We start from the raw sequence: 42,471 nt of genomic DNA on the forward strand, positions 1-42,471 counted from the left end.
ACGTTGTGGGAGAGGGGAGCAAGACAAGCACTCAGTTGTTCAGCATCCACTTAATTTCCCTTCCCTCCCGCCGTTAAAACGCGTGGGAAGCTTCAGTAGCGTCTCTTCCCCAACGTGGTAGAGCAATGCGGCCGGGCCGACGGGCTCGCCGGCCTTGCCGCATTTTTTTCTGACTGAACCGGCGCAGGCTGCCGGTGCGGAGTACCCAGATGTCCCTTCCCGTTGCCACGCTGGTGACCGGCGCCAGTTCCGGAATCGGCCGTGCCATTGCAGAAATGCTGCTCGCCGATGGCGTGACCCGTGTGATCAATGTCGACTACGCAGAGCCGGCCTGGTCGCACCCGAACATGGCCTTCTTCCAGGCTGACCTGACCAATGCCGATGCCACGCGCGTGGTGGCGGCAAAGGTGGCTTCGCAGTTCGCCGTGACGCGGCTTGTCAATAATGCCGGCGCCACGCGTCCCGGCACGGCGGATACGGCCACGGTGGAGGACCTCGATTACGTCGTGGGCCTGACGTTGCAGGCCACGATGCTGCTGACGCAAGCCTGCCTGCCCGCGATGCGCGCGGCCGGTTTTGGCCGCATCGTCAACATGGCCTCGCGCGCGGCGCTGGGCAAGCCCGAGCGCGTGGTGTATTCCGCGGTCAAGGCCGGGCTGGTTGGCATGACCCGAACGCTGGCGATGGAGCTGGGCGGCGACGGCATTACCGTCAACGCCGTGGCACCGGGTCCCATCGCCACCGAGCTGTTCCGCCGGAGCAATCCGGAGGGCAGCGAACAGACACGGCGCATTCTGGCAAGCATCGCCGTGAAACGAATGGGAACGCCGGAAGACGTGGCGCGTGCCTCGCTGTTCTTCCTTGCGCCCGAGAATGGTTTCGTGACGGGACAGGTCCTGTACGTCTGCGGCGGAACCACGCTGGGTGTGGCACCCGTATAAAAAATGCCCGTCCCACAGGCACGGGACGGAACTGCGATTCAAAGCATTGCGTCCGCGGTGTTCATACCGACTGAACGCGGACGTGCATCTATTCCTGGAGTACAAGATGAGCATCACCAAGCAACCGTCGAAGGTGCGCAGACACTTGCTGGCCGCCGGCGTGGCACTGGCCGCAGGCTTCGCGGCCATGACCGGCGCGCAGGCGCAGGGCAACTACCCGACCAAGCCGATCACGATGATCGTTCCGTTCTCGGCCGGTGGCACCACCGACATCCTGGCCCGCATCGTCAGCCTGCAACTGGGCAAGGCCCTTGGCCAGTCGGTAGTGGTCGACAACCGTCCGGGCGCGGGCGGCAACATTGGCGCTTCGCTGGCCGCAAAGGCTCCGGGCGACGGCTACACGCTGTTCATGGGCACCATCGGCACGCATGCGATCAACCAGTCGCTGTACACGAAGCTGCCGTACGACCCGGTCAAGGACTTCGCGCCGATCACGCGCGTGGCCATGGTCCCGAACATCGTCGTGGTGAACCCGAAGGTGCCGGTCAACAACATCAAGGAACTGATCGCCTACGTGAAGGCGAACCCGGACAAGCTGTCGTACGGTTCGTCGGGCAGCGGTTCGTCGATGCACCTGTCTGGTGAACTGTTCAACTCGATGACGGGCCTGCATATCCAGCACATCCCGTACAAGGGCAGCGCCCCGGCCGTGAACGACCTGCTGGGCAACCAGATCGGCCTGATGTTCGACAACATGCCCTCGTCCTATCCGCACGTGAAGGCCGGCAAGCTGCGCGCGATCGCGGTGACCTCGGGCAAGCGCTCGCCGGCGCTGCCGAACGTGCCGACCGTGGCCGAATCGGGCGTGCCGGGCTATGAGGCAACGTCGTGGTTCGCGCTGTACGCCACGGCAGGAACGCCGCAGCCGGTCGTCGATCGCCTGAACGCCGAGGTGGTGAAGATACTGGCCATGCCGGAAGTGAAGAAGCAGATGGCCGAACAGGGTGCCGAACCGCATCCGGAAAAGCCGGCCGAACTGTCTGCCTTCATGAAGACCGAGGCCGCCAAGTGGGCCAAGGTGGTGAAGGCTTCGGGCGCCACGGTGGACTGATCGTCCGGACTGGCAGCCGTAAAAAACCGGCCAGCGGGCTTGTGTCCGCTGGCCGGTTTTCTTTTGTCCGGTTTTGTCTTGGCCACTCGAAGCTGCCGGCGAGACAAAGAAAAGCCCGCGATTGTGTCGCGGGCCAAATCCCAGATCCTTGGGGGACTGGAGGAGACAGCTTGCTGCCAGGCGGAAACGTCAGGCGAGGCTGTACTTCACCACCTGCTCTTCAACGCCGACAAACCGTACCAGCTGCCGCAGGCCGCTGGCGTATTCCTTGATGTGGTGGCCTTCCGGGGTATCGGGCAGCCGATAGTAGATCGGGGCCGCTCCAGCGCGCGCGCGGGCGATGGCGGCAGGCGTTGCCACCTCGCCCGCAGTGGCGTCTGCGGCCGGATCCGGTCTTGCGTTCATAGACAACTCCAGGGAAACGCACGGCGCGGAACGTTGGGCCGGTAGCGGAAAGGCGTGCACGTGCGGATGGCAATGTCTGGAATGTATTGCAGGTTGTCGGAAAATGCCATTTCGATTTTTTTACATCAGTATCGGGACAATTGACTAATTTGTCACAAATCGGAATCTTTCTGCGTTCGCTGCCACATGGACGGCTTCGGCGCGCTGTTCCTTTTGTTGCCCATTAGTGGTTAACGGCATGACTCGGCGTGACTTGCGCGCTACCATAGCGCCACCTGCCCGCAACGGTGTGCGTGACCAGCAACCTCCATGCCAGCGAGTCCATCGCATCCATCGGCCGAATGTCCACCCAACACGCTCTCCTGATTTCCCTGATCGAAAAACCGTCCTCCGGCTACGACCTCGCGCGCCGGTTCGACAAGTCGATCGGCTATTTCTGGCACGCCACCCACCAGCAGATCTACCGGGAACTGGGCCGCATGGCCGAACTGGGCTGGATTGCCGCTGACGAGGCGCTGTCGGACGTGGAGGGAGCGGAAAAGAAAGGCCGCAAGAAGGTGTACCGCGTGCTGGCCGCCGGGCATGACGAACTCGTGCGGTGGGTGGTGGCGCCTGGCCACGGGCTGGATCAGCGTGAGGAAATCCTGGTCAAGCTGCGTGCCGACGCCGCAATCGGGCCGCTTGGGCTGGACAAGGAAATGGCGCGCCTGATCGCGTTGCACGAGGCGCGGCTGGAAACCTATCGCGGTATCGAGCGCAAGGATTTCTCGGGCCGGCTGGACCGCCGGCAGCAGATCCAGTACGCGCTGCTTCAGCGCGGCATCCGTTTTCAGGAAGACTGGCTGGTATGGGGACGGTCGCTGCTGCCTTTGCTCGCGGCGGAGCCTGCCGGCAGCAGCGACTGATCGACTGATCGCGGTATTTACGCCAGATTGGCGGCGCGCGCCGCGGCGGCCGGTTCGGCCAGGCCCAGACGGCGGCGTGCGAGCGCGTACTCTTCCACAAAGCGGCGTACCAGTTCGGCGGCCGGCACCACGCGCTTGATCGCGCCGACACCCTGCCCGGCACCCCAGATGTCCTTCCACGCCTTCGCGCTGCCCGAGCCGAAGTTCATTTTCGACGCATCGGAGGTCGGCAGTGCATCCGGATCGAGCCCGGCGCGCACGATGCTGTCGCGCAGGTAGTTGCCGTGCACGCCCGTGAACAGGTTGGAATAGACGATGTCGTTGGCGGAACTGTCGACGATCATCTGCTTGTAGGCTTCCTGGGCATTGGCCTCGTGCGTGGCGATGAACGCCGAGCCGATATAGGCCAGGTCCGCGCCGGCGGCCTGCGCGGCCAGCACGGCGTTGCCGCTGGCAATTGCCCCCGACAGCAGCAGCGGGCCATCGAACCATTCGCGAATTTCATGCAGCAGCGGGAACGGCGACAGCGTGCCGGCATGGCCGCCAGCGCCAGCCGCCACGGCGATCAGGCCGTCCGCGCCCTTGTCGATCGCCTTGCGCGCAAAGGTGTTGTTGATGATGTCGTGCAGCACGATCCCGCCATAGGAATGTACGGCGTCATTGACCTCAACCCGCGCGCCCAGCGAGGTGATGACGATGGGCACCTTGTAGCGCACGCACAGTTCCAGGTCATGTTCGAGCCGGTCGTTGGACTTGTGAACGATCTGGTTGACCGCGAAAGGCGCGGCGGGGCGGTCAGGGTGCTTTGCGTCGTGTTCGCCCAGTTCGGTCGTGATCCGGTCCAGCCATTCCTCAAGCTTCTCCGCCGGACGCGCGTTCAGCGCCGGAAACGAACCAACCACGCCGGCCTTGCACTGCGCGATCACGAGGTCAGGATTGGAAATGATGAACAGCGGCGAGCAGACAGCCGGCAGCGACAGGTTTTGTAGCAGGGCAGGAAGGGCCATGACAGGATCTCCGGTCAGCGGTTTCGGGTGAATTTGCGAAACTGGTTTCGAAACGTATTTATGCAACTGGTTGCATAGTGGTTGGCAAGGTATCACGCGATTGGCCGTCTGTGCAACTGCTTGGCCGTGGGTGTTGGCGTCCGCCAGTGGCCCATTGTCTACAATGAGCGCATTGCCTTACATGCCAAGCGGGAGAGCGTTAGTGACCACCCACATAAGTGCCGATGCCGGCACAGGAAAAGCTGGCCCGGCCGGCGCCGCTGATCTTGGTGACCTGTTCGATGCCGACCTGGCTGCGTGGTACGAGCATCCGGAGCGCGCATTCGATGGCTGGCTTGCCCGACATGGGTTCCGGCCCGGTACGGCCGTGGTGTACCGGGCCATGTGGGGCAAGGTACTGCGCTGGTCAGGTGAGCGAGGACTGACACCGCTGGGGTGGTCGGCGGCCCAGATCGCGGAATTCCTCGATGCCCAGAATCTGCACAAGCGTCACCGTTATCGCTACGCGCGATTGATCGAGCGCGTGTTCCATCATCTGTCGCTGCTTCAGCAGAATCTGCACAACCCCGCCAGCCAGGCAGTCAAGGCGCGCCTGGCCGAAGGCGAGAATGATCCAACGGCTTTCCTGCTACCCGGCGAGCGTGACCTGCTGGTCGCCCGCATCCTGGCACCGGAACCCGAGCCGATTCCCGTAGACCCGCGTGCCTCGGACCTGCCCGATATTTCGCCAACCCGGTGGAAGCGCGCCCGGGATATCGCGCTGCTGGCCGTGCTGCTCGGCGGCGGGCTGAAAGTGGCGGAGGCCCGGGCGCTGCAGGTGGAAGCGATCGACGGCAAGGACGCCGGTGCGATGTCGATTCGCATGGTCCGGACGGACAACGGGCGCACGCACACGGTGCCGCTGTTCGGCTTTGCCCATGCGCCGTTGCGCTACTGGCTGAGCATGCGTGAGGCGTCAGAGACACTTGGTGGCCTCGTGTTTCCGGCCATGGCAAACGGCAGGGCCATGCATGCGGCGTCCGTGTACCGCCGCGTCGAGATTCTCCTTGAGGAAGCCGGGGTTCTGGCGAGCCGTAGTGAGAGGGCATCCCCACAGACTTTGCGCAACACCTGTGGCGCAATGCATTTCGATGCAGGGACGCCGCCGGCGGCGGTGGCGCAACTGCTGGGCATGCGTGATCTGGAGTCGGGATGGCGGTTGCGGGCCGCGTATGAGGCGTGGCAGGCACGCGCGGGGTTGCCGGCCACGGCCAAACCTGTGCCGCGCACGGGAGTCTGAAGAATATCGCGGCCTTAGCGATGCACGGTTATGATGGCCGCCCGTTCGACGGCCGATCGTCGCAAAGCAAATCCTGAACTCGGAAATTTCTCATGGCTGAGACCCTACTGCTGACTGGCGCAACCGGGTATATCGCGTCCCATACCTGGGTGGCGTTGCATGAAGCGGGCTACAACGTGATCGGGCTCGATAATCTGGTCAATAGCAATGCCGAGGTTGTGAACCGGCTCGCAAGGATTACCGGCAAGACCCCGCATTTCGTGGAGGGTGACGTGCGTGACCGGGCGCTGCTGGACCGGCTGTTTGCCGAGCACGCAATCGCGGGAGTGATCCATTTCGCGGCCCTGAAAGCCGTGGGGGAGTCGGTCAGCCAGCCGCTCGAATATTACGGAAACAATCTCGACGGGCTGATCACGCTGTGCACGGCGATGCAGTCGGCCGGCGTCCGGCAATTGGTGTTCAGTTCCTCCGCCACGGTGTATGGCAATCCGCATACGGTGCCGATCCTCGAGAATTTCCCGTTGTCGGCCACCAATCCCTATGGGCAGACCAAGCTAATGGGCGAGCAGATCCTTCGTGATCTGGAAATCTCCGATCCGGAATGGCGAATTGCTTTCCTGAGATATTTCAATCCGGTGGGCGCGCACGAAAGTGGGTGGATTGGCGAAGACCCGGGTGGAATTCCGAACAATCTGATGCCGTATGTGGCGCAGGTGGCCGCCGGCAGGCGCAAGACGCTCAGCATTTATGGCGGGGATTACCCCACCGTGGACGGCACCGGGGTGCGTGACTATATCCACGTCTGCGACCTGGCCGACGGCCATGTGGCGGCGCTGGCCTACCTTGGCAAGCACCGGAGCGGACTGACGGTGAATCTCGGAACGGGCCGCGGATACAGTGTTCTGGAGGTAGTGAAGGCATACGAACGTGCGAGCGGGCGCCCGGTGCCTTACCAGATCGTTGCGCGCCGTCCGGGCGATATCGCCGCGTGTTACGCCGATCCGTCGCTGGCCAATGAGTTGCTTGGCTGGCGTGCGCAACGTGACCTCGACCGCATGTGCGCTGACTCCTGGCGCTGGCAGTCCATGAATCCGATGGGTTTCGCGGCCTGAGAAACTGCTTTGCCCCATTTCAGGGCGGCCTTCTATTTCGAAAGGCAACTGGCAACAAAAAACCGGGCGATGTGCCCGGTTTCTTTTTTCCGATGGATCGATTGGTCGAATCGGTCAGCGAATCAGGAAATCTTCCATCGACTTGCCGCTGGCCAGCGCCTGCGTCAGCCAGCCCGGACGCTTGCCACGGCCGGTCCAGGTATTGCCGGCGCTATCACGGTAACGGACCGGCACCTTGCGGCTGACGGCCTTCTTGCCCGCCACCACTTTTCCGCCAAAACCGAGGTCGTCGGCTGTCAGGCCATATTGTTCGATTTTCTCGCGAATATCGGCGATCACCGAGGCTTGCTCGCGCGCCTTGATCTCTTCCGCCTGCTTTTGCAGTTCGCTGATTTTCTGAACGATTTCCTGATATGTCGCCATTTGTGTCCTCGGTTTTACTGTTGGTCCATGTATCGACGAAATGAATTATAACGACTGAAGTCGCCGCTGCAAATCCCTTGGCCCGAAATGGACAAAATTTGCGAAAAGTCTCACATCGAAATAATCCATGAACTTTCCAAGTCGGCACCGGTCATCCGCGCAATTCCGGCAGCCGCAAACCGCGTCATGCCGCTGCAGCCAACCCGCATAAACGTGACAAACAGGAAAAATATGGTTTCCGCGGTTGCGATATTGCCGCGAACGTGTACGACGACACGTGGTATTCAGCAGACGCTGAAACAAACGGCGCATGTAAGAAGTTTCTCATTTCAAATGAAAGCTAAATGAAAGTATGTGCCGAGCATGTCACGAATAATCCGGGCAGATCGTTGTGCGTCAATCGTCATTCCGGAAGCGCATTCGCTGATTGCCTCAAGGATGTTTGCGCGGTGGCCGTTATGGATTCCTGAGCAGACCGTACGGGGTGTCGGCCTGCCGGACCGGGGCGTTGGGTGGCTTCGGGTTATCTCCAAATGATGAGCACATCATGTCCTTTCACCAGAATATCCAGATCAAGACCCTTCTACGGGGCGCAATGGCGATGCTCGCTGCAATCCTGCTGCTGGTGGGCGGGGCCGGTCTGTTTGGTATCTCCCAATCCAACGATGCGCTGAAGGAGACCTACTCCAATCAGATGGCGTCGTCCCAGGCGCTTTCCGAATCGATGCTCGGCTCCACGCGCCTGCGACTGGCGCTGGACCGCGGCGTGATGCGGGGCACCGAGAATGAGGACCTGAAGAAGTACGTCGATCGCTCCAATGTGTTTGTCGAGTCTTCCAACAAGGGCTGGAAGGACTACATGGCGCTGCCGCAGAACGACGAGGAGAAAGCGTTGGCCACGGCGCTGGGCGCCCGGCGACAGGACTTCTTCGAGAAGGGCGCCATGCCGCTGCAACAGGCGATGCTGGCTGGCAACCACGAGGAGGCGCTGCGTCTGGCGCGCGATGTCATGCCAGACCTGCAACGCGCCATGGCCACGGCCAGCGACAAGCTCGAGAAATTCCAGCTCGATACCGGCAAGGCCAACTTCGAAGGCGCGCAGTCGCGCTTCGAGACGATCCGCATGATGTCGATCGCGCTGATCGCGCTGGGCATCGTGATTGCCATTGCGGCTACAGTCATGCTCCACCGCGCCATCGTGCGGCCTGTGGAGGAAGCGCTGGATGTGTTCGAGCGCATGACGCGTGGCGATCTGACGTCGCGCATCTCTAGCATGTCGAAGAACGAGATCGGCCGCATGATGCAGGCGCTGGCCAAAATGCAGGATAGCCTCTCGGGCATCGTCGCCGAAGTGCGCGGCGGCACCGATTCGATAGCGTCCGCCACGCAGCAGATCGCGGCGGGCAACACGGACCTCTCGCAGCGCACAGAGGAGCAGGCGGCATCGCTTGAGCAGACCGCCGCGAGCATGGAAGAGTTGACCACCGTCGTGCGCCAGAACGCCGACAACGCGCGCCAGGCCGGTGCGCTGGCCGGCGAAGCCTCGCAGATCGCCATGAAGGGCGGTGACGTGGTGGGCCGCGTCGTGGATACGATGAACGAGATCAATGGCGCGTCGCGCAAGGTTGTCGAGATCATCGGCGTGATCGAAGGCATCGCGTTCCAGACCAACATCCTCGCGCTGAATGCCGCCGTGGAAGCCGCGCGTGCCGGCGAGCAGGGCCGTGGGTTTGCCGTGGTGGCCGGCGAGGTGCGCAGCCTGGCGCAGCGCAGTGCCAACGCCGCCAAGGAGATCGAGGCGCTGATCAGCGAGTCCGGCCAGCGTGTGGAGAGCGGCACCCGGCTCGTGGCCGAAGCGGGCCAGACCATGGGCGAGATCGTCCAGTCCGTACGGCGCGTGACGGACATCATGAACGAGATCAGTGCCGCATCGCAGGAGCAGACCGGCGGCATCGAACAGGTGAACCAGGCCGTGGCCCAGATGGATCAGGTTACGCAGCAGAACGCCGCCCTGGTGGAAGAAGCTGCCGCAGCCGCCGGCGCGCTGGAGGAGCAGGCGCAGCGGCTCAAGGGCGTGGTTTCGGTATTCACGCTCGCGTCCGATGGTGCCGCCTCACGTGGCGGCATGGTTGCGCCGCGTCCGGAACCTTCGCTTGCCACGGTACCGAAGGCCGAACACAAGCCCACGGCCTTGCCCGCCCCCGCCGTAGCCCGCCGCGCGGTGGAACGCACCGAGCGCGCACCGGCAGTCCCCGCTACGCGGCGGCCGCCGGTCGTGCGCAAACCGCGCGACAGCCAGCTCTTGCGTCCGTCACTGAGCCAGCCCGCCACCGCAGCGGCCGGCGATGACAACTGGGCAGCCTTCTGAAAATTCCGGCCAATTGATAAGGAGCTAGCGCTTCACGGTTCACGCGGCATCCACAAGATGCCATGATGCGGGCTTTTGTTCGACCCGCATCATGGCGTTTTCGGCGCCCCCGCATTTCCATACCGCGAAAACCCAATGACTGCCACGAGTTCCAGCCTCTTGCTGCTCGCAGCCCTGCTCGGCGTCGCCGCTGCGGTGGGCCTGCGCGCGGAAAAAACGGAAGGGGAGCCGGGGCGCAAGGCCGTCTGGTCACTGACATGGCCAACCACGCTGATGTCGCATGCCACACTCGGCATGCCGTTGTGGGTGGTGCTTGCTTCCGGCACGCTGACCGCTGCCAACGACAGCGCGCAACTGGCGCTCACGTTCGCCGCGACGATGGCGGCCAGCATGGCTGCGTTGCAACTGTTCGGGTCGACCGCGCATTGGCTGGGCCGGAACTTGCGCAGTTCGCGCATGGCCGTTGCCGTGGCGATGCTGGCAGGCGCCGGTCTGGTTGCCGTCGCCGGCGCCCGACTCGGGCGAGCGTGCGGCGCTGCCACCATGACGGCCCGCACCTGTATCGACGCCGCCGACATGTCGGGCGCCGTCTGGCTGGCCGGCGGGCTGGCGCTCCTGTGCACCGCGTTGTTCGCCATGCATCGCGCCCAGTCGCGCGGATGGCTGCCCGGGCAGCCGGAAACGGCTCCCGCTGACGATGCTGCCGACGACAGCACGTTCTCACATGCGATCCGCACGGGCGATGGGCGCATCGTGCGCCGCGGGCCGGGCCGCGTCCCGGGCCTGACCGTACGCCCTGCCGGCAGCGGGCAGCAGCCCGTTGGGGAATACAGCGTCAGCACGGACCTGCCCGACCGTTCGGCGTTTGCCCGCTGGCTGGACCAAAGTATTGCGAATGCGCGTCTGACCGAGACGGGCTGTGCAGTGCTGCTGATTCATATCGCGGACTATCGTGAGGTAGATGAAGTGTTCGAAGTCCGCGCCGATGACATCCTGGCGCAGGACGCGGGCGCGCTGGCCCAGGCCGCACTGGAGCCGCACGATTTCCTGGCGCGGCTGGCGCGCGACGAATTCGCCGTTGGCGTGCCCAATCTCGTGCAGCACAGCCGCGCGCACGAACTGGGGTCCCGTGTGCTGGGGTCGCTGGCCGAGTTTGTCGAAGCGCGCGGCCTGCAGATGCAGATCGGCGTGAACATCGGCATCGCGATCTATCCGCGCGACGCCGCGACTTCCGAGGCGCTGATCCAGGCCGCGCGTGTCAGCCTGTCCGAAGCGCGCGAAAGCGGTTCCAATCAGGTGCGCGTGTTCAACTCCGCCGCTGGCGAGCGTGCGCGCCGCACCCGCGTGATCCGGCGCGATCTCTGGCCGGCCATCCAGGACGACGGCCTTTCGCTGATGTACCAGCCCAAGTTCGACGTGAAGTCGCGCCGCGTGGTGGGGGCCGAAGCGCTCTGCCGCTGGCGCCATCCCACGCTGGGGGCGGTCAATACCGCGGAGTTCATCATGGTGGCCGAGCAGTCGGGGCAGATCGACAAGCTCGACGACTGGGTGATCTCGCGCGTCTGCGGGCAGGTGCGGCGCTGGCAGGATGCCGGGCTGCCGGTGGTGCCGGTGGCCATCAATGTGTCGGGCACGCGCTTCGCGAGCCGCAACTTTCCGCAGTACCTGCTCGAACATATCCATCAGTACGACATCCCGCCCTCGGCCATCACGCTCGAGATCACCGAGACCGCGGCGATGAAGGACATCGGCAAATCGCTGGAGACGCTTGCGGAACTGCAATCGCTCGGCATCCACGTGGCACTTGACGACTTCGGCAGCGGCTACTCGAGCCTTGGCTATCTGAAGCGGCTGCGCGTGGGTACGCTCAAGATCGACCGCACGCTGATCGGCGGGCTCGATGCCGACGCGCAAGGCCGGGCGATCGTCGGCTCGATGGTGGCGCTGGCGCACGAGTTGCGCATGAAGGTGGTGGCCGAGGGGGTCGAGTCCGCATCGCAACTGGAGATCCTCGACGCAATGGGCTGCGATGAAGTGCAGGGCTACTTCATGTCGGTGCCGATCGACGCGTCCGGGTTTGCCGACATGCTGCACGCCGGGCAACCGCTGACTGTTTGATAGCCGAAAGCCGAATGCCCGGCTTCGTTATTCATTTCTTTTCAATCAGAACCATGAAATTCTGATATCAGTTTCAGGTTTCTGCTATTTCCTCCGCACCACTTGGTAGTTGACGATCTCGCACGTCGGGCACATGACGATTCGCCCGACGACAGACAACGTGACTACCAAGGTATTCCAGATGGCGGAAGCATTCGATGGCGGCAGGAAAGCGGTAACGGGACGGCAAACGTATTACCTTGACGTGCCCAGTACACCGAGTGCCATCGGGCTCTCGGTTGTGTCGTTCGAGGCGGCGGAGCGCATGGGTGAGCCCTACAAGGTCACCATTCGGCTGACGCATCCGCTGGAACTTGCGCGATCCGATTACCTGAAGAAGGACGCCTCGTTCGCCATCGACGCCAGCGATGGCACCCAACCCCGCCGCTTCTCGGGCTGCATCACCCGTTTCTCGAAGCTCAAAACCACCAGCGACTTCTGCTCCTATGAAATGGAGTTGCGGCCGAAGGTGGCATTGCTGTCCCTGACCAAAACGAGCCGCGTCTACCAGAACAAGACAGCGCCGCAGATCATCGAAGCCATCCTGCGTCGCCACGGCCTGGAGGGCCACCAGTTCGCTTTCAAGACCCGCCGCCAGTACCGCGAGCACAAGTTCCGGCTGCAGTATCAAATGTCGGATTGGGACTACATCCGCCTGTTGATGGAGCAGGAGGGCCTGTATTGCTACTTCGTGCCAGGCAAGTTCGGGCACCACCTTGGCGATCTGCTCGTCTTCGGCGACGACATCGATCACTACGTCTACCAGCCGCAGCGGGTCGTGCTGTACCGCGAGACAGCCGGCCTGGAGTCGGGCGTCGAGACGGTTTTCGACCTCCAGGTCCATGCGCGAACCGTGCAGGAGTCATTCCGGACGGCCGAGTACAACCCTGCAGATTCGTATGAACGCAAGGCCGCGGAGGCTAATGTCGCGCGCCAGGAAAAGGGCAACTACGGCCAGTCCTACGTCTACGGCACCGATCATCCGGACTTTCAGAGCGCGAAGTGGGAAGCGCAGCTGCGCCATGAGGCGGCGCTGGCAGGGCAACTCATCTACGAGGGCGAAAGCAACGTCCTGGAACTGCACCCAGCACGCATCCTGCGCATGGACCTCGCATTGCCCGATGCGCCAAACGGCCTGGTCATCACCGAGGTCATTCATATCGGCGCGCGTGACCAGGCCTATCGCAACACCTTCAAGGCCATCCCGATGGATCGGCGCTTCCGTCTGCCAATCGACGAAAGCAAATGGCCACGCATTGCGGGAACCTTGAGCGGGCGAGTGACTTCGCCGGGCAATTACAAGTACGCCTACCTGACGCAGCAGGGCCTTTATGTCGTGCGTTTCGATCTCGACTTCGATGAGTGGCCCAAGGGCGGCGAAAGTGTTCCGCTGCGCTTTGCGAAGCCGTTCGCCGGGGCGAGACAGACCGGCTTCCACTTCCCCCTGATCGACGGAACCGAGGTGGCCATCGCCTTCCGGGACGGGGACCCGAACAAGCCGTATATCGCTCATGCCCTGCATCACAGCCAGCACGAGGATCTGGTTACCAGCCAGGATCGCTGGCTCTCGCGCAATGTTATTCGCACGCAAGCGAACAACAAGCTGCGTTTCGAGGACTGGGAGGGTCAGGAAGGCGTCAAGCTGTCCACGGAATACGGCGGCAAGACGCAACTGAACCTCGGCCATCTCGTTGACCGCAAGCGCAAGAAGCGCGGCGATGGCTTCGAATTGCGCACGTCCGGGTGGGGCGCATTCCGTGGCGGCAAGGGGATGTTCATCTCGGCGGACGACCAGCCGAACGCCGACGGTCAGCAACTCGACATGCAAGAGGCCGAAGCCACACTGCGGCAAGCAATGGACATGCAGCGCTCGCTGAATGACTCGGCAAATGCGGCGAAGGCCTGGCTCGCAGAAATTGATCGGCAACGCGCGCTGGTCGAGCAGTGCCTGGTGGGCCTGAAGAAGCCCGCGATTCTCGCCAATGCCCCGGAGGGTGTGGGTATCGCCAGCGGCAAGGACATGCAACTGGCCGCGCGCAAGCAGATGTTCGTGACGGCTGGCGAGGGCCTCGACATTGGCGTTTTCAAGCGTATTACCGCAGCGGCTGGCGAGGCCATCTCGCTCTTTGCCGCAAGGCTTGGCATCCGCATCTTCGCCGCGAAAGGCAAGGTCCAAGTTCAGGCCCAGGGCGATGACCTGGAATTGATGGCGCTTAAGAACGTCGTGATCAGCTCGTCGTCGGGCGAAGTCACGATTACCGCGTCCAAAGGCATCACGCTCGGCGACGGATCGGGAGCCTACGTGAAGATCGCCAACGGAACGATCGAACTGGCCAGCCCGAGCGGCAAGATCGACGCGAAGGGCAATCTCAAAATCGATGACCCGGCCGGTGGCAGCTTTGCCTTCCCCAAATGGTCCAGTTTGCCTGTCAAGGACATCAGGCGCGACATGAACTTCGGTTTCTCAGAATAAGCACAGCATGGCAAATTCCACACCGAACAAGGCCCCCGACACGCGTGTCAGGCAGCTTCCCTTTGCCTTTCCGTTCCGGAGAAAAGGCGAAGGGAACGCGGCAGGCAAGGATATTTCTGACGAGCATGAATTCCATGCGCTGCTGAAAAAGGAAGCGTCAGGGAACTACTCCGTCAGTGCCAAGGGTCTGTGGCATGGCGGCATCCATATTTCGGAAGGTGGCGCGGGGACGGTTCTGGATCTGAAGCACGGCGTACGCTGCATCGCGGATGGCGAGGTGGTGGCCTTCCGCGTCAATCGCACCTATCTGGCAAGCCAGATGCCAGCACAGGACGACCAGCCCGCCCGCGAGGCGCGCTACAGCACCGGCTTCGCCCTGGTGCGCCATACCATGGAATTCCCCACGGACAACAAGCTGACGTTCTTCAGCCTGTACATGCACCTGCAGGATCTCGCAGACTACGACAGCGACAAGACGCTCCCCAGGCCCGCGTACTGGACACCAGATTTCAAGGTCACGCAGTTCGCCCGCGACAAGCCAACTGGCGGCCGGACCGGCGCCACCCCGTCAAGCCAGGTGGGGCTCAGGGTGCGCGCTACACACCCGCGTGGAACCCCGCTGTGCATCCTGCCGCACGGGGCGCAGGTCAGCATCAGCAAGCGCAAGGGGAACTGGGGCCAGATCACGGACACCCATGGTGCGCAACTGATTCCCCCAGCGGTGGGTGGCTACGCACCGACCGCCGCAATCGGCGGGTGGATGTTCCTGGGCAAGGAAGACGGCCATCCCGTGGCAGAAGCCGTCGTGCCGGATGCCATGCTGGACCGCGTGGTCACGCTTGCCAAACCGGTGCCGATCAAGGCGGGCGACCTGATCGGCCATCTCGGGCGCTATGACTCGCTGAATCAGCGAGCCGAAACCCGCATGGTGCACATCGAGGCGTTCTGCGGCGATGGGATCAAGACCTTCATCGAGCAGGGCCGGGACTGGGTGGAGAATCGTGGCTTCCGTCCAGAAGCATGGAAGCCATTGGGGCTGCCGAGCGAGCCCACCATTCTGCGCGTTGCCAGGAACACCAGGCTGTACAGGGTGCCCTTCAACGAGGGAGAAGATCTACCGCTGACAGATGTCATCCAGATTGCCGCGCTTGCCACGCTGGGAAAGAACCCTGAGAACAAACGTGACGAAACCGTAGCGGGTAGTGATGGGAAGAAGCGCACGTGGTGGCATGTCCAGAGCGCGGATGTGCACGGCCATGACATTGAAGGCTGGGTGCGGCAGGAAAACTTTGCAGGCGGCCGGGTGACGCTGGAGCATCCGCAATCCTGGATCGACTTCGAGTGTCTGGACGACTCGCACGATCCAACGCACACGATGTTTGGGACGACGAAGGCCTACGTCGATTACTCGCTGGGCGAGGATGTGCCGGCACCCGCCGACATGAAAAAGCTCAATCCGTTGATGGCGAAGATCTATCGCGCCATCTACCAGAGGGGAGATGGCAGCCAGGCCGCCGACGAGTTGCGCATGATCACGGATGACCCGTGGCGCGCCATGCGCGTATCTCGCCTGATCATCAAGCACGAGAGTGAATGGGCCAATCCGGGCAAGTGGCGGCAGCTTATCCAGCTTATCCAGGAGGGAGAGAAGCGGACGGAACCGCAGCCGCAGTATGTCGAAGAACAGAAGCGTATCGAGGAGCTGGTCTGGTGGGACGACGTGAAGTCAGGGGTGAGCGATTTGCCGGGGTCGGATGTGTTTCATATGCACCCGGTGGCGTTAGTGGGGAACTTCCTCATGAGCAGGGATGAATGTGCTTGTGGTTGCTGTTTTGTAAGCAAATTCTCAGTAACCCGCGCGGGATCTCAATATGGTCCGGTGTACTGGGGGGATCGCCCGTTGGAACGATCAAAGCTCCTAGAAGAGCTCACATTGAGAAAGGAAATCTCCGATAGCGAACGCCGCATATTGGTCGCCATGTCGCCAAATGAAGGAAATTTAGACTCGGTTCAATCATATGACAGTGAAATTGTGACTGCCGGAGCGATGCAAAAAACCATCAATCCAACCGGCGGCGGAGAACTGCCGACCCAGGTTGCGGCCTTTCGGAGTAACGATGAGGAAGCATATATACAACTCTTCGAAAAATGCGGATGGAGTGTCGAAGGGAGAGGGAGCCAAGCCAAGATGTTTTATACCCACCCGGTCATCACAAATGGTAACAAAATTACGGGAAGCGAGCTAAAGTCGATTATTAGGCAGGGATGCTCTCCGGAAACGTATCGTCAAAAAATCGGAAGCGTTCCGCTCGCTGTTATTGTGAGCGCCATTACGGACAAGCGTTATGAGCGGCTCCAGTTAATGGATTTTTTAACAAGGTTGCGGAACGATATTCTACCGCAGACCCCACGAGGGTATGACTATACCATCGGCAGCTATTTCCAATCTGATCTTGGACGCGCCACAGCGCTTGATCACCACATAAATCGCCCTGGTTACGTCCGAAATGATATTGGAGCAGCCTTAAAGCGTTTCTTCAATAGTTACCCGACCGCCCCCGCCAACCCGGCTGAGTGGGGCGAAAGGCGTCAAAGCTACGAAGCGACAATTATCGAGGACTACGGGAATAATCGCCGGATGGCAGTTGTTAATGGTCAACCTGTTGCGCCGGGTCGCTATCGTGCCATGAAATCAAGACTCAATTAGTAGGGAATATCGGATGAATAATATTCTACTATTCATGCTTGGCGTGACGATTTCGCTGACACCAATCACTCATGCGATCGGAGAAACTGTCACCTTCAAAGCGGGCTCTAAGTTGGTGTTTTCTGATCACACCAAAGCCAGTGGCGCAGGCGAGCTTGGAGTTGGGTGGAAACAAGCGGATTTTGCCAAGCCAAATGGCGAAACCATTCCCATGTTCCCAACAGAGAAGCTCAGAAAAAATGGGGGGGTAGTGTTTTCCGGGCCGGATGACGTTCAAATTTCACCATCAGGGAGATTTGCCGTCTTTTTTGTCGATAGGATTGGAGTCTTGTCTCCTGCTAATAATGCGCCACAAATATCCGTTGAAAGTAGGCAGTACTGCCCTGTGCTGGATACTCAATCAGGCTGCATTAAGAGTAATTTGACCGGTCAAATGTGTGGTGGGGAATGGGACTCAAAAGAAGACCTATGGAAGGTCGACAGTCAGGCCGACACGCCGGGAGACACACAGGCCATGCTGCATGGCGCCTCTATCAATGCGGCTGACATCTGGAGCAAATACGTGCATGCAAAGAGTTCAAATTCTAAATTGAAATTAGCGAGTCTAATCGCTGATAGTCAAGGGATTCAAAATGTCATGGCGTGCGATCCTCCAAGTGCCGATAATGAAGATTATTACATAAAAATTAAATCTCAGTTAATAATCGAAAAAGATCACGCTTCATTGGATTACATAAATACATGTGCCAACGTTAATGGTGAGCAAGATTTTCCTCCATTGAGCATAAATGGCGGAACAGTCTGCTTCGTTCGGGAGCCGGTATTGGACCCTAAGTCGGGAGCGCCAGTCGGCGCTGATTCGATCGCTTTGTATTATGTGGCCAGCGGGTGGAGTAATCCTGTGAAGGCAGAAGGGCGGGGATTGCTTTACGATGATACGCCAGGAAAAATCGTTGACGCCTTTTCATTGAATGTTGGTCACGGGGAAAAGATCGTCGTAATCCATTACATGGATGTGCGAAACTCGCTCGCAGAACAAAATTCGTCGGGTAAGTTCTACTCTGTGGATGTTTTCGAATCGATAGGGGGCGCCCTTCGTCGTGATGAGCGAATTTCTGATTGGTTTGGGTCTGGCTACAGCTTTATTTCAGATGGGTCGAGGTTGCTCTATAAATTTCCTTACCTATCGAGAAAAGATGTTCTACTGGCCGTGGATTCTCCTTTCGCCATTCTGATGACTGAGGATGCCGATATTTATGTTAGGTTGAAATTTAGAAGTTATCTATTTGATCTGCCAAATATTATCGATAAGACTAGGAAATATCTAATCAAAGGGGATCAGGCTACTGTAAACAAAGCTTCGGCCGGATGGTGCAGAGTTATTTACTCCGGGGGGGTGAGGCCCCTTGAGATGTGGTTGATGTGCAGTGCGCTTGACGTTGATTCGCGACCGAAGAAGGCAAATTAGTGTTCTATTAATGTCGAGCAATTCAAAGCTAGCTTACGAAGGCGACAAAACCAGTCGCGACGTATTCCAGATGGCGGAAGCATTCGATGGCGGCAGGAAAGCGGTAACGGGACGGAAAACTTATTGGCGTGTTCTGCGGAGTAAGTAATGAAAAATAGATGCGCATGCCTCATTCCCGCATTTCTTATCATTGGGGGTCACATAAATTTGTGCTTTGCTGCGGATGGTCTTTGCTCCGATAGTGAGTCGGCACTTTTTAATTGCGCGCTCGCCTCAAAATTTTCATCGCTGTGCGGGTCGAAGAGCAACGGTACCCTAACGTATCGACACGGGACAAAAGAAAGTATTGACATGGAGGTGTCCGACCCGGGGCAGCAGCGCGGGCGCGTTTTCTATTTTAGCAACACGCCATATGCGGGTGGAGGGGAGGCTCATATTAGATTTTCAGAGGGTAAATATACTTACTTTCTTTACGATAAAACGATAAGAACCGAAAATGGGCATGATTTTTCTGCTGGGGTAGTTGTTTATCGAGATAAGGTGAAAGTATCCAATAAAGTTTGCGATAACGATGCCTCGATACGAGAAAATGCATATTCAAATTTAACAAAAGAAGAATATGAGGATATAAAGTCAAAGTAACATATGAAGGCGACAAAACCATCTCGAACAAGTCTTGAGGTTGCCATCTTGAAGAATGCAACTTTGACGTTTCAGAAGCCAAGTGCTGCGCCGTTTCGAGGCGACTCGGCTAGCGTTCATGCTGTTTGTATCGGCGCTATGTTTGCCACGGCCATGCTGCTGACGAGCCCTACTTTCGCCGCGCCGCAGTCCACGCTCCGCTTTGCTTTGCCGGGTGGTGCAGCCATTCTCTATAGCAAGGCCGCGAACCCTCAAGACCCATTACCAGAACGTGCTTGGCACAAGGCAGTTTTCTATTTTCCGAACGGAGCGGCGTTCGGTCTGTTGCCGAGAAGTGGAGAATCGAATGCGGGCGGCGGCACACAAATGGAACCGCCGAGCGACGGCAATATTTCGCCGTCCGGTCAGTACGTTGTCATCGCGCGAGACGAACAGGGGACAGTATCGACGGGGCCTGGGCAGGCGGAGTCCATACTGGGTCGGGAGTACTGTTCCATGATTGAGATACGCACGGGATGTATTACCGCCGATCAAACTGGTGAGATATGTGGAGCGGGCTGGCAGACTGGTCAGCGTGAGCAGTGGGGAACGGACGAGCAGACGTACATGATACTGAAGCGGGACCGTCCATCGGTAAGTCGCCTTCTGCGCGCTATTGGTACCGGGCAACCTGCGCAACTCGTCATCGCCGACGATTCCGGTGCCGACAATGTCTTGCGTTGTGATCCACTTTCATCGGCCAATCGTGCGTCTTATCGAAAGGTTGCGGCCGTCTTGTATGCGGCCGGTGCACACAATGATGCACGCTTGATCGACGTTGCACTTTCAAAAGCCGATATCAGTTCCGCTGTTACACCAACGTCGGTAGCCGGGGAAATCGAGTATCGAACCGCAACCGTGTCGGTGCAGAAAGCGATGCTCTATACCTTGCCAGATGATGGTCACGCGAGTCGGGCCTATCTGGTCCAGAATGATACGGTAAAGGTGTTGAAACAATCCCCGCCCGGCTGGGCCTATGTGGACTACGTCAACGCCGCCGGCAACCATTTGCTTAGATGGATCAAAGCCGACCAACTTGCGATTGTGCCGTGACGTCGCGCAAGTATCTTACAACCGGGTTGCCCCTCTCTTGGGCCTTTCGACGGAGGCGGCTTAATGGTGTTTTCGCCAAAATAGTATGTGGCCTGTTAATGTCGCTCACTACATCAGCCTATGCTGTTGCCGGAGACACCGTTGCATGCCCTGTTTTATCACCTAAGAACGGGGTTTTCTCCGCTGATCAAATTTACAGAGATTCACTGATCGCGATCGAAAATGGCGGCGAGGATTACCCTGTCATCGTTTCGCTATTTCTTCCGAGTGATGGATATTGCAAAAAATACGTCGTTGCGAAATATTCCCACGAAGGAGTGGATCCGGTTGTTGATTCCTTGTTTTTTGAGAAAATAGATGATCAAGTGAACCTGATCACAATCGTCCATTGGGCTGTAAATCATCGCGGTATTGGTACCTTCGGTAATATTTATCAAGTGTATGCCTATAAGAGAGGCGGTCAGACCGGGGCGCTTGTGGAAAACACTGAAATTACGAACAACAGCGTGATGACTGGGATGGATGGATATGACAATGGTAGGCCAATTACATTCAAATATAAAACGGCCGGTGCCACAAGAAAACTTCTCAAGAAAATAAAATAGGCGATTTAATCATGTCAAATTTGGCTTACGAAGGCGACAAAACCACCCACGGCGGCGTGATCCTGACGGGTTCCGACCGCATCACGGTCAAGGGTCGACGTGCGGCACGCCAGGGCGACCTCGTGTCATGTCCCATCCATGGCGAAAACCGTATTCTTGGCGGTACGACGCGGATGACCGACGGCGGCGTTCCCCTTGCCCGCGATGGCGACGTGACCGAGTGCGGGAGCGTCCTGATTGCCACCACGACTGGCGCGACGGTCCGGTAGATGCCGATTGATTTTGAGAGGGTGCCGCCCCGGGTACCTGTGCCGTCACCGCCGCGCCTGTCGCCCATCCTGTGGGCGATCGTGCTGGTTGCGATTGTTGGGGTGGGTGCCGGGCTGACCGTCGTGCTTTGGCCGAAGGGCGCGTCCTCGAACACGCTTTGGTTCTGGTGCTGTGCTGTCTTCTTTCCAGTCCTCGTCTGGATACTCTCGCTGAGTGTATCGCTCGGAATCGGCTATGCGCGGCGCGCTGAAGCCATGGCGATCAATCTTGTCAGCGATCGCTTCGAGCAGGAATGTCACACGCAGGCAAGCCAGCCGCTGGTTGTGCTCGGGCACGCATGGTGCTTTGCCGCTCAGGATGAGGACAACAATGCCGAGGGGGTGGTCAACGGCCGCCTGCAACTGGGCTCCCGACCTAGCGGGGCGCAGCCCGGCACCGCTGTCATTGCGCGCTGGCTGGAAGTGCCAGGCATGTCGTTCCAACCCGGCAACGGACGTGTCGAGCACGATCGGCACCAGGCCGTCAGTCACTGGCTCCTGGATCGGCTGGTGGATCGCATCGGTGGTGGTCTGGCGGCACTGCCCGCCCGTACGGTGCTGCGCGTGGAATTGTGCTCCCATTGCCTGGCGGAAGCCGCCGAGGTACAGGCCCATCTGCAGGAACGCATTCTGGCCAAGGCGCCCACTCTTCAGGTCAAGGTCAAGCTCAACGAGAGCGCGGATCACTTCTCGCTGTTTCGTGCGGATGACTGGCACGATCAGATCAAGCCTCGCGAAGCCCGCTTGTTTTTGGCAATTCAGTTACGCAAGGCCGTCAGCGAGCTGCTGCGGGATGGCCTTGCCGAATCCGGGGTGGCCCTGTTGGTCGCGCAGCCAGGCACCGTGCGCAATCCGCCGCCCTTGTGCCTCCACCGCCCGGCCAAGGGTAAGGCCGACGGCAAGCGCGAGCCTTATGAACTGGCAGTGCGCTGGTGCGGAGCCGATGCAGCGCAGGTGCGCACGATCTGGAGCCACTCGCTGTCCGAAGACCTGACGCATCCGGTCAAATCCTGGCCCCAGTTCAGCCATGACGTACGGTGGGTGGATGTTTGCTCGTCCGTGGGCAATTGCGATGGTGCTGGCGCCTGGCTCGCCACTGCACTTGCCCTGGAACATGCGCGGCTGACCGGCAGTCCCCAACTCGTCCTTTCCCAGCAAGGCGATGACCTGATCGGTCTTGCATGCACGACATCAACATGAACGAATACAAGTCCCAGCCCGTCGCACTCTGGTTCGGCATTGCCGTCGTCGCCATTTTTGTGGGCCTGATGGTGGCCGCTTTCGCCAACGGGCCGGAGATCGGATGGACAGGCCATAAGTTGGTGGCGATCGAATTGGGCCTGCTTTCCGCCTGTTTCCTGCTGCTGCTCTTTGTACGGTTCTTCGAGGCTGTGCTGCTCAAGATCGCCTCGATGAAAGCCGTCCGATGGGCGCTGTCCTACGACAAGAACAAACAGGCACAAGGTGGCGCGGCGTCAACCGCCGAATCGCAAGCGCAGGCCCGTGCCTTGCGCGAAGCCCTTCGCTCGATGCATGGATCGCGTTGGCGCTATCGCCAGCCATGGCTGCTGCTGACCGGCAACGATAACCTGATCGGCCGGCTGGTGCCCGAGCTTGCCGAGTCCGGCTGGAGGATCACTCCGGATGCCGTCCTGCTCGGGGGCAAGGCCAACGCCGACGACCAGACCGATGCGTCCTGGCTCCGACAGGTCTACAAGCTGCGACGCCGCCGACCGGTGGATGCAGTGCTTCTTGTGAACGATGGCACCAAGGACGTGACGGCAGAACGTCGTGGATTCCATGACGGCATCCAACTGACCCGCATCACCGACACATTACGGTGGTCTGCTCCCGTCTATGCGCTCGATGTCGTGCAATCCGATCAGGTTGCCGGCAGCGATACGCCCTTGATCGCGTGCGAAACGCCGCGACAGGCCAATGCCGCAGCGATTAGCGCACAGTTGCAGACCTTGCGCGACCAGATCGCACAACGTAGCCTGGCGAGCCTGCCTCAGCAAGGCCGGGAGCGGTACCTGGGACAGCTGTCTCAGAAGTTGGATACCCGGTCGGAGGCACTGGCCAACTGGCTTGGCAGACTGATATCCGGTCAACACCGACGCCCCATGATTCGGGGCATTCTATTTGCCCCATGTCACGGCCCAGCGACTGCTAGTTCTGTCACCGAGCTGCCGCTCTGGCATTACGTAACGGAAGCAGTCAGGCGTGTGCCCGGACGCCGGACGGTGTCGCATCCGGTCACCATCTTTACGGCTCTTGCGCTGATTGGGGTCGCGCTTTGGACCGCCGGCATGCTCATCTCCGGCCTGCGCAATGAACACGATCTCCGCACCGCGCAGCAGGCAATGCACGACCTCCAGTCCGCCCCCGACGCCGCCGCACGCCTGAAAGCCCTGGACTCGCTGCAACAGCAGATCCAGCGCTACGAGTACCGCATCCAGCACCATGCACCGATTTTTACGCGCTTCGGCCTGAATCGTGACGAGGAGGTGCTGGCTGCACTGTGGAAGCCCTACGCCAAGGCCAGCCGCGACATCCTGGTGACGCCGGTGGTGCAGGATCTCGAGGCCACGCTGGGCGATCTGTCGCAGTTGCAGACCAGCGGCCTGAGCGACGAGACCAGCAAATGGGCGCTGGAGGGCCGCAACACGCTCAAGGCCTACCTGATGCTGGCGCATCCGGAGCGGGTGGAATCGACCTTCCTGGCGCAGCAACTGGTGCAGCACTGGTCCACCGACGCGAGGATCACCCCGGGACAGAAGCAGGACCTGGCCGAGCGCTTCGCCAGATTCCATGCCGAGCATCTGAAGTCCAATCCGGACTGGCGTATCGAAGCCCGGCCCGAGCTCGTGGGCGGCGCGCGCCAGACGCTGCTGGCGGTGATTGGCGAGCGTAATGCGGTCGATACGATCTATCAGCACGTGCTCGATGGCGCCGGCCACAAGTACCCCGACCAGACACTGGCATCGCTGACGGTCGGCACGGACCCGCGTGGGCTGGTGCGCGCCGCCGCCATCGTGCCCGGCGTCTTTACCCGGCAGGCATACGAGGGCTACGTGGAAGGCGCCATCGACAAGGCCGCGAAGCGTCAGGATGTGGCCAATGACTGGGTGCTCACCGACGGCCAGCCGCAACAGGCACCATCGAGGACGAGCGAGTCGGCCGAGGATCTGCGCCGCACGTTGACGGAGCGGTACTTTGCCGACTATGCCGAGCACTGGCAGCAGTTCATGAACGGGATGCAGTGGGAGCCAGCCGCAACCTTGCCCGGCGTCGTCGACCAGCTCAAGCTGATGGCCGATGCGCGCCAGTCGCCCGTGATCGCGCTGATGAAGTCGCTCGAATACCAGGGCGGCGCCGGCGTGCGCAAGGATTCGCTCGCCGAAACCCTCGTGGCCAAGACCCAGGGCATCCTGGGCAGGAAGGACGATACCCCTGACGCCGCCAGGCCCGATCCGGCCGGGCCGCTCGCGGCGGCCTTCGGTCCGGTGCTGCGGCTCGCGGGTCAGTCCGGGCAGGGTGGTGCAGGCAACAGCGAGCTGAGCCTGCAACGCTACCTGGACCGTGTCACCGCGGTGCGACTGCGCCTGCAGCAGATAACCAACAGCGCTGATGCCGATATGCAGGCGCGGCGGATTGCCCAGTCGCTGTTCCAGGGCAAGGGGTCGGATCTGGCAGACACCCATGCCTACGCCCAGCTCATGGCCGCGAGCCTCGGTGCCGAATGGGCCGGCATGGGCGATGTGCTGTTCGTGCGCCCGATTGCCCAGGCCGAGCAAGCCGTGCTGCAGCCCGCGCAGGCAAGCCTGAACGAGGCGTGGCGGCAGTCCATCGCGCTGCCGTGGAACCGAGCCTTCGCCAGTCGCTACCCGTTCGCCAATACGGCCAACGACGTATCCTTGCCGGAACTGGCGCGCCATATCCGCCCGCAAAGTGGCCTGATCAACGCCTTCCTCATGGCCGAACTGGCCGGCGTGCTGGTGCTGCAAGGCGACAGGTGGGTGCCCGTCGGCAGCGGCACGCAGGGGCTGACCTTCGATCCGGCCTTCCTCAAGTTCATCAACACGTTGCAGCGCGTTGGTGCCCACCTGCTGGTGCAGGGTGGTCCTCAGTACCGGTTTGAACTCAAGCCGATCCCGACCCCCGGTCTGACCGACACGTTGCTGACGATCGACAGCCAGAAGCTGCACTATTACAACCAGCGCGAGACCTGGCACGCCATGACCTGGCCATCGAACAACCTGCAGGAGCCTCGCACGCTGCTGCAATGGCAGACGCAGACCGCGGGCACGAACAAGAACTATGAGACCGAAGGCGTCTGGGCCTGGGTGCGCATGCTCGAGCGTGCGCGAGTGACGCCCGTCGATAGCGCGATCGTCCAGTTGACGTTCCAGGCCGTCCCCGACTCGGCTGGCACGCGGCCGGGCATGGGCAACAGCCCGCCCGCAGACGAGGCGGACGGTGCAGACAGCCCCGAAAGCCTGTTGCCACGTGCCGCGCGGCTTGCGGCGCCCGCCCACATGGTCTATCCGATCCGCTACCAGATGCGCGCCGCCGTTGGCCGCGGGCCGCTGGAGATGCTGGAACTGCGCAACCTGCGGATGCCTCAGCGGATCTTCGTGGGCAGAGAACCGCAGACCCAGGCCCGAACCGCGCCAAGTCATCGCAAGTGAATTGGTGAAGCAGGCTAAAGCCCGCGTAAATCGTGCCGATATGCCAGCATCGGGGCGCGCCGCGCGCATCGGGCTCGCCCCTGCCCACGCCGGCCTGTCCGTCGCCGGCCGCCTTGCCATGCCACTGGCGGACCAACCCATCCCGGAGTCCCCGATGTCTGTCCCAAGCATTCTCGTCGTTGACGATTCGCCGTCCCTGCGCCGCATGATCGGCGCCTGCCTGCGTGCCGGTGGGTACACGGTCACGGAGGCGTCGGACGGCAAGGAGGCGCACGAGGTGGCGCGGTCGGGCAGCTTCGACATGCTGGTCACCGACCAGGTGATGCCGGCCATGGACGGCTTGTCGCTGATTCGCGCGCTGCGCGCCACGCCGGCCTACGCAACGATTCCGATGCTGATGCTCTCCACCGAGCACGACGAGCGCATCCTGGATCAGGCAAGGGAGGCCGGCGCGTCGGGTTTCCTGGCCAAGCCGTTCGATCCGGACGAGCTGATGGCATCGGTCGAAGCGCTGCTGGCCCCTCCCAACGAGGGGTGAATTCCGGGCCAAGTTGCCCTTCATTCACACCGCGCTCTGCCGTAAATACGGGAGGGCCGAAAGCGGAAGTCCGGTTCAGGCGTTGCCATGCGCGCGGCGCCGGGCCGACCACTGCAGCGGGTCGCCAGCAGCCGGGGCACGCATTCCCGGCCACGACCAACCATGCCAGCGGGGGCAACCATGAACATCAGCAACAACAAGGCGGACGGTGCAGGCGAAGAGTTCCTGGCGTTTCGCCTTGGCCGGGAAGAGTACGGCATCGACATCCTGAAGGTTCAGGAAATCCGCGGCTATGAATCGGTGACGCAGATCGCCAATGCGCCTGCGTACCTGAAGGGCGTGATCAACCTGCGCGGCACGATCGTCCCGATCATCGACCTGCGCATCAAGTTCAGGCAGGCAGAGATCAGCTACGACCAGTACACGGTCGTGATCATCGTTGACATCGCCGACCGGACCACGGGCATCGTGGTCGACGGGGTGTCAGACGTGCTGACGCTGACCCCGTCGCAGATCAAGCCCGCGCCGGCGTTGTCCGGTGGCGTCGAGACCGACTACATCCGCGGGCTCGGCTCGCTCGAAGGCCGCATGCTGATCCTGGCGGACATCGAGAAGCTGATGAACATCGACGATCTCGCCGCCATCGAGGCCGCGGCCAGCGCCGCCGCCTGAAGTCCCTTCGACTTCGATCCACCACGACCCAATTCGAACGGCTTCGAGCCGTCCTGATTCGCGGCCCTCGGTCGCCCGGCAGGGCGCCCACGGGCCATCAGTACACAGCAGTCACAAGCCCCCAAGCAGTCACAGCCATGCGTAACAACCAGCCAGTCACCCAGCGCGAGCACCCGCTGTCACCCGATGTCTACCTGATCTCGCGAACCGACCTCAAGGGTCGCATCACGTTCGCCAACCGGGCATTCATCGAAGTGAGTGGCTTCACGTCCGAGGAATTGCTCGGCGCGGCCCACAACCTTGTGCGCCATCCCGACATGCCGCCCGAAGCGTTTGCCGATCTCTGGGCCTCGCTCGAGGCCGGCAAGTCGTGGGTGGGCATCGTCAAGAACCGCCGCAAGAACGGCGACCACTACTGGGTGCAGGCCACGGTGACCCCCACGCGCGTGGATGGCCGCGTGATCGGCTACACGTCGGTGCGCTCGATGCCCAGCCGCGAGCAGATCGACGCGGCCGATGCGGCCTACCGGCGCTTCCGCGAAAACCGTGCAGCCGGGCTGGCGATTCGCAATGGCGCGGTGGTCAGAACCGGGCTGGCAGGCCTGTTCGGCAGCCTGACCCGCATCAGCCTGAAGCGCCGCATTCTCTGGGCCCAGCTGGCCGGGCTGTCGTGGTTCCTGGCAGCCGTGTTGGGCAGCCACTGGCTGCCGGTGGAACAGACTGCGCAGCTTTGGCCGTGGCTCTGGGGGGCGTTCGGGCTTGCCGTGCTGTCTTCGTTCGCGGCCGGTTCGATGCTGGTGTCACGCGTGGAGCGGCCGGTGGGAGAGATGCTCGACTTCGCGCTGCGCATGGGCGCCGGCGATCTGACTTCCAGTTTCGAACATGCGTCCAGCGATGAGATCGGCGAACTGTCGCGCGCCATGCGCACCATGCAGCGCAGCCTGCTGTCGGTGGTCCACGATATCCAGGAGGGCATGGCCAGCATCTCGACGGCCACGCACCAGGTGGCGGCGGGCAACAGCGATCTGTCGCAACGCACGGAGCAGCAGGCCGCCTCGCTGGAGGAAACCGCGTCGAGCATGGAGCAGCTGACCGGCACCGTGCGGCAGAACGCCGACAACGCGCAGCAGGCCACCCGGCTGGCGGCCAATGCCTCGGAGACCGCGGTGCGCGGTGGCCAGGCCGTGGGGCGCGTGGTGCAGACGATGGACGAGATCAACGAGGCGTCGCGCAAGATCGTCGACATCATCGGGGTGATCGAAGGCATCGCGTTCCAGACCAACATCCTGGCGCTGAATGCTGCCGTGGAAGCCGCGCGTGCCGGCGAGCAGGGCCGCGGCTTTGCCGTGGTGGCCGGCGAGGTGCGCAGCCTGGCGCAACGCAGCGCCAATGCGGCCAAGGAAATCAAGGGCCTGATCGGCAATACCGTGTCGCGCGTGGAAAACGGCGCGGAACAGGTCGGCCAGGCAGGTGCCACGATGGACGAGATCGTGCAGGCGGTAACGCGCGTGACCGACATCATGGCCGAGATCAGTTCGGCATCGGCGGAGCAGAGCGCGGGCATCGAGCAGGTGAGCGCGGCGGTGATGCAGATGGACGAAGTGACGCAGCAAAACGCTGCGCTGGTGGAGCAGGCCGCAGCCGCGGCAGGCTCGCTGGAAGAACAAGCCGACCGCCTGCGCGAGTCGATCTCCACGTTCCGCGTGAGCATGCAGGCCGAAGTTCGGCCGCAACGCAGGCGGCAAGTGGCAGTGGTTGGTGAAACGGGGAACGAAGCAAGGCTCGTCAACGCCTGAGCTTCCGGTCTTTTCTGACAGAAGAAGGAAGAAGGGGGTAGTTCTATGCAGTGGTTCAATCAACTACGCGTCACAACCAGGCTGATTGCCGGCTTCCTGGTCGTATCCGTAATCGGCGCCATCATCGGCCTGCTTGGCGTGGTCAACATGGGACGCATGGCCGAATGGACCGGCAAGATCTACAACAGCGACCTGAAGGCGCTGAAGGCCGTGCAGGACGGCAACATCAACCTTGTCTATGCCAGCCGCGCGCAGATTGCGCTGCTGTCCGCGTCGACGATGGGCGAGCGGGCCACTGAAAAGGAAGAGATCCAGAAGTCGCTGGCCACGATGGAGGCGCGCGTCAAGTCGGCCAAGGAATCGTTCGTGCAGCCGGAAGGCCGGGCGCTCTTCCAGCAGTACGAGGCGCTGCTGCCGTCGTTCCACGACCGCATGCTGAAGTACGTGGAACTGATCGGCAAGCAGCCGCTCGATACGTCGCAGTTCGAGAGCTCGGTGTTTGCCGAGAGCGCCGAACTGATCAAGGATAGTCGCGCGCTCGAAGACATCCTGTCCAAGATGGTGGCGCGCCGCGACGACCGCGCCAAGTCCAACATGGACGAATCGACCAGCGTCTACAACAGCTCGCGCGTGGCCATGCTGCTGCTGGTGCTGGGCGGGCTGGCCGTGTCGGTGCTGCTTGGCTGGTTCCTGGCACGCCAGCTTTCGCGCCAGCTTGGCGGCGAGCCGGGCTATGCCGCGGCAATCGCGGCGCGCATTGCCGAGGGCGATTTCTCGGGCTCGGTGAAGCTGCGTGCCGGTGACCGCGGCAGCCTGCTGAACGCGATGGGCCAGATGCAGCAGCAACTGTCGCGCATGGTTCGCGAGTTCAAGGTATCCGCCGAGTCGATCGGCTCGGCTTCGAGCGAGATCGCCGCAGGCAACAATGACCTGTCGCAGCGCACCGAGCAGCAGGCCGCCTCGCTCGAGGAAACCGCGTCGAGCATGGAGCAGCTCACCAGCACCGTGCGCCAGAACGCCGACAACGCCCGTCAGGCCAGCGGCCTGGCCGCCAATGCGTCGGAAACCGCCGTGCGCGGTGGCGAGGTAGTGGGCCGCGTGGTGCAGACGATGGGCGAGATCAACGATGCGTCGCGCAAGATCGTCGACATCATTGGGGTGATCGAAGGCATTGCGTTCCAGACCAACATCCTCGCACTGAACGCCGCCGTGGAAGCCGCCCGGGCGGGCGAGCAGGGCCGCGGCTTTGCCGTGGTGGCCGGGGAGGTGCGCAGCCTGGCGCAGCGCAGCGCCAACGCCGCCAAGGAAATCAAGGGCCTGATCGACAACTCCGTGGCGCAGGTGGACAACGGTGCCGCGCTGGTGGCGCAGGCCGGCACGACGATGGACGAGATCGTGCAGGCCGTGAAGCGCGTGACGGACATCATGGGCGAGATCAGCGCCGCATCGGCGGAGCAGAGCTCGGGCATCGAACAGGTCAACCAGGCCGTGGCACAGATGGATGAGGTCACGCAGCAGAACGCCGCGCTGGTCGAGCAGGCCGCGGCGGCTGCCGGATCGCTGCAGGACCAGGCCAGCCACCTGATGGCGTCGGTGTCCAGCTTCCGCCTGTCGCATGATGATGCCGGCGAGCCGGCCGCCTCCGCGGCCCCTGCCGCGCGGTCGGTCGTCACGCCGTCTGGCGCGAAGGTGGCCAGCGCGCAGCGCGCAAAGGCGCGCGTTGCGGGCAAGGCGGCGTCCACGACGGCCAAGGCCGCAGGCACTGCACTGGTGACCACGGCCGCCGCGCAAATCGTTGCGGGCGTTGCTGAAGTTGGCGACGAATCCGCCGATAGCCAGTTGAAGCGCCCCGCGATTACCGCTGGCGCCGCAAGTACCGCTTCGGATAACGGCGACTGGAGCGCCTTCTGACGCTTCGGATGCTTTGAAGCTTCGGATGCTTCTGACCCTACCGGCCCGACTGATGATTGCCGCCTGACGGCATCGCCATGAAGGATGACGCGCGGCCCGGGGCGACGTGTTGCTGACGTTGCCCCGGGCCGCCCTATCGTCGCATGACACCATGAACACCGACATCAGCCTGTCCCTCTCGGCCGAAGCAACCGCAAGGCTGCGCGCAGACTTCGATGCCTTTGTAAAAGTCTCCACGGGGCTTGACGTCCAGTTCATCCCGCCCGCGTTCGATGATTTCCTGCGCGCGCGGCTGATGCAGCAGGACGGCCCGTTGACCGAGCGCGCCGTGATGCGCCTGCTGGCAAGCGGCGAGTACGGATGGGCAAAGAAGGTCTTCGACAAGCAGTTGCCCAACGCGCTGGCCGCGCTGATGCGCGACGCCCAGCGCTTTGGCTTTGGCCTGGCCGTGCAGCCCGAATGGACGCCGCAGCAGCGCGTGGATCACGCGCGCCAGTGGGCCGCGCAGATCCTTTCCGAGGCTGGCGCCGACGCGGCCTTCACGGAAGCGCTGGCTGCCCAGATATCGGCATCGGCTGTCGATATCCGCAAACTCGAAGAGCGCATGAAAACGCCGGCGTGGCGGATTGCAGACAGTCTTCGTCAGCGCGCTTATGACGTCATGTACGCGCTGCAAACCGAACAGAGCGAGGCGGTGGGGCGCAGCAAGGTTGGGGAGCTGCGCGCGCTACTGGGGCTGGCGCTGGAGTACGGATCCGTCAGCGCCGAAGAGGCCGCGCGCGTGCTTGAGCAGGTGGAGCGTGCGCGCCCGCATCTGTTCAGGGAAGCGCCGGATGACATCTTTGCTCGCCTGGCGGCATGGTTGCGGGGCCTCTTTAGCCATAGCGTGGTAGTCCGTCAATAGTGGAAACCGACAGGCGCTGATTTGAGCAGTGACGTGTGCTGCCCAAATTAGAGTATCCGTTCGGTTTTATGACTGTCTCGACATTGATGTAAATCAGAAGACAGTTGACGGATCTGTTACAAAATTCGCCCCCCATGTCTTTTCCGTACGACATTTGCTACCCCCCAACTCAAGTAGGGATTGGCATTTGAGGCGGATTGCCGATATAAACGTAACACTTTCACTTACACTCTGTAACATCTGTAACGTTTTAGGGAAGTAAGTGTTACCAGGCGCAGTACGTTCGTAGTACGTCGTACCCATCGAACAAGCAGCCAAACGATCTGGTCGCCGGCAAGCAACATCCGCCGGTAAGCGCCGGACAAGCTGTCGAGGGTTTTTTGGTAGCGGGGAAAAATTGGAAAGCAGTGAAGTTCTCCAGGAGATCAGGGAGGTTAACCTCGCCTATCTTCTGCTCGCGCAACGACTCGTGCGAGAAAACCAGGTGGAAGCCATGTTCAGGCTCGGCGTCAGCAAGGAAATTGCTGAGATCCTCGCCAAACTGACCTCGGCGCAACTCGTCAAGCTGGCAGCATCGAACATGGTGCTGTGCCGTTTCCGATTCGACGATCACGCGCTGCTTTCCACGCTTACCCACACGGCCAAGAGCCACGATATGCAGCAGATCCACGCTGCTATCCTGCTGGCGCGGCAACCTGTGGAGTCGCTCAATTGACCGCGCTCCTCCAGGCATCGCCGACCCGCAGCTTCACGGCCACTCCCGTCCCCAACCGCAAGAGCGTCCTGCAGGATGCCAACCAGACCCAGCTCGCCATCGAGCTGATCGGCCTGGGTGCACGCCTGCAGGTGCTTGAAGCCGAGACCACGCTCTCGCGCGACCGGTTGATCCGCCTCTACAAGGAGCTCCGCGGCGCGTCGCCGCCCAAGGGCATGCTCCCGTTCTCCACGGACTGGTTCACCACCTGGCTGCCGAACATCCATTCGTCGCTGTTCTTCTCCGCGTACCAGTTCATGGTGCAGGAAGGCGAGACGTCTGGCATTCGCGCGGTCGTGGCGGCCTATCGTCTGTATCTGGAGCACGTTTCGCTGCTCGGCGGCGAAATCGTCTTAAGTTTCACCCGTGCCTGGACGTTAGTACGGTTTTTCGAGAGCAACATGCTGCAGCTTTCCTCGTGCACGTGTTGCGGCGGACAGTTCGTCACGCACGCTTATGAGCCGCACGCGAACTTCGTGTGCAGCCTGTGCCGTCCGCCGTCGCGCGCCGGAAAGGTGAAGAAGCTCTCGAAGGACGCCGCAGCCGCGCAGACCAAAGCCTGATCCATCTGGCCAGACGTCTGCGCAGCAGGTGGGCTCCGGACCGGTGGGCGGTGATCCCGCTCGCCCGTACGGAATGCCCTGATGCGTGCCTGATGCGTGTTTTTCAGACGGGGATCCGATTGTGCTAGTAGTTCTTGGCTATGTCGTCGTGTTGGCGGCGGTGTTGGGCGGGTATGCCATCACCGGCGGTCACATGGGCGCGCTTTATCAACCGGCGGAGCTCATCATCATTGGCGGCGCCGCAGTTGGCGCTTTCATCAGTTCCAACAGCGGCAAGGCCATCAAGGCCACCATCAAGGCCATGCCCACGCTGCTGCGCGGCTCCAAGTACAACAAGGAGCTGTACCTCGACGTGATGGCGCTGCTGTACGTGCTGCTGTCCAAGGCACGCCGCGAGGGCATCCTGTTCCTCGAAAAGGAAATTGCCGATCCGGCGTCCAGCAGCGTGTTCAGCCAGTATCCGCGCATCCTGGCCGACGCCACGATGATGGAATTCCTGACCGACTATCTGCGCATGATGGTCAACGGCAACATGAACGCGTTCGAGATCGAGGCGCTCATGGACCACGAAATCGAAACGTTCCGCCATGAGGCCGAGGTGCCTGCCCATGCGCTGTCGCGCGTCGGTGACGCACTGCCCGCCTTCGGTATCGTCGCCGCGGTGATGGGCGTGGTGCACGCGCTGGCTTCCGCCGACCTGCCGCCGTCCGAACTCGGTGCGCTGATCGCCCATGCAATGGTGGGTACCTTCCTTGGCATTCTGCTGGCCTACGGCTTTGTCTCGCCGCTGTCGTCGCGCATCGAACACCAGGTGGCCGAGAACGTGAAGATGTACGAGTGCATCAAGGTCACGCTGCTTGCCTCGCTCAACGGTTATGCCCCGCTCGTGGCGGTGGAATTCGGCCGCAAGGTGCTGTACTCCGCGGTGCGTCCGTCGTTCCTTGAGCTGGACGACCACGTTCGCGAAGTCAAGAGCCTGACCTGACGGGAGAGCAGCCATGAGCAGCGCCCAGGACCTCCGTCCGATCGTCATCCGCCGCGCCAAGTCGCACGCGAAGCCGCATGGCAACCATAGCTGGAAGATCGCCTACGCGGACTTCATGACCGCCATGATGGCGTTCTTCCTGGTGCTGTGGCTGCTGAGCTCTGCGTCGCCGAAGGCACTCGTCGGCGTGGCCGAGTATTTCCGCATGCCGCTCAAGGTGGCCATTGCCGGCGGCGACAAGAGCAGCCTTTCGAAGAGCGTGATTCCCGGCGGCGGGCAGGACCCGATGGCCAAGGACGGCGAGGTCATGAAGGCGCTCACCAATGATCCGTCCACCGACGCGCAGCGCCGCCGCGACCAGCTCGAGAGCGAGCGCCTGCGTGCGCTGAAGGGCCGTCTCGAACAGATCATCGAAAACAACCCCACGCTGCGCCAGTTCCGCCCGCAGCTGCTGCTCGACATCACCAGCGAAGGCCTGCGCATCCAGATCCTCGATACGCAGAACCGCCCGATGTTCCGCACGGGCAGCGCGGCCGTGGAGCCGTACATGCGCACGATCCTGCGCGAGATCGGCCCCGTGCTCAACGAGATGCCGAACAAGGTCAGCCTTTCGGGCCATACCGATTCGGCCACGTACATGGCGGGCGAGCGTGCGTACAGCAACTGGGAGCTTTCCGCAGATCGCGCCAATGCATCGCGCCAGGAGCTGATTGCCGGCGGCATGCAGGAGGGCAAGGTGCTGCGCGTGCTGGGCCTGGCGGACACGATGCCGCTGGAAAAGAGCGATCTGCTGGCGCCGGTGAACCGCCGTATCAGCATCGTTGTGCTCAACCACCGTGCGCAGGCCCAGTTCGAGGCGGAAAACGCCAGCGCCGCCGAGGTATCGGTGCTGGCGCAGAAGGGACGCACGGCGCAGGACATGCAGGCGCAGCTCCAGGCGGCATCGGCGCCCGCCGGCAAGCCCGCAGGCGCAGGCAAGGGCAAGGTCGAATGAGGCGCGTCGCCTGCGCAGGGCGACGCTTCATCCAGAGCAATCTAGCGAGTCAGGACGATCATGTCTGTCGATATCGATATCACGCAGTTCTACCAGACCTTCTTCGAGGAAGCGGAAGAACTGCTCGTACAAATGGAGCAGCTGCTGCTCGAGGTGGATATCGAATCCCCCGATGCGGAAGCGCTCAACGCGATCTTCCGCGCCGCGCACTCGATCAAGGGCGGCGCCGCGACGTTCGGCTTCACGGCGCTGACCGAAACCACGCACATCTTCGAGAACCTGCTTGACCGCACGCGTCGGCGGGAACTGGACCTCTCGCGGGTCATCATCGACACCTTTCTGGAAACCAAGGACGTGTTGCACGATCAGCTCAACGCCTACCGCAACGGCACCGAACCCGATCCGGAAACGCTGGCGCGAATCTGCGCTGTCCTGCAGCAACTGGCCCAGGAGGCCGGTGGCGAGCCGGCCCACGCAACTGCGCCCGCCCCGGCGCCCGCAGCTGCGGCGCCGGCCGCTGCGCCCGCCGGCGGCAACCTCAAGGTGCGCCTGATCAAGGTATCGGCCGCCGACCAGGCGCTGCTGCGCGAGGAACTGGCCAATCTTGGCGAGATCACGGGCCAGCAGGAAGAAGACGGCGACCTGACCATCTGGCTGAACAGCCAGTGCAGCGCCGACGACATCATTGCGGTCTGCTGCTTCGTGATCGACGACAAGCAGATCGTCGTGGAACCGGCGCCGGCCAGCGAAGCACAGGCTGCCCCTGCCGCCCCGGCTGCAACCACGGCGCCCGCTCCGGCCCCGGCCCCGGCTGCTGCGGCACCCGCAGCCGCGCCTGCCGCCAAGGAGAAGGAAAAGGCCAAGCCTGCCGCCGCCGCAGCAGCGCACGGTCCCGACGCCGGTTCGATCCGCGTGCCGACCGAGAAGGTCGACCAGATCATCAACCTCGTGGGCGAACTGGTGATCACGCAGTCGATGCTGGCACAGACGGCTTCGTCGCTCGACCCGGTGCTGTTCGACCGCCTGTTCTCCGGCATGGGCCAGCTTGAACGCAATGCGCGCGACCTGCAGGAAGCGGTGATGTCGATCCGCATGATGCCGATGGACTACGTGTTCTCGCGCTTCCCGCGGCTGGTGCGCGACCTGGCCAGCAAGCTCGGCAAGCAGATCGACCTGGTCACGTTCGGCAAGGCCACGGAACTGGACAAGGGCCTGATCGAACGGATCATCGATCCGCTGACGCACCTGGTTCGCAACAGTCTGGACCACGGCATCGAAATTCCCGAGAAGCGCGTGGCCGCCGGCAAGGAGCCGACGGGCCAGCTGATCCTGTCCGCACAGCACGCGGGCGGCAATATCGTCATCGAGGTCAGCGACGATGGCGGTGGCCTGAACCGCGAGCGCATCCTGGCCAAGGCCATGCAAAACGGCCTGCCGGGCATCTCGGAAAGCATGCCCGACGACGAAGTCTGGCAGCTGATCTTCGCGCCGGGCTTCTCGACGGCTGAGGTCATTACCGACGTGTCGGGCCGCGGCGTGGGCATGGACGTGGTCAAACGGAACATCCAGGAAATGGGTGGCCATGTGGAGATCAGTTCGCGCCCGGGGCTTGGCACCACCACACGCATCGTGCTGCCGCTGACGCTGGCAATCCTGGACGGCATGTCCGTGCGCACCGGCGAAGAGACCTTCATCCTGCCGCTGAACTGCGTGATGGAGTCGCTGCAGCCGAAGTCCGAGGACGTGCACACTGCCGCCAACGGCGAGCGCGTGATGAACGTGCGCGGCGAATACCTGCCGCTGCTGGAGTTGCACAAGGTTTTCAACGTGGCCAACGCGGTGCAGGAGCCTACGCAAGGCATCGCCGTCATCCTGGCTGCCGAAGGCAAGCGCTTCGCGCTGCTGGTGGACCAGTTGATCGGCCAGCACCAGGTGGTGCTGAAGAACCTCGAAACGAACTACCGCAAGGTGCCGTGCATTTCCGCCGCCACCATTCTTGGCGACGGCAGCGTGGCCCTGATCGTCGACGTCGGCGCGCTGCAGCGTACCGGCGTGCGCCGCCAGGACCTGGTGTCCGCGTAGTAATCGACAGCAAGGAGAACAGACATGGCCGGCATCGGACATATCGAGACCCAGGACAGCGAAGCTTCTGGTCAGGAGTACCTGGTCTTCACGCTGGGGACCGAGGAATACGGCATCGACATCCTCAAGGTGCAGGAAATCCGCAGCTACGAGACGGTGACCCGCATCGCCAACGCGCCCGACTTCATCAAGGGCGTGACCAACCTGCGCGGCGTGATCGTGCCGATCGTGGACCTGCGGTTGAAGTTCAAACTCGGCAACGTGCGTTATGACCACCAGACCGTGGTGATCATCCTGAACGTGGCAGGGCGCGTGGTGGGCATCGTCGTCGACGGCGTGTCTGACGTGCTGACGCTGACCGGCAACGACATCAAGCCGGCGCCCGAGTTTGGCGTGTCGGTGTCCAACGAGCATCTGACCGGGCTCGGTTCGGTCGAAGGCCGGATGCTGATCCTGATCGATATCGAACGCATGATGACCAGCGCCGAGATGGCGCTGATCGAGGCCGAGGCCGCCTGACGCGGTTCGTCCCGTCCTGCGGTTTGCATCGCCGATCTTCGGCACCTAGACGACATACACCATGACGCCGCTCCGTTCTTCCTCCAGCGCCACCGGGAAGCCAGGCGCGGCCGCCGCACCGGGTACGCCGCTGCTGGCGCCGCTGCGCGACGACATGCGTGACTTCCTGCTGACCGAGCGCGACTTCGAGAAGATCCGCGCGCTGATTCACAAGCGCGCGGGCATCTCGCTGGGCAGCCACAAGCGCGAGATGGTGTACAGCCGGCTGGCGCGGCGCCTGCGCGCGCTCCAGCTCAGCGACTTTGGCACGTACCTTTCTCTGCTTGAAGCCGACGATCATTCGGGCGAGTGGGAATTCTTCACCAACGCGCTGACGACCAACCTGACGTCGTTCTTTCGCGAAGCCCATCACTTTCCGCTGCTGGCCGACCACGCCAAGCGCATCGGGCGGCCGTACAGCGTCTGGTGCGCGGCGGCGTCGACGGGCGAGGAGCCGTACTCGATCGCCATCACGCTGGCAGAGGCGCTTGGGGACCGCGCCGGCACCGTGCTGGCCACCGACATCGACACGCAGGTGCTGGCCAAGGCCCGCAGCGGTGTCTATACCGCCGAGCAGGTCGCGCGGCTTTCGCAGGAGCGGCTCAAGCGCTTCTTCCTGAAGGGCACCGGCGCGCGCGCGGGATCGGTCAAGGTCAAGCCGGAACTGGCGTCGACGATCACGTTCGAGCCGCTCAACCTGCTGGCGCCCGATTGGGGGCGGCGCGAGAAGTTCGACGCGATCTTCTGCCGCAACGTGATGATCTATTTCGACAAGCCGACCCAGGGCCGCATCCTGGAGCGGTTTGCGCCGCTGCTCAAGCCGAACGGGCTGCTGTTTGCCGGCCATTCGGAGAATTTCTCGTATGTCACGCGCGCGTTCCAGCTGCGTGGGCAGACCGTGTATGAGCTTGCCGGCAAGGGCGGAGGTTCATGATGCGCGGCACGCCCCAGATGCCAGAAGCCATCGCCACGCGGAAGTACTTCGACCGTGAATTCGACAGACAGGCCATCAAGCTGCTGCCCAACGAGTACTACGTGACAGGCGACGACGTGGTGCTGACCACGGTGCTGGGTTCCTGCGTGGCCGCATGCATCCGCGACGAAGTGGCCGGCGTCGGCGGCATGAATCACTTCATGCTGCCTGACGACGAAAGCGGCGGTGCGGACCGCATGCTGTCCGCATCGATGCGCTATGGCTGCTACGCGCTGGAAGTGCTGATCAATGAACTGCTGAAGATGGGCGCGCGGCGCGAGCGCCTGGAAGCCAAGGTGTTTGGCGGTGGTGCGGTGCTGGCCAACATGACGACCCTCAATATTGGGGATCGCAATGCCGATTTTGTACTGAAGTATCTGCGCACCGAAGAGATCCGCGTGGCCGCGCAGGACCTGCGCGGCCCGCACGCACGGCGCGTCAGCTACTTTCCGCGAACCGGCCTGGCACTGGTGCGAAGGCTGACCCGCCAGGACGATACGGTAGGCGTGGAACGCGACGAACGTGCCCTGGCACGCGCGCTGTCCACATCCACGAGAGCGCCCGCACGAGGTGCCGTGGAGTTATTCACGCGGCAGGTATCGGCCAGGGTGCCGACCTGAAACCTGAAACGCAAGAGACGAACATGACTGCCGCGAAGATCAAGGTGCTGTGCGTGGACGATTCCGCGCTGATTCGCAGCCTGATGACGGAAATCATCAACAGCCAGCCGGATATGGAAGTGGTAGGGACCGCCCCCGATCCGCTGGTGGCGCGCGACCTGATCAAACGCCTGAACCCGGACGTGCTGACGCTGGACGTGGAAATGCCGCGCATGGACGGGCTGGATTTCCTGGAACGCCTGATGCGGCTGCGGCCGATGCCGGTGCTGATGGTGTCATCGCTGACCGAGCGTGGGTCGGAAATCACGATGCGGGCGCTGGAGCTTGGCGCCGTGGATTTCGTGACCAAGCCGAAGCTCGGCATTCGGGACGGGCTGATCGAGTACACCCAGACGATCGCCGACAAGATCCGCGCGGCGTCGCGTGCCAGGGTGCGCGCACGGCCGGACCAGGGTGCCAACGGCGCACCCGCCGCGCCGGTGCTGCGCGCGCCGCTGCTGTCGACCGAGAAGCTGATCATCGTCGGTGCGTCCACGGGCGGGACCGAGGCCATCAAGGAGTTCCTGGTGCCGCTGCCACCGGACTCGCCGGCGGTCATGATCGTGCAGCACATGCCGGCCGGCTTCACGAAGTCGTTCGCGCAGCGCCTCAACGGCCTGTGCCGCATTACGGTCAAGGAAGCCGAGCACGGCGAACGCGTGCTGCCGGGCTACGCCTATATCGCACCGGGCGACTCGCATCTGCTGCTGGCGCGCAGCGGCGCGAACTACGTGGCGCACCTGTCCCAGGAAGCGCCGGTCAACCGCCATCGTCCGTCGGTGGACGTGCTGTTCGATTCGGCGGCCGTTCACGGCGGCAAGAACGTGACCGGCGTGATCCTGACGGGCATGGGCAAGGACGGCGCGCGCGGCATGCTGCGCATGCGTGAAGCCGGTGCCTACAACCTGGCGCAGGACGAACAGTCCTGCATCGTGTTTGGCATGCCGAAGGAGGCCATTGCCACCGGCGGTGTGCATGAAGTGGTGCCCTTGCACCAGATGAGCCAGCGCGTCATGGCGCACCTGGCGACGTTTGGAGCGCGGGCACAACGCGTGTAATGCGCAAGAGGTCAGACAGCAATAATCACCCGGATGGCCTGGCCATTCGCAACCGTATTTTTGGAGCCGTATAGTGGACAAGAGCATCAAGATCCTCGTGGTCGACGACTTCCCGACCATGCGTCGGATCATCCGTAACCTGCTCAAGGAGCTTGGCTTCACCAACGTCGAGGAAGCCGAGGACGGCGCCGCCGGCCTGGAGAAGGTCAAGGACGGCAGCTTCCAGTTCGTGGTGTCTGACTGGAACATGCCGAACATGGACGGTCTGACCATGCTGCAGTCGATCCGTGCAACGCCCGAGATCGCCAAGACGCCCGTGCTGATGGTGACTGCCGAGGCCAAGAAGGAGAACATCATCGCCGCCGCGCAGGCTGGTGCGAATGGCTACGTGGTCAAGCCGTTCACGGCTGCCACGCTCGATGAAAAGATCACCAAGATCTTCGAAAAGCTCGCTCAATAAGAGGTGCTCGACATGTCGACGACTCCGACCTTCAGTCAAGAATCGGCCGAGCAGATCATCCATCGCATCGGCAACCTGACGCGGATGCTGCGCGATAACATGCGGGAGCTCGGCCTGGACAAGGAAATCGAGAAGGCCGCCCAGGCCATTCCCGACGCGCGTGACCGTCTGAGCTACATCGCCGCCATGACCGAACAGGCCGCTGAGCGTTCGCTCACGGCCGTGGAACTGGCGCAGCCGCTGCAGGAAGACCTCGAGGCCAAGGCCACGGCGCTGGACAAGCGCTGGGACGCCTGGTTCGAGAAGCCGGTGGAGTTGGGCGATGCCCGCGAACTGGTACTCGACACGCGCGAGTTCCTGACCGAGGTCCCGCAGAAGACCAAGGCAACCGGCAGCCATCTGCTCGAGATCATGATGGCCCAGGACTTCCAGGACCTGACCGGCCAGGTGATCAAGAAGATGATGGACATGATCCGCACGCTGGAGCAGGAACTGCTGCAGATGCTGATCGACAACGTACCCACCGAACGCCGCGTGGAATCGTCCGGCACGCTGCTCAACGGTCCGCAGATCAACCCCGAAGGCAAGTCCGACGTGGTGTCCGACCAGGCGCAGGTTGACGACCTGCTGGCAAGCCTGGGCTTCTGAACGAGCTCTTGTTTGCTCCCCTCTCCCGCAAGGCGGGAGAGGGGCCGGGGGAGAGGGCAAGCGTATCAGGACGCGACATCGGCAACTTGATCGTCAACGCCCTCTCCCCCACCCCTCTCCCACTTCGTGGGCGAGGGGAGCGCATGACAACGGCCTGCAGCGTTGCAAGACCTGCTGGTCTTCCCCCTCCACGCAGCATCGCATTCACTGGCAAAATCGCGTCAAACACGGTTTCCCCCTGCCAGAGGATTGCCCCATGCATGCTCGCCGTACCGTTGTTGCACTTGCCGCCATCGCGTTTGCCGGCATCGCCCAGGCGCAGACGCTGCCCGTCCCGCAGGTTTCCCCGGCGGTAGACGCTGCCTATTCGAAGCTGGAAGCATCGCCGGTCTACAAGAAGCTGATGGCCGATGTCCGCGCCGATGACCCGCGCGCATTGGGCGAGCTGAAGACCATGACCGAGATCCCGGCGCCGCCGTTCAAGGAAAAGGCGCGCGCCGAGTACTTTGTCGCCCGGCTCAAGGCGCTCGGGCTGACCGATGCCCATATCGATGCCGAAGGCAACGTGATCGGCATTCGCAAGGGTGTTGGCAACGGCCCGAAACTGCTGGTTTCCGCACACCTCGACACGGTCTTTCCGGAGGGCACCGACGTCACGGTGAAAGCGCGCGACGGCAAGCTCTATGCACCCGGCATCGGCGACGACACGCGCGGCCTGGCCGTGCTGCTGTCATGGCTCAAGGTGCTCAACGAGAACAAGGTGCGAACGGTTGGCGACCTGATCTTCGTGGGCAACGTCGGCGAAGAGGAGCTTGGCAATCTGCGCGGCATGAAGGCCGTGTTCCGTGAGCATCCGGACATCGACGGCATGGTTGGCCTGGAACCGGGCACCGGCGACCGCGTGCTGACGCAGGGCACCGGCAGCCATCGCTACGAAGTGACCTTCCGCGGCCCGGGCGGCCACAGCTTCGGCGCGTTCGGCCTGCCAAGCGCGATCCACGCAATGGGCCGCGCGATCAGCAAGATCAGCGATGTGCGCACGCCGACCGATCCGAAGACGACGTTCACGGTCGGTACCGTCGGCGGCGGCACGTCGGTCAATGCGATTGCCGGCGACGCGCGCATGGCGATCGACATCCGTTCGAATGGCACGCCGGCGCTGCTGGAGACCGAGCAACACATCATGGACGCCATTGCGGCGGGGGTTGCCGACGAGAACCGT

At 62.2% G+C, this 42,471-nt stretch carries 36 protein-coding genes; 33 read left to right on the top strand and 3 right to left on the bottom strand.

The window, feature by feature from the left end:
* Window positions 1-209: 209 nt before the first annotated feature.
* On the top strand, window positions 210-941 hold the full coding sequence (locus B552_RS0118600; RefSeq protein ID WP_019450561.1) for an SDR family oxidoreductase: 732 nt from the start codon (window positions 210-212) through the stop codon (window positions 939-941).
* Between the two features lie 106 nt (window positions 942-1,047).
* On the top strand, window positions 1,048-2,052 hold the full coding sequence (locus B552_RS0118605) for a tripartite tricarboxylate transporter substrate binding protein (RefSeq protein WP_019450562.1): 1,005 nt from the start codon (window positions 1,048-1,050) through the stop codon (window positions 2,050-2,052).
* 189 nt (window positions 2,053-2,241) lie between these two features.
* Here B552_RS0118605 and B552_RS0118610 read toward each other — a convergent pair whose 3' ends face one another.
* Complete coding sequence (locus B552_RS0118610) at window positions 2,242-2,457, bottom strand: hypothetical protein (RefSeq protein WP_019450563.1); 216 nt, start codon at window positions 2,455-2,457, stop codon at window positions 2,242-2,244.
* 341 nt (window positions 2,458-2,798) lie between these two features.
* Here B552_RS0118610 and B552_RS0118615 point away from each other — a divergent pair, with 341 nt between their 5' ends.
* The gene (locus B552_RS0118615) at window positions 2,799-3,362 is read left to right on the top strand and encodes a PadR family transcriptional regulator (protein ID WP_026035803.1); all 564 of its coding nucleotides are present in this window, start codon (window positions 2,799-2,801) and stop codon (window positions 3,360-3,362) included.
* A 17-nt stretch (window positions 3,363-3,379) separates the two neighbouring features.
* On the opposite strand, the gene B552_RS0118620 is transcribed toward B552_RS0118615, so the two are convergent.
* The gene (locus B552_RS0118620; RefSeq protein WP_019450565.1) at window positions 3,380-4,369 is read right to left on the bottom strand and encodes a nitronate monooxygenase family protein; all 990 of its coding nucleotides are present in this window, start codon (window positions 4,367-4,369) and stop codon (window positions 3,380-3,382) included.
* A 214-nt stretch (window positions 4,370-4,583) separates the two neighbouring features.
* Between B552_RS0118620 and B552_RS0118625 the strand changes: the two genes are divergently transcribed.
* Window positions 4,584-5,648, top strand: a complete 1,065-nt coding sequence (locus tag B552_RS0118625; protein ID WP_051003588.1) for a tyrosine-type recombinase/integrase — start codon at window positions 4,584-4,586, stop codon at window positions 5,646-5,648.
* Between the two features lie 92 nt (window positions 5,649-5,740).
* Window positions 5,741-6,760: a UDP-glucose 4-epimerase GalE gene (gene galE, locus B552_RS0118630; protein ID WP_019450567.1), complete on the top strand. Its 1,020-nt coding sequence runs from the start codon at window positions 5,741-5,743 to the stop codon at window positions 6,758-6,760.
* 114 nt (window positions 6,761-6,874) lie between these two features.
* Here galE and B552_RS0118635 read toward each other — a convergent pair whose 3' ends face one another.
* Window positions 6,875-7,183 carry an H-NS histone family protein gene (locus tag B552_RS0118635; protein ID WP_019450568.1) on the bottom strand — a complete coding sequence of 103 codons (309 nt, stop codon included), beginning with the start codon at window positions 7,181-7,183 and terminating at the stop codon, window positions 6,875-6,877.
* Between the two features lie 547 nt (window positions 7,184-7,730).
* Here B552_RS0118635 and B552_RS0118640 point away from each other — a divergent pair.
* The 28 genes from B552_RS0118640 to B552_RS0118760 form a co-directional block, all read left to right on the top strand.
* Window positions 7,731-9,551, top strand: coding sequence for a methyl-accepting chemotaxis protein (locus B552_RS0118640; RefSeq protein ID WP_019450569.1), 1,821 nt, complete (start codon window positions 7,731-7,733; stop codon window positions 9,549-9,551).
* 135 nt (window positions 9,552-9,686) lie between these two features.
* A complete protein-coding gene (locus B552_RS0118645) occupies window positions 9,687-11,669 on the top strand; it encodes a bifunctional diguanylate cyclase/phosphodiesterase (RefSeq protein ID WP_019450570.1) in 1,983 nt (660 codons plus the stop codon).
* A 181-nt stretch (window positions 11,670-11,850) separates the two neighbouring features.
* Window positions 11,851-14,181 carry a type VI secretion system Vgr family protein gene (vgrG, locus tag B552_RS0118650; protein ID WP_035880060.1) on the top strand — a complete coding sequence of 777 codons (2,331 nt, stop codon included), beginning with the start codon at window positions 11,851-11,853 and terminating at the stop codon, window positions 14,179-14,181.
* A gap of 7 nt (window positions 14,182-14,188) precedes the next feature.
* Window positions 14,189-16,888 carry a hypothetical protein gene (locus tag B552_RS27715; protein WP_019450572.1) on the top strand — a complete coding sequence of 900 codons (2,700 nt, stop codon included), beginning with the start codon at window positions 14,189-14,191 and terminating at the stop codon, window positions 16,886-16,888.
* Between the two features lie 13 nt (window positions 16,889-16,901).
* Window positions 16,902-18,356: a hypothetical protein gene (locus B552_RS28925; RefSeq protein ID WP_157160297.1), complete on the top strand. Its 1,455-nt coding sequence runs from the start codon at window positions 16,902-16,904 to the stop codon at window positions 18,354-18,356.
* 351 nt (window positions 18,357-18,707) lie between these two features.
* Window positions 18,708-18,998, top strand: a complete 291-nt coding sequence (locus B552_RS28930) for a hypothetical protein (RefSeq protein WP_157160298.1) — start codon at window positions 18,708-18,710, stop codon at window positions 18,996-18,998.
* 3 nt (window positions 18,999-19,001) lie between these two features.
* A complete protein-coding gene (locus B552_RS0118660) occupies window positions 19,002-20,090 on the top strand; it encodes a hypothetical protein (RefSeq protein ID WP_162137620.1) in 1,089 nt (362 codons plus the stop codon).
* 98 nt (window positions 20,091-20,188) lie between these two features.
* Entirely contained in the window at window positions 20,189-20,695 is a 507-nt protein-coding gene (locus B552_RS28935; RefSeq protein ID WP_157160300.1) for a hypothetical protein, read from the top strand.
* A gap of 11 nt (window positions 20,696-20,706) precedes the next feature.
* On the top strand, window positions 20,707-20,964 hold the full coding sequence (locus tag B552_RS0118665) for a PAAR domain-containing protein (protein ID WP_019450574.1): 258 nt from the start codon (window positions 20,707-20,709) through the stop codon (window positions 20,962-20,964).
* Window positions 20,965-22,203 (top strand): hypothetical protein, encoded by a 1,239-nt coding sequence (locus B552_RS0118670; protein ID WP_026035805.1) that lies wholly within the window; start codon window positions 20,965-20,967, stop codon window positions 22,201-22,203.
* Entirely contained in the window at window positions 22,200-25,694 is a 3,495-nt protein-coding gene (locus B552_RS0118675) for an ImcF-related family protein (RefSeq protein ID WP_157160302.1), read from the top strand. Before B552_RS0118670 ends, B552_RS0118675 begins: the two co-directional genes overlap by 4 nt.
* Before the next feature lie 154 nt (window positions 25,695-25,848).
* Window positions 25,849-26,232 carry a response regulator gene (locus tag B552_RS0118680; RefSeq protein WP_026035806.1) on the top strand — a complete coding sequence of 128 codons (384 nt, stop codon included), beginning with the start codon at window positions 25,849-25,851 and terminating at the stop codon, window positions 26,230-26,232.
* A gap of 180 nt (window positions 26,233-26,412) precedes the next feature.
* Window positions 26,413-26,904 (top strand): chemotaxis protein CheW, encoded by a 492-nt coding sequence (locus B552_RS0118685; protein ID WP_019450578.1) that lies wholly within the window; start codon window positions 26,413-26,415, stop codon window positions 26,902-26,904.
* Window positions 26,905-27,041: 137 nt separating this feature from the next.
* Window positions 27,042-28,700, top strand: a complete 1,659-nt coding sequence (locus tag B552_RS0118690; RefSeq protein ID WP_019450579.1) for a PAS domain-containing methyl-accepting chemotaxis protein — start codon at window positions 27,042-27,044, stop codon at window positions 28,698-28,700.
* A 45-nt stretch (window positions 28,701-28,745) separates the two neighbouring features.
* Window positions 28,746-30,611, top strand: coding sequence for a methyl-accepting chemotaxis protein (locus B552_RS0118695; protein ID WP_019450580.1), 1,866 nt, complete (start codon window positions 28,746-28,748; stop codon window positions 30,609-30,611).
* Between the two features lie 151 nt (window positions 30,612-30,762).
* Window positions 30,763-31,515, top strand: a complete 753-nt coding sequence (locus B552_RS0118700; RefSeq protein ID WP_026035807.1) for a DUF4088 domain-containing protein — start codon at window positions 30,763-30,765, stop codon at window positions 31,513-31,515.
* A gap of 397 nt (window positions 31,516-31,912) precedes the next feature.
* Entirely contained in the window at window positions 31,913-32,230 is a 318-nt protein-coding gene (flhD, locus tag B552_RS0118705) for a flagellar transcriptional regulator FlhD (protein ID WP_008647543.1), read from the top strand.
* Window positions 32,227-32,832: a flagellar transcriptional regulator FlhC gene (flhC, locus tag B552_RS0118710; RefSeq protein WP_019450582.1), complete on the top strand. Its 606-nt coding sequence runs from the start codon at window positions 32,227-32,229 to the stop codon at window positions 32,830-32,832. The genes flhD and flhC overlap by 4 nt, the downstream gene beginning before the upstream one ends.
* Window positions 32,833-32,953: 121 nt before the next feature.
* Complete coding sequence (gene motA, locus B552_RS0118715; protein WP_026035808.1) at window positions 32,954-33,817, top strand: flagellar motor stator protein MotA; 864 nt, start codon at window positions 32,954-32,956, stop codon at window positions 33,815-33,817.
* A 13-nt stretch (window positions 33,818-33,830) separates the two neighbouring features.
* Window positions 33,831-34,811 (top strand): flagellar motor protein MotB, encoded by a 981-nt coding sequence (gene motB, locus B552_RS0118720; RefSeq protein ID WP_019450584.1) that lies wholly within the window; start codon window positions 33,831-33,833, stop codon window positions 34,809-34,811.
* Between the two features lie 60 nt (window positions 34,812-34,871).
* A complete protein-coding gene (gene cheA / locus B552_RS0118725) occupies window positions 34,872-36,893 on the top strand; it encodes a chemotaxis protein CheA (RefSeq protein WP_019450585.1) in 2,022 nt (673 codons plus the stop codon).
* Window positions 36,894-36,917: 24 nt separating this feature from the next.
* Window positions 36,918-37,412: a chemotaxis protein CheW gene (locus B552_RS0118730; RefSeq protein WP_019450586.1), complete on the top strand. Its 495-nt coding sequence runs from the start codon at window positions 36,918-36,920 to the stop codon at window positions 37,410-37,412.
* 61 nt (window positions 37,413-37,473) lie between these two features.
* On the top strand, window positions 37,474-38,385 hold the full coding sequence (locus B552_RS0118735; RefSeq protein WP_019450587.1) for a CheR family methyltransferase: 912 nt from the start codon (window positions 37,474-37,476) through the stop codon (window positions 38,383-38,385).
* Entirely contained in the window at window positions 38,385-39,044 is a 660-nt protein-coding gene (gene cheD, locus B552_RS0118740; RefSeq protein ID WP_026035809.1) for a chemoreceptor glutamine deamidase CheD, read from the top strand. The genes B552_RS0118735 and cheD overlap by 1 nt, the downstream gene beginning before the upstream one ends.
* Before the next feature lie 23 nt (window positions 39,045-39,067).
* Window positions 39,068-40,141 carry a chemotaxis response regulator protein-glutamate methylesterase gene (locus B552_RS0118745; protein ID WP_019450589.1) on the top strand — a complete coding sequence of 358 codons (1,074 nt, stop codon included), beginning with the start codon at window positions 39,068-39,070 and terminating at the stop codon, window positions 40,139-40,141.
* A 73-nt stretch (window positions 40,142-40,214) separates the two neighbouring features.
* The gene (gene cheY, locus B552_RS0118750; protein ID WP_019450590.1) at window positions 40,215-40,601 is read left to right on the top strand and encodes a chemotaxis response regulator CheY; all 387 of its coding nucleotides are present in this window, start codon (window positions 40,215-40,217) and stop codon (window positions 40,599-40,601) included.
* A gap of 12 nt (window positions 40,602-40,613) precedes the next feature.
* On the top strand, window positions 40,614-41,249 hold the full coding sequence (gene cheZ, locus B552_RS0118755) for a protein phosphatase CheZ (RefSeq protein WP_019450591.1): 636 nt from the start codon (window positions 40,614-40,616) through the stop codon (window positions 41,247-41,249).
* A gap of 256 nt (window positions 41,250-41,505) precedes the next feature.
* Window positions 41,506-42,471: M20/M25/M40 family metallo-hydrolase (locus tag B552_RS0118760; RefSeq protein WP_019450592.1), on the top strand; the 966-nt coding region annotated here is incomplete at its 3' end.

It is taken from the genome of Cupriavidus sp. BIS7, from assembly GCF_000292345.1.
Taxonomy (GTDB): Bacteria; Pseudomonadota; Gammaproteobacteria; order Burkholderiales; family Burkholderiaceae; genus Cupriavidus.

Coding starts and splice junctions, on each gene's coding strand:
- cheA (WP_019450585.1), top strand. CDS start 34,872: ATGTCTGTCGATATCGATATCACGCAGTTCTACCAGACCTTCTTCGAG.
- B552_RS0118635 (WP_019450568.1), bottom strand. CDS start 7,183: ATGGCGACATATCAGGAAATCGTTCAGAAAATCAGCGAACTGCAAAAG.
- B552_RS0118745 (WP_019450589.1), top strand. CDS start 39,068: ATGACTGCCGCGAAGATCAAGGTGCTGTGCGTGGACGATTCCGCGCTG.
- B552_RS0118600 (WP_019450561.1), top strand. CDS start 210: ATGTCCCTTCCCGTTGCCACGCTGGTGACCGGCGCCAGTTCCGGAATC.
- B552_RS0118620 (WP_019450565.1), bottom strand. CDS start 4,369: ATGGCCCTTCCTGCCCTGCTACAAAACCTGTCGCTGCCGGCTGTCTGC.
- cheZ (WP_019450591.1), top strand. CDS start 40,614: ATGTCGACGACTCCGACCTTCAGTCAAGAATCGGCCGAGCAGATCATC.
- B552_RS0118675 (WP_157160302.1), top strand. CDS start 22,200: ATGAACGAATACAAGTCCCAGCCCGTCGCACTCTGGTTCGGCATTGCC.
- B552_RS0118645 (WP_019450570.1), top strand. CDS start 9,687: ATGACTGCCACGAGTTCCAGCCTCTTGCTGCTCGCAGCCCTGCTCGGC.
- B552_RS0118615 (WP_026035803.1), top strand. CDS start 2,799: ATGTCCACCCAACACGCTCTCCTGATTTCCCTGATCGAAAAACCGTCC.
- motB (WP_019450584.1), top strand. CDS start 33,831: ATGAGCAGCGCCCAGGACCTCCGTCCGATCGTCATCCGCCGCGCCAAG.
- B552_RS27715 (WP_019450572.1), top strand. CDS start 14,189: ATGGCAAATTCCACACCGAACAAGGCCCCCGACACGCGTGTCAGGCAG.
- B552_RS0118730 (WP_019450586.1), top strand. CDS start 36,918: ATGGCCGGCATCGGACATATCGAGACCCAGGACAGCGAAGCTTCTGGT.
- galE (WP_019450567.1), top strand. CDS start 5,741: ATGGCTGAGACCCTACTGCTGACTGGCGCAACCGGGTATATCGCGTCC.
- B552_RS28930 (WP_157160298.1), top strand. CDS start 18,708: ATGGAGGTGTCCGACCCGGGGCAGCAGCGCGGGCGCGTTTTCTATTTT.
- B552_RS0118735 (WP_019450587.1), top strand. CDS start 37,474: ATGACGCCGCTCCGTTCTTCCTCCAGCGCCACCGGGAAGCCAGGCGCG.
- cheD (WP_026035809.1), top strand. CDS start 38,385: ATGCGCGGCACGCCCCAGATGCCAGAAGCCATCGCCACGCGGAAGTAC.
- B552_RS0118695 (WP_019450580.1), top strand. CDS start 28,746: ATGCAGTGGTTCAATCAACTACGCGTCACAACCAGGCTGATTGCCGGC.
- vgrG (WP_035880060.1), top strand. CDS start 11,851: ATGGCGGAAGCATTCGATGGCGGCAGGAAAGCGGTAACGGGACGGCAA.
- B552_RS28935 (WP_157160300.1), top strand. CDS start 20,189: ATGTCGCTCACTACATCAGCCTATGCTGTTGCCGGAGACACCGTTGCA.
- B552_RS0118700 (WP_026035807.1), top strand. CDS start 30,763: ATGAACACCGACATCAGCCTGTCCCTCTCGGCCGAAGCAACCGCAAGG.
- B552_RS0118690 (WP_019450579.1), top strand. CDS start 27,042: ATGCGTAACAACCAGCCAGTCACCCAGCGCGAGCACCCGCTGTCACCC.
- B552_RS0118660 (WP_162137620.1), top strand. CDS start 19,002: ATGAAGGCGACAAAACCATCTCGAACAAGTCTTGAGGTTGCCATCTTG.
- B552_RS0118685 (WP_019450578.1), top strand. CDS start 26,413: ATGAACATCAGCAACAACAAGGCGGACGGTGCAGGCGAAGAGTTCCTG.
- B552_RS0118665 (WP_019450574.1), top strand. CDS start 20,707: ATGTCAAATTTGGCTTACGAAGGCGACAAAACCACCCACGGCGGCGTG.
- B552_RS0118670 (WP_026035805.1), top strand. CDS start 20,965: ATGCCGATTGATTTTGAGAGGGTGCCGCCCCGGGTACCTGTGCCGTCA.
- B552_RS28925 (WP_157160297.1), top strand. CDS start 16,902: ATGAATAATATTCTACTATTCATGCTTGGCGTGACGATTTCGCTGACA.
- B552_RS0118680 (WP_026035806.1), top strand. CDS start 25,849: ATGTCTGTCCCAAGCATTCTCGTCGTTGACGATTCGCCGTCCCTGCGC.
- B552_RS0118605 (WP_019450562.1), top strand. CDS start 1,048: ATGAGCATCACCAAGCAACCGTCGAAGGTGCGCAGACACTTGCTGGCC.
- B552_RS0118640 (WP_019450569.1), top strand. CDS start 7,731: ATGTCCTTTCACCAGAATATCCAGATCAAGACCCTTCTACGGGGCGCA.
- B552_RS0118610 (WP_019450563.1), bottom strand. CDS start 2,457: ATGAACGCAAGACCGGATCCGGCCGCAGACGCCACTGCGGGCGAGGTG.